A 57671-nucleotide genomic window follows, 5' to 3' on the forward strand; every position below is an offset into this window, starting at 1 on the left:
ATGTTTCAATGCTGCCAGCGCATGTCCAGCGGCGGTAAGAATCACAAACCAAGCTGCGTAAAAATGCACCTCGCCTGCAATGTCAGACTGGTTCGCAAACAACTCACCTGCACCAGGTACTGTAAACCAATCAAAAACTTCAATGCCTCGACCGTCTGAAGTGGAGATAAGATATCCACTCACAAAAATAACAATCAAAACAACATACATAAGCAGGTGGCCAAATTTTGCACCTAGCTTTTCGATAGGATGCCCTTCTACCGCCGGGGACGGAGTAACATGCTTCCAAAGCAGCCGAAATACCGTCACCGCTGCGAGTAATATCCCTATCGACTTATGCCAATGTGGTGCCGTTTTGTACCATTCACTGTAATACGTCAGGTCTACCATCCACAAACCTACAGCGAACATCCCTATGATCACTAAGGCAGACAGCCAGTGTAGTGCTCGGGATACCAGGTTGTAATTTTTAACCTCTGCTTTTGCCATTGTCTTTTCCGTTAACTGATATTGCATCTCGTTCAGCATCTTAACAATCACTCAACCTTTGCGATACAGTATTTACTTAAATTGACACTTTATCGATACCGCTAAGTTGATTAAGTCATTCGAAATTTTTGAACGGAGAGAAATCTGTCAATGAAACAATAGCTATTCGTCTGGCATTTCAATCTCATACAATTCCTCAGTAATGTCCGTGAGGCGTCTTTCAAGAACGGCTTTTGCGTCTTCCAGCCCCTTGTTGTAATAGGCTGGTGCGAGTTTTTTCGAAAGGAAATCCAATAAAAACTCACCATCGAACTGCCCTAGTTCGTAATCGAGTTCATCCATAAAATACTTCTGTAGCTCACTAATGAGCTGTTCCCTCTTGTTTTTGTCCAACATATTGTTCACTTTCCCCGCTGTTACCATTGAACTCAATTTTCCAGGACCAAAGGTCTCTCCATTTGTGTATTGAACATCAAAACTTCAAACGCACGTCTCATATTTTAGAGCAAAGTGCCTATTTTGTTTCATTTTTGAAACCCATAATCTATCATATAACTGATTTTATGGAGGATTCATGAACGACGGCTATCAAGAACGCATTATCGCCCTTTTGAAGGAACATAACGTAACCAATCACGACCTTGCGGCAGCCATAGGCAAAGGAAAAGCGACGATAGGACGTTATTTGACGAAGGGAGCAACACGAACTTATCCGTCGATCGAAGATCTATGCCGTATCGCTGACTACTTCAACGTTCAGGCTCACTGGTTGTGTTTTGGGGTTGGAGACAAGCATACCGATGCCAGCGATATAACCGAAGCCGCCAATGCAGGTGCAGTCACTGTACCTGTATACAACCGTGGTGATGTAAATGCTCTTTTGAAAGGAGAGTCAGTGACAATTAAGGGCTCAATTCCGGTTCCTCCCGAACACAAACACTGCTTTGGCGTATTGTATCCAGTTAGTGGCACAATTAATTATAAGTGGGACTGTGTCGCCTTAGTAAATCGTGAAGTCAAATGGGTCAATGACGACATCGTTCTGGCTCGTTTGCCGGGTAATCCAAGCCCGGATTTCTTTACTTTGGTTAAAGTCGGTTCAGTGATTCATGTTTGGTATGGTGACGATACGTCAAAAAATGCCATACATCAGGTCAATGACGATGAAATAGACGTTATAGGTGTTGTCCGTTGGGGCACTTGGGAAAAGCGGATTTAACGCAGATTCAATGTAGGGGACATCATCCTTGTTGCAAGATATTGTTGTACACAGCATTCATAGTTTTGAATCTGACTGCCAGAAACTCTGTTTACAGCATTACCCTGCGGTACACAATGGAGGGATGACTGAGCAGCACTTAGGTTTAGCATTCGCCAGACGAATTAATGCAAGTTTCGCGGAGTTTGGTCAGATTGCCGAAGTCACACCTTTGGATAATAAGAAAGAATCCGCACAAACCAACAGTTACAGGGTAACCTCTCCCATCGGCACCGTATGGGTCATCAGCCATCATTTTGTCAATGCGAATCTGGCAAGTCGTGAAAAGCTTTATACCAATATCCTTGAGTGGCAATCAGAGCACAATTATGCACTACAGAGTCAGGATGTGCTTGTCATCATCGCTGATCATTGGCTCAATCGATGCACGCATAGTCGTAAAATCATCCACTGGTGGTGCGCCAGATTTCCCACCGATGTGGATAGCTATGTAAGTCAGGGGGTCAGGCTTCTAGAGTCTGACTCAACTCTCGGTGACACGCTAAGAAACCGGCTTCAACTGTTGCCCTACTTCATAAGCCATACTCACCCTCTCCAGCGCCCCAGTGTAAAGCAGCAAGTGAAGAAATACGTTCAGCTGTTTGCCGTTGTTCGTCCTTAAACATACCGTCATCAAACTTTAACGACAATTTTTCATAGTAGTAAGACATTGGAATTTGCTTAAGTCACTGTGAAAAGTTTAAAAAGATACCAGTATGAGAAGTATGCCGTTCTCTGTAACCTCGCCTACCCCCGAGTTTTTAAGCAAACCCGATATGGCTTCGATCCAAACGGGCAACGCGTAGTCGCTAATCGGTTTGGAAAAACCGTAGTAAGAATTCTTTGGAGCAAAAACAAAGAAGAAGCCGTCATAGTGATTAAAGGCTCCCACTGCATAAGTGATTGGTTGTTAAATCTTGCGATGTGGCAACGTTCATGTAAAAACTTTGGACTCAACTACTCAATCCATGCCGGCTTTCATTTTATATTGAACCAGGAAAGCCAGCCTACCCACAATAAAGATACCCTAGGCTTAAGCCTGTTCGAAAGAACCGTGGAGATTGCCAGCGAACTCATCAACAGCGGCAAACGTATCACCATCACAGGACACTCTTCAGGTGGGGCAATCGGGTGCGTCATCGCAGACGCTCTTGAACTATCTCACCCTAAGTCCATAAAGCGAATAGTTACCTTCGGTCAGCCTGCGGTGGGAGGTTATAAGTTCAAACGACAATTCAAATTAGCTCATAAAACCTATCGAATTTGCTGTGATTTAGACATCGTTACCTTCCTCCCGCCTTTCCCGCTGCTCTATTGGCACGTTGGAAAAATGCTCTGGCTCTATAATGGTCGGATTTACGAAAACACTCCGTCAATTGTTCGTCTGGGGCGCTCTATTGTTTCCTGGGTTATTCGTCCATTCTCATATCATTTAATGAGTAAATACATTCGCAACAAGGACTACTTTGACAACCGATAAAGTGCGACTTGCATCAAATATCTGGCAATAATCGCCAATAAACAAACGATTACATTCAAGAAAACATAGCTAAAATAAATATGACTGAGATCAATCAACTACCGTCTGAAAATGCAAGCAAATTGTAATTTTGAGCGCTTTATTCTTTTTCTTAGCTCTCAACGCTATAAAATGATACTTAATGCAGGTAGGCGTCAAAAATGTTACGAATTTTCAGTGACTTTTATCACAAATATCATTCATTTGGAGTATTTGACTTCTCTGCTGACCATGACATGATGACGCCAGTTTCCATCAATTTTGCCTAATGATGCTCTTAACCGATAGACACCAGTTCGCTCAGCGAATCCGTGTAGACCACAGCGGTTGTTACGCTGCGCAGTACAAGGATTACACGCTCAAGAGTGTATTTCAGCCAATCTTCAACAGAAGCAACGCTGTTATCGGAATGGAAGCATTAGTGAGGCTTTTCGATAAAAATAGCCAGCCTGTTCCCCCCGCTCTGTTTTTCCAGAACAAGCAAGTTTCGCTGGTTGATCAATTAAATGTAGACAGACTCAGCAGAGCCATTCATTTACGTAACTTCAGCATGTCTCGCTATCGCGATCGACTAATTTTCCTTAACTTCTTGCCGATTTCAAGTGAACGACTTGCTGCGGAAGGCTTGAAGTCATCTTTGCTGATGTCACGCCTTAAGGCGCTACAAATAGACGCCAGGCGTGTCGTTGTCGAGTTAGTGGAACTGACTGCTTTCAGTTCTCAAACGCTCTCATGTGCTGCGCGCCACTTGAACGAGGAAGGTTTTCTCATCGCCATTGATGATTTTGGTTGCAAGGAGTCTAATCCTGAACGCGTTGCAAAGGTAAAACCAAACATCATCAAGTTAGACCGTCAATTATTACAAGACTACATGCAGGGCTCCCAAAGCGCACTGCTTGACGGTATTGCTCTAGCACAACAGTGGGGTGCGAAAACAGTAGTAGAAGGCATCGAAACCCAACAACAACTCGAAGCAATGCATGCTTTGGAAGTCGATTTTTTTCAAGGCTATCATTTAGCCATGCCTCAAGAACTACCTCCATGCCTCAAACAGGTGATTTAGAATCGTTTTCCAAGCATAAATGTCACGCCTTCGCGAGTTTTACCACTTTGAGCCATTAGCGAGGCTTCCCAGTTATCGGTAAATTCCTTTTGCATCCCAACCATTGTTGACCAGCGACTTGAGGATTGGGTTGCGCTAAAGCGTATGTCGCCCAACTGGCCTTTCAATTGGCGCTGGTAGTCTTGATATTGTCCACCCACTACGATTTTCCAGCCGCTGTCGCCAATGTGAAATCCAACTAAAGGCGTCACCACCAAAGCATCTAAGCTCACACCTACTCCTGATACAGCAGTAGAAACATACTGGGCGTCTACCGTGGTAAAGAACTGTTTATGACCGTACGCTAAAGTCGTACCGATTGAACTAATGGTTGAAGTGGTCGCCATGCCATTCATCTCCAACCGTTCAAGATTACCGTTCGAAAAATCACTGACACCAATCGAAATGTCTGATGATGTCACGGCTTTACCTATCATCGCATTAAATCCCCAAAATGGCAGAATCCAAATATCACCTCTCACCGCAACGATACTGGTCGTATTGACGGTTTGACTGGCACCATTGGGCAGAACATCTCCTACCGACTCACCGTCAACTTTAAAATCAGCTAGATTCATGAGATCTTCCTGCTGATGCGTGAACAATGAAATTCCCAGAGGTTTTGGTAGTTTAATCCCCATGTCTCTGAGTCGATCTCCGAAAAATGGCAGAGCACGACCGTAGTCTTCATCTTGATGATTCCGATTGATTGGTAAAGTGTCTTGTGCCAACAAAGGTGTATTCAACGTCGCCACCAACAAGAGCAGTTTTTGCATGACTTCCGGATCTTTATCACATTTTTTAACAGGTTGGTGATAATACCAGCGCAACTTGGACAAAAATAATTCCGATTTTGTATACCACGCCCTTGAAAACTCGTCGACGCAATACAATTTCATGCATACAAAGGAGTGTTTAATGCGTCAATATTCGTCTAAGTTCATGGCATTACTAAACGGAACCCTCGCCATGATGCCATTGAGCCTGGCAGTTATGCCCTGGGGGTTTCTCGCTGGTTCATTTGCCATAGATTCGGGGTTAGCACCTCTTGAGGGGCAAGCCATGAGCGCCATTTTATTCGCAGGGGCTGCACAATTGGTTGCTATGGGCATGATTAAATCCGGCGCCTCTCTGCTGACAATGGTCATCACTATATTCTTTATTACGTCGCGCCACTTTCTTTATGGTCTTTCGATGCGACCGCATATTGCCGATTTACCCTTTCGCTGGCGTTTTACACTCGGTTTTTTGCTAACCGATGAACTGTTTGCCTTATGTGGTCATCAAAGTCCAAAAAAGTTTGATCCCTGGTACGCATTAGGTGCTGGTGCATCCTTCTATCTGATCTGGAATATCGCAACATTGGTAGGCATCGTGATTGGAGCGCAAATCCCTGATTTGCAGCAATACGGACTAGAGTTTGCTGTCGCTGCCACATTTATCGCCATTGTTGTTCCCACAATTAAGTCTTTGTCAGTGCTGTTGGCGGCGGCATCAGCGCTTTTTGCCTCTGTTGTATTTGCTCTGCTTGATGTAGAAGTTGGGCTTGTACTTGCTAGCCTGATTGGTATGACAGTTGGGTATATCACCGAGGAGAAAAGCCAACGATGACTTATCTCGTTATTCTAGTGCTTACTCTGGTAGTTTTTATCAGCCGATATCTATTCTTAGAACCCAGAGTCCCCCTAAGGTTGAGTAGTGGTGCACAACGTTTCCTCAGCTACGCAAGCCCGGCTGTTCTGACGGCTATCTGGGGACCCATTGTGTTTCTTCCTCACGGAAAACTGGCCTTATCAGATAACTTACCTTACTTGCTGGCCGCTCTGTTTGCCGTGGTATTAGCATTAACAACAAAGAACGTTTTATTTACTACCATCATTAGCATTGTCGTATTTCTCGTCTTAAACTTGTTAGTATTCAGCTAGTAACAATAAGGAATGCCCATGGACGGTGTTGGTCAGAGTCGAACTGAGCAGCTGATGGCTTGGCTTGGATACTTAGGATTGCTCCCTTTTGCCTTGTGTATCGTCAGCTTTGACCCTGATGCGCAGATTTTTGGGCTCAATGCACGATTGGTCTTTGTTGCTTACAGTGGGATCATCTTAAGCTTTCTATGCGGTATCCTTTGGTCTCATGCTTTATCATCCAGTGATCACGCCATGTCTTTCCCCTTGTTACTATTAAGTAACCTTATCTGCCTTATGGGCTGGTTGGTCATCTTGATTGCACCGGCACAGTTTCAACTGGCTCTTGTGGTAACGCTTTTGGGGTATGGCTGCGTGTGGATGTTAGAGCGGATTAAAACCAATGCAATGGGCGATAATTTTCCTAAATCCTACCATACACTACGCAACCACTTAACTCTGAGCGTAGCGATCGCACATATTATCGCCCTCGCTGGTGCTAGCTAGTTGACTTCGCTTTGCGTTTCGAGCGATTAGATTGACCTGCTTCGGGCTTTTTAGGCACGTCTCTTCGTTCGTGCAATAAGTGCCTTATCGAAAGGATCGGATGTGGTATTAGCATCCTTGGGCCAGAGTAACGCATGACCGCTTTCATTTGTTGCTTTTGCTCTGGTTTGTAGCAGTGAATTGGACACTTATTGCACGTTGGCTTGTTCTCGCCATAAGGGCAACGGTCTAATTTTGTCTCCGCGTACAGCAACAATGCCTCGCAATCACTGCATAGCTTCTCACTCGCGTGATTCTGCTTACAGTAGATTTCCATCATGGCCTTAACCGTTCTAAATTCTGTTTCGAGTGCGCCGTTTAGAATGCGACTTGCTTTGCTCATTTTAATTGCCTATCAACAAAGAATGCTCGATCTCTATATAATCATCCGCAGCTTCGATAAGATGTTTCGCGGTTAAACTGCGAACCCCAACTACTGACACTTTAGTTCCAAAGCGCTGCTGAATTCGTTCAACCAGGACCTGAAAGTCCCCATCCCCAGAAACCAGTATTACCCGGTCAACATCTGATGCAAACTCGTAAACGTCCAGCGCAAGTCCCACATCCCAGTCACCTTTTGCACTGCCATCGGAACGCTGAATGAAGGGCTTAAGCTGAACGTCAAATCCGATACCACGCAAAATGTGGTGAAATTGCCTCTGCTTAGGATCAGATGAAGAAATAGCATACGCTCTGGCAATGTCTATCTGAAATTGTTCACTAAGATGTGCCCAAAGCGCATTGTAATCAAAGCGCTGGCCAAACGCCTGTCGTGTTGTGTAATAAACGTTCTGAACATCCACAAAAATCGCAACTGATTCCATATCATTCCTTAACCATAACTTTCCGCTCATAGTAACAGATTTAATCTGTCTTGAATTTAGCAATAGAAATCTCAATAGCTAAAATTAACGTATACAGAAGCAAGAACGCGCTTCTGAGGAGTCGGTAATGAATATCGTAAAATATAGTCTGGCTGTGTCGCTGCTCAGCTCTATGGCATGGGCCTACCCCGAATATGGTTCTTCCTATCATGAAGACTCTTATCACGGGTTTTCACATCGTAGCGTAATCTATTTTGCACCAAGCAAGGACGAGTTAGTCAATCGGTTCCTTCTTGGTACTCTCACCAATGAATGTGAACTCGACGAACGAGACGTTATAACTTTGGTCATCACTAGTGATGGCTATTCATCTCCCACTTGGGTAAAAGACACGTTTGACTACTCTACTTTGATAAAGATGTATGACGTGGAAGAAGGGGAACATGCTGCCGTCTTAATCGGTAAAGATGGACGTGAAAAGTTACGCTGGGAGGGTGAAACAGACTGGATTAAAGTGAAACAAACTATCGACTCTATGCCCCTTCGACAAGCTGAGATGAAAAGAGCAGCAAGCCGCTGCTCTATCTAATCTCAGCTACTCTTTTTGAGCCAAATGACTACTCACCAGACTCGCGACCATGATAGCGAGGTAGAAACTGCCAGTTATAGCCTCAAGGAAAACAAAGAACTTTGGTATAGCTAATGTAGGAGAAATATCGCCGAACCCCACTGTCGTCAGTGTAATAAAGCTAAAATAGATTACTTCGAACAAATTTTCCATCCAAGGCTTGTTTTCCAGCCCATTAAAGGGCGCAACAAAAAGCTCAAGTTGTATCAAGTAGATAAACGCAAAAGAGAGTCCAAACAGCAGGTATACGCAAATGGACCCTACAATCTGATTGAGCGTGACCTGCTTAGGCATCATAACTTGTTTAAGTGCCGAAAATGTCTGCGCTAGCACAAAAAACAACAAGGCAAACATCGTCACCAATGATAAATCATAGTCTTCGAATAACGAGATAACCCCTGACACGACTACCACGGTAATCATAAGAGCATACCAGGAACGATAGAAAACTTGCTTTCGGTGAACGCCCACGATTGATGTCGTCATACATAACACAATAAGCGCTAAGACGTAGTCCTGCGCATCATCTTTAAACTGATGGACAACAGCACTGACAAAGAACAGTACCAACATCGAACCAAGTAGAAAGAAGAAGTTATCGTCTTTTGTCACTAACTTCATAGGAACCCTCCGTCAACTTACAGCATTTCTTTTGCAATAAGATGCAACAGGTATGTTTCCCTCTCAATACTCATACCCTTTTTTTCGCTCTCTGCAATGGTTTTTTCATTAAACGCAATCGCTTCGTGGATATTGACCCACAAAGGTTTCATACCGTTCTTGACCTCATAGTCCTCATAAGCGGTTTCGCCCAAGTCCCTATCGACTTTACATGAATAACAATACGAAATCATGTGCATTACGTCGGCATCATCTTTATACCAGGGTCGAAATTCCTCATAGATACCAAATGGCTTGATCGCATGAATATTGGTCGCACCTGTCTCTTCTTCAAGTTCGCGCACCATTCCCGCAATCACATCTTCTCCGTCATCCAGACCGCCACCCGGTAGTGAATAGTCGTGATAGCGCTCGGTATACAAAAGTAGAATATTTTCGCCATCGATAGCGATGGCACGTGTGGCATTGCGTTTAATGATCTTTTTATCGTCTAAGTGATCAATATCCGGATGAATGGCGGTGGTAATTTGTCTCATGTATAGCCTGATACTTTGTGATATTGCGAGAAGTTTATCACATAATTCACGATTTACACTTTGTCACAGTTTTCTGAACGACCGTGAAGGACTAACATTTATGAACGCTGTATTATTGCCGCTTTCGCTTAAAGGGAAGTTAAGCAACAAGTTTCCAAACTATTATTAAGCTATTCTAAACATGAACTTTTATCCATCGCTTGTCTTCTCCGCTGCCGTTTCTTTAACGCCAGTCGCTTTCGCCGAACCGACCAATTCCGGTCCGATTGAGTCGAACAGTCCATTATCACAACAACACTTTTATCAACAAGCTACTGAGCAAGAAACCACTCTGTCCGGTGACGACTTACTGTCTCAATCAGCATCATTCAATGAACTTGGCTATCATTCTATTTCCACTAACAGTAGTTTTGAAGAACTTCGCATTGCTGGTGCGCCAGATAGTTACACCGACTTCTACTCATCTCCGTACAGAGTTTCGCTTTTTAATCCTCAAAATGGGGAAGACAGCGAAAGACTCTGGTCACAAACCAAGTCAATTTTTGCCTATGGCGTTGGTGTTGCAGGAGTATTAGCTTTAATGCCTGAGTCGATTACCAACTGGGAAAAAGATGACATCAAACTTATGAACAAGTGGTGGGACAACGTCAGAGCCGGCCCGGTTTGGGACAGAGATGATTTTGTTATCAACTACATTGGTCACCCCTATTTTGGTGGTGTGTATTACCAAGCAGCGCGTAAGTCTGGTTACAGACAATGGGATGCATTTATGTATTCTGCTCTTATGTCTACCTTCTACTGGGAATATGGTATTGAAGCTTTTGCAGAAATCCCCTCTATTCAGGATCTTGTCGTCACCCCTACGTTAGGTTGGGTATACGGTGAATGGGCATTTAATAAAGAAAAAGAAATCCGCTTAAGAGGTGGAACTGTATGGGGTTCAGACGCTCTTGGGTCAACCGCCCTTTTCTTCCTTGACCCCGTTGACAGTCTTGGTCGCGGCGTCAACAACGTCGCAGGGAGAGAGGTTGTGAAAGCTGGAACCGGCTTTGTTGGCGTTCATTCCAACGTTCTCAGAAACGGCGAGGTCGAAACCAAGTATCAGATGCAGGTTCAGTATGCCTTTGGTGCAGGAGACACTGATGACAGCTTGAAGCGTCGACAGAAAAAAAACTACACTCAATTTTCGGATGATCCCGTTACCTACGGTATTGTGGGCTTAAGTGCAGGATTCAGCTACCCGAAACTGGACAAAGATCGTAACCTAAAGAACGACTTTGCACCGGCTTTCACACTTGGTTTGTACTTCACAGAACAGTTCTCGACCCGATTAGGTTATATGCAGGGTAACTATGAATCTACCATAGATAACCAAAAGCATATCTACGAAAACTACAGCTTAGATATTCAGTACTATTTACTACCAGGCAGTACACTTAAACCCTACTTGAACGCAGGTGTGGGTGAAGCCATGATCGATAAAAACAGAGACACAAAAAAACTACAATGGAACATAGGTACTGGTATTCACTATTCAATGAACGCCAACTGGTCACTCCAGGCCGACTGGAAATATGCCTACCATCGTAATTCCGGTGCACGTGACCACTTGCTTGGAACTCGCCTGATTTATCGATTTGGTGAAGGTGATAAGTTCATATAGAACGTGCAGGTGACCTTATCACGTTACCCTTTTCCTGAAGCAGTGTGGGAAATGATGAAGCTAATACGTACATAACAGTAAAAGTTAAATAATTTGACCTAATCAAAACACTTTTTTCTCGAAATCTCCTACACTTAAGCGTAAGTCCTAATTCCAGCTAGGAGAAAAAATGAAAAAAGTACATTGGATGATTAGCGCTTTGGCGGTGGGTATCATGGCTGGCTGTGCAAGCGAACCTGATAAATACGATGTTGACGAGATTACGTTTGAAAGTGATCCTGCTTATATCTACTGTGTTGAACAGGGACATAAGATTGAACGCTTCTCGGAAGGTGGTAAACGAGTACCTTATTGCGTAATTTCCGATGATGAACGCTACACGGTCTGGGACTACTACGAGAAAAGAACCGAGAACCAATAAACTCAGGAACCCGCATAGAATCTCAGAACCCGCATAGAAGAAAGGCGCTAAATACATTTAGCGCCTTTTTTATTAACTCATTCAACCATCATTATTTTGCTGGCTTGTTTTTGCAATGTTCAATAGCATTCTGCATCAGCTCAAGCGCTGACTTATCGCACTCAGGTAACGTTGCATCACTCAATGAAACAGGTTCGACACGCTCACCCCATTTAATGTGGCCAGCTCCCCACGTCAAACCCGCACCAAAAGCAGCAAGTAGCAAGTCGTCACCAGGCTTAATTTTGCCTTGCTCCAACGCCTCACAAAGAGCGATTGGCACAGTCGCAGCAGACGTATTGCCGTAGTTCTGAATGTTGACAAATGCTTTGTCTTGCTCGATTCCAGACAGGTCACACAATGTCTGGATGATGCGGATGTTTGCCTGGTGAGGGATAACGACATCGATGTCATCTTTAGTCAAACCTGAACGTGTCAATACCGTATTTGCAGCCGCACCCATGCCTTTCACCGCACGTTTAAAGATCTCTTTACCAATAAAGTTGAAATCAAAGAAACCATTGTCCGCAGCGAAACGCTCCATCGAAGTACCAAACTTAGGCACAGAAAGAATATCGCGACCTTTAGCATCGCAACCAATTTGTGCATCTTGCAAACCAACTTGCTTCTCTGTACGGCTGAGAACAGCTGCACCCGCACCATCACCGAAAAGAACAGCAGTGTCGCGCTCGCTCCAGTCAATGAAGAACGAAAGACGCTCTGCACCGATGACTATCGCGTTTCGATAGTTGCCCGATTGAATCAGCTTTGTTGCCGTTTCTAAACCGTAAACAAAACCTGTACAGGCAGCATTGAGGTCGAATGCCGCTGCCGCTGGAACACCCAGATTTTGCTGAACGCGTGAAGCGGTATTTGGGATCAAAGAATCAGGTGAACAAGTCGCAACAATGATTAAATCGACTTCGTCGGCAGTAATTCCCGCACATGCCATTGCATGCTTTGCGGCGACGGTTGCCATCTCTGAGGTATTTACATGACTAATACGGCGGTTTTCGATACCGGTACGAGTCCTAATCCACTCATCCGATGTCTCCATTATAGTGCTCAGATCATCATTTGAAAGAATTGCAGGTGGAAGGCATTTACCCCATCCACTAATTTCGGCGTAAAAAGTTGTCATTCTAAACCTATTTTTTTATAGTTTTCGTCAATCAGGATAAGCAAAAAATATCAATCATACGGCATTCATAATTCTTGATTATTCCTTGCCTATCCTGACTATTGAAGGATCGAGTATACTCATATTCCGAGGTTCAAAGAAGTCTGAATTCAAAATTTCATCTCTTGGTTAGGAGCTTAAATGTCTACTATTACTGCACGTTGCCCATCTTGTCATGGACTCAATCGCCTCCCTGCAGAGCGAATTTCTGAATCACCAAACTGTGGACGCTGTAAAAGCTCACTGCTTGATGGTGCACCAATTGAGGGAACTGCTGACAACTTCACTGCGCTGTTATCAAGCCAGCAACCTGTCGTTGTCGACTTTTGGGCCACGTGGTGCAACCCTTGCGTGGGATTTGCGCCAGTCTTTGAACAAACCGCACAAGAGCGCAAAGGCCAGGTACGTTTTGTAAAAGTGGACACCGAACAGCAACAACAAATCGCCGCTCAATATCAAATCAGAAGCATCCCGACCATTATGGTATTTAAAGGCGGTCAACGCGTTGATGTTATTAATGGTGCACTACCAAAAACTCAATTTGACCAGTGGTTAAATCAAGCACTGACGAAATAATGGTCAAGCGCTAGAACTCTAGCGCTCACCTTCTGCCTGCTCCATCACTTGCTTGCGGTATCGGCTGGGAGAGCATCCCACATGCTTGGTAAAACGGTGAGTAAAATTAAAGGGATCTTTGTATCCTAAACGCTCAGCGATCATCGAAATAGTCCAGTCATTGTTACGAAGCAAATCACAGGCTTTCTCCATTCTCAGGCTGATTAACCTGGCTCTGGGAGACATGTCGTACAACTGCTTACATATTCGAGCCAGTTGCTCTTCACTAAGAAAGGTCTTCTGCGCCATCATTTTCACCGTCCAGGGCAAATGCAGCTGACTCTCAATCTGACTAAACAAGGCCTGAACACGAATCGTGGAATCTGTGGACTGGGGCTCGAAGCCCGTCACCATCTTGCAGACCTCCCCGACGAGCAGTTTTCGATAGCTCGCGCGCCCATCAATTTCGTGATAGAGCAATGTCATAAGTGCCCAAATTTTTTCACATCCATGGAACGAAAACACTTTTTGCCCCAAGTCCGACATAGATTGCCAACGCGGCGTTGCTTTCGGCAAGAACCAGATCATACGCCAGTGTTGATACTGTGGATTGATCTCAAATCGATATGGCGTGTGGGCGGGTAACACAACGATAGAATAAGGTTCAATAGGCGCAACGAACTCTTCCGTCACCAAAACACCTCCCCCTTCTATCGTAAAGAGTATGGTATGAACATCAATGCCTCTGCGCTCAACATGGTAACCCTCCACTAGATTGGCCATTCCAGCCATGAATATGTCCTCTGCGACAAACTCTGGTATATCGCTAGAGGACAAGAAACGCTCCTCACACTCATCAGACAGATAGACCTCATCGATCCACTCAGTTTTGCTGTCATATCGCTCAATGACGGATTTGCACAGGTTTTGTCTATTTTTGAACATGGTCTTGGATACTCGTTTTTTTTATATTACTCCCGAATTACATGATTCACATCACATTTACGGAGGGCAGCAATGACAACTAAAAACTATCTTAAGTCATCTAAGAACGCTACTCAAAATCATATCTTGACGTCGGTCGTTAAACTCGGTTTTCCGGTCGCCATCCAAAGTGCCCTAGTGGCCATTTTGGCGTTAGCGGACGTGCTCATGGTTAGTGATTTTGGTAAAGAAGCGACAGCAGCTGTAGGCATTGCCTCCAAGTGGCATTTCGTTGCGATCATGATTATGGCTGGCATGGCTTCTGCAAACGGAGTGTTGGTTGCACAATACTGGGGCCGAAATGATAAACGCAGTGCCAAAACCATCACGCAAATGTCGATGGAGTTTGGAGCAAAGTTACTTGTACCCGTCACTCTCGGTATAACCTTATTTTCCAGTTTCATTATGACACTGCAGACTAATGATGCAACTGTCATTGAGCTAGGTTCGACCTACTTATGGTATGCTTTTCCGGTACTTATCCTTACCCATGTAGTAATTGTTGCCGAATCTGGCATGCGCTCATCAGGTGACGCCGTCACACCACTGGCGTTGGGTGCCGTCACTATCGTGATTAATATCGCCCTCAATTTCTGGTTAATTAAAGGCGGTTATGGTGTGCCACCGATGGGAGTAGCCGGCGCGGCATTAGCCACCACAATTTCCCGGCTGCTTCAGGTTATTTTCATCTGGGGTTTCCTCAACTATCGTCAGCACTGGTTGCTACGTGAAAAGAAACTAGAAAACACGCAACGTCTTTGGAACTCATATAAAAAGTTGGCCGTACCGACCACACTTAATGCTATTTTATGGGCAATGGGTACACTGATGTATCAGGTCATTTTTGGCCACATGGGAACCACTGAACTGGCTGTATTCAGTATGATGGGGCCATTTGAATCTCTCTGTTACTCACTGTTCTTCGGAATCTCAGTCGCTTGCTCAATCCTACTAGGACAATCTTTAGGCAGGGACGAGTTTGAACAGGCATTCAGCATGTCCCAGTTCTTTATTAAAGCGGTGTTTCTGTTTGGGATTATCACTGGTGCTATGCTACTACTCGGGCGTGAAGTGATCCTAAGTTGGCTTAACTTAACGACTTCTGAGCTATATCCGCTCGCGGCACCTGCGATGATAATTTTATGCTGCGCCATCTGGCTACGAATGCTAAACCTGATTATCATCAACGGTATCCTGAGAGCAGGTGGTGATAACAAGTTCTGCTTAAGAATGGACTTCATCGCAATGTGGGTCGTGGGCCTACCTCTCAGTGCGACTGCCGCATTCATCTTTGGCCTTGAGTTTAAAGTGGTATATGCCTGCATGCTAGCAGAAGAGGTAGTAAAATTTGGACTCTGCTTCCATCGCTACCTAAAGCGCTACTGGATGAACAACCTCACCATCGCCAACGCTTAATAAGCTAATACACCCAAAAAACCGAAAACGTCGCCAGATTTAATGTCTGAGCGGCGTTTTTTAATCACCTGCTAAGTGACACGACAATTTTGCCGACAGTCCTTTGGCTTCTTAGTTGTTTTAGTGCATCGCCTGCCTGTGATAAGGAAATGACCTGTATTCTCGGAACGGTGATCATGCCTTTCTCTAGCAGCATGTTAAAACGCTCACCAGTTTCCACAATATCGTTCATCCCGGTAGGACCATTGACGTGACCAGAACCAAGACTAAGTTGATGAAAGGTAAGTCCTTTCAAAAATGCATCTGGATAACGCTCGGGACGCGTTGGTTGCACCAGCTCAACCATTTGCCCTTCAAACCCAAGTACAGATGCACAAAGTATGTCGCTATCTCCCCCAACGCAATCTAATGACACGTCCACACCCAGACCGTTCGTCAACATCAACACCCTATCGACGACATTCGCGTTTCGATAATCGATGGCATCCGTCGCACCCAGCATCCTAACGAAATCATGGTTAGCTTCACTGCAGGTCGTGATAATTTTACCAACACCATAATATTTGGCGAGCTGGATTGCGAAACTTCCTACACCACCTGAACCACCAGCGATAAATATGCTCTCTTGCTCTTCAATGGCTAATCTGTCAACCAACGCCCTCATTGCCGTCCATCCGGCACAGGGCGTTGCCGCAGCAATAGTACTATCCACTTTAGGGTGACGAGTCAGTGTTCTCGCATCGTGAATCGCGTATTCCGCTAATCCACCGTGGGAACGCCGCATATTGCCGTGATATAGAACCGAATCACCGATGTTCCAACCAGTAACCTTATTTCCCAGTGCGACTATGACGCCTGAAACATCCAATCCAGGGACAAAGCTATCATCCATCCTGAACGCCAGAGATTTCCACAGATGTATTTTGGCATCCACCGGATTAAGGCCAATGGCAGTAACGCGCACAAGCACATCGTAATCAGTCTCAAGTTCGGGGATGTCTAATTGCGTAACCACAAAGTCGTCACTCGCTGCGTGGTAAGTTAAAGCTTTCATCATGACTCCCCCTTGACTCATCACACCGATTCAGAGCACCTGTTATTACTCGATGTTTTCACCTGCTTGCTGCATCAAATAAGATGTTGTCGGTTCGATTGTATTCACCAACTTCTCAACCTGATGTATCGCTTCTAAAGACGTGCTGTTCTTCCGGTAACTGATAAACAGTGGACGAGTCCACTCCTCAGCACCCTCAACAATGGTAAGCTGCCCTGAATCTAAGAATGGTGTTACCAGAGATGAAGGCAGATATGCACAACCACCTTTCTCCAACACAAAATCTAGTGCAATTCTTCCTGTCGATGTTCTTAAGTATGGTGCTGGGATGTTTCGGTGTCTATCAGCATGCTCGAACGCAAATTGGGTACCCCAGTCCACGTAAACATACTTATCATTAAACGCATCATCTAGCGTTCTTTGCTCCGTTGAAACAAGTACCAAAGTAAGCTCTGCAATCTTATGACTGTTAAACTCTTCGACTTTAAACGGATCAAACGAAAATGCGACGTCTAAGGTACGCTCCAGCAACTTTCGGTTCAGTTGCTCACGTCCCAGTGACTCTGCCACAAAACCGTAGCCAGACAAAGATTCCGTCACGATACTCAGGCAGTTTTGCAAATAGGCATCCCAGATATTAGGCGTTCCCGCAATGGTTAATTGCAATGCTTTGTTGCTCTCCAGTGAGAGGTCAAATGTCGCCTGTTTCAGGGTTGACACCATCACTTCAGCATAACCGACAAGCCTTTGCCCTGCAGAGGTCAATTGTATGTTGTTACGATGTCGGGTAAACAAGCGTGTGTCAAAGTACTCTTCCAACTGCTTGATACGTGCACTCACAGCAGCCTGTGTTATGTATAGATTTTCCGACGCGCGACCAAAATGCTTTTCCTTCGAGACTTCGAGGAATGTTTGAAAAACTTTTACATCCATAAATAACTCTTATGCGGATCCTAACTTGTTGAACCAACATAAAGTTGGTGCAGTATTTTGTCATAGTTGCGTTTAACTAAGCATAAATAAATTTTGTTCTTTCGACAAAAACAATTCGTTTCCTTTCACGCAAATTTCGCACTATTTTCACAATCGAACCAACACGGGATTCTACGGTTTAACGACTTTCATTCGATTGTTGCTAAGTCACCTGAATTACCTTGCTTTACTACCTATTTGCTTTGAGGTCTCTATGACTGAAACTCAATTTCGCCACGGCAAGAAACGTTTTTATGATGCAGCGAAGTTTCCACGCGGTTTTGCAAAATCGGGAGATTTTACACTTTTAGAAGAAGATATCTTGGTAACCTACGGTGAAACCATGCTTGCGCTAGAGCGCGGAGACATCACACCGGAGAACGCCGAAGAGAAACACTTCACTAAAGTGATAACGAATCCGAGCAAAGCGAAATCTAAGTTAGAACATACCTGGCTTAAATACGTTCGCTTAGCGCGCGGAAGACGAACGTTTCACACTTTAAATAGTAAGTCCAAGTTCAACGACACTTCGAAAGACTATGACTATGAGATAGATAACGACGATGTTATAGAGCCAGCATAAGTATTATGTTCTTTCTTCCTAAACGTCAAAGTAGAGCCTAGTGCTCTACTTTTTTTGTCGTTCCCCAACATAAAAAAAGCCGCTCGAAAGCGGCTTTTTGACGAATACATTCAAGACGATCAATCAATGAGGAAAGCTCGGCTTGGGTCAACGTAAACCTTATCAGCCATCGCTTCTCGTCCCAACAACATCATATATGACATGTCCTGACGATTGCTAAGGGTTATTTCGATAGGCCACTCTCTATCACCTAGCCTGAACAAGGTTTGAATCACACAACGCTGCTCAGAATCACCGTTCGATGACTTAATACGTCGTGAGTCGTGTATCAGAGATTCACAATGCACGATTTCGTCCAAGTGATAAATATCCGGATGAAGATCATACTGAACAAACAATCGGCCATCTCTCTTCACACGCTTCAGGTTATCAACGTGCAGCGATGAAGTCTTTGCCCCAGTATCAATACGAACTTCCAGATCGAAGATGCCCAACTCCGGAAGACTACATACTTCCAGATTGCCAATGATCATTCTGTCGTTATATGTATTTGGCATAGTCTTAAATACTCGGCTCAACAGGAACAATCGACTCTTGCATGATTTCGATGTGTTCAAATACCTCTTCTGCGCTGTCTCCAAAATACGCAATGTGATACATAGCTTCCCCTTCCTGTACTAAAGGAATGTTCTGCTTGCCAATGATGATCCCCGCTCGGTTTGAGGTTACATGGCTGATATTGTTACCCAATGGACCATTGATATCTGCAAGAATGTCACCTTTTTCAACCATGGCACCCAACTGCACATACTCTTTTACGAAACCGCTTGCATCAGCACGAGTCCAGTCACTACGGTTGGCGATAAAAGGTTCTGTTTTTGCCTTCGATACGCGTTTGCGGATCATTCCCAGCGCTTTCAGAACACGAATCACACCTTTTACGCCGGTCTGAATCGACAGCTCATCAAAACGCAGTGCTTCGCCTGCTTCATACAATAGCACTCGTGTCCCATTGTTGACCGCAGCTTCACGTAACGACCCATCACGAATGTTCGCATTGAGCAACACAGGAACCGCAAAAGCTTCAGCGAGTCGCTTTGTCTCTTCGTCTTCTAAATTAGCTCGGATTTGGGGCAAATTCGAGCGGTGTATTGCGCCTGTATGTAAATCAATACCGTAATCGCAATGTGACACGATGCTTTTCAGAAATGTATGTGCGAGGCGACCGGCTAATGAACCTTTTTTTGACCCCGGGAAACATCGGTTTAAGTCTCGGCGATCCGGCATATAGCGGCTCTGGTTCAGCACTCCATACACGTTCACCATAGGAACGTAAATCAACGTTCCCTTTTGCAATTTAAGGTGCTCTCCAATGAGTCGGCTGATGATTTCTATACCGTTAAGCTCATCACCATGTACAGCGGCACTGACGAAAACCACCGGCCCCTCTTTCTTTGATCTGACGACCTGCACTGGTATTGATACTTCAGCATCTGTATAAAGCTTCGCTACTGGTATATTGATGTCTTTACGCTCTCCCGGGCGTATCTCTACGCCCGCTATGACCAGCTCTTTTGCCATTTATCCACGTCCTTTGGTTTTATTGTTGTGTGGCTTAGCGTTCTTCTCAATAAACGAGTAGATAAGATCCGCCACATCTTTTCCTGTTGCGTTTTCAATACCTTCCAGACCTGGTGAAGAATTCACTTCCATGACTACAGGGCCATTTTTTGACTGAAGGATGTCGACACCACACAGGTTGAGCCCCATCGCTTTAGCCGCATTGACCGCAGTGGCTCTCTCTGCTTTAGACAACCTGACCAATTGAGCTGTGCCACCTCGGTGTAAATTGGAACGAAATTCCCCTTCCGCTGCCTGACGTTTCATCGCGGCAATCACTTTCCCGCCAACTACGAAACAACGAATATCAGCACCGTTCGCTTCTTCGATGAACTCCTGGACGAGAATGTTCGCTTTTAATCCCATGAATGCTTCAATAACACTCTCAGCCGCTTTATTGGTCTCAGCCAATACGACACCAATACCTTGTGTCCCTTCGAGAAGCTTGATCACCAAAGGCGCGCCACCCACATTTTTAATCAAATCCGGGATGTCATCTGGCTTACTTGCAAAGCCTGTTCTTGGCAAACCAATACCTTTGCGTGACAGCAACTGTAGCGAACGCAGTTTGTCACGAGAGCGGCTGATCGCCACTGATTCGTTGACGCAAAATGTTCCCATCATTTCAAACTGACGAACCACAGCGGTACCGTAGAAAGTAATAGATGAACCAATTCGTGGAATCACCGCATCGTATTGCGGCAACTCTTCTCCCATATATCGGACCTTAGAGTTACTGCTTGTGATATCCATATAGCAATGCAGCGTATCTATGATATCGACTTGATGTCCCCTCGCTTCCCCTGCTTCTTTCAGGCGGCGAGTTGAGTACAAGTTTTCGTTGCGAGATAGAATCGCAATGCGCATGGCAGTATCCTCTTAATTAGGTAATTTGATCTATGGGTGATAATGACCGGTATCGGACGACCGGAAAGAGCGTGCACCTTAAGAGTTTAGACAATAAAAAGAAAACGAATGTTATTGATCTTAACGACAACTTTTCTTTGTCGTTATTTATGCAGATTTTAGATATAAAAAAACCGGCCTAAGCCGGTTTTTGTTAATAATTTCATTCTATTAAAAGGTATGTAACAAAAATGTTAGAATGAGAAATTATTTGTTCGCCATTTCTTTCTTAACCATTACTACGGCCGCTACAACGAAAGTAATGATGAGTGCTAACTCCATTGAGTTCCCCTTATATCAAAAAGTAATTTTACGAATAGAATTAAGTGCTGTACCCATTTTATCAAATATTCAACAAGATAATACTTTTTATTCACGCCATAAGGAGACATAGATCAAAAAAAGGCGCTTTTTGCGCCTTTTGGTTAAAAAATCGGGTTAAATGTTAAAAAACCTTTATTCCGGATAGCCGTTCGGGTTTTGAGATTGCCACTTCCAACCATCAGCCGTCATGTCTTGCAATGTCCGTGTCGCTTTCCAATTCAACTCCTGATTGGCTTTGCTTGGGTCAGCCCAACACTCTGCAATATCACCAGGCCTGCGTGATACGATTTTATACGGTACAGGTTGACCACTTGCCGCTTCAAACGCTTTAACCATATCCAGTACACTTGACCCGTTTCCGGTACCAAGGTTGTAAATATGCAGTCCTGCATTGCCGGACAAGGTTTTTAACGCAGCGATATGACCATCTGCCAAGTCCATCACATGGATATAATCGCGAACACCTGTGCCATCATGAGTCGGATAGTCATTACCAAATACTGATAAGAACTCACGACGTCCCACGGCTACCTGAGACACAAATGGCATCAGGTTATTCGGAATCCCCTGCGGATCTTCTCCCATTTCTCCACTCGGGTGAGAGCCCACCGGGTTGAAATAGCGCAGTAGAGTAATTGTCCAGTCGGGATTGGCTTTATGGAAGTCGGTCAGGCACTCCTCAACCATTAACTTACTGCGACCATACGGATTTGTCGCACTGGTAGGAAAAGATTCAGTAATCGGGACTGACGCAGGGTCACCGTAGACGGTGGCAGATGAGCTAAATACCAGATGCTTCACACCTACTTCTCTCATCGCATCCACAAGAACTAGTGTGCCATTTACATTGTTATCATAGTACTCCAGCGGTTTTTCAACCGATTCGCCAACCGCTTTCAGGCCCGCAAAATGAATAACTGAAGTAATTTGATGTTGCTTTAACGCATTGATAAGCTGAGCCTTGTCTCGCACGTCACCTTTGATAAAGACCGGACGCTTACCCGTGACTTTCTCGATACGCTCAAGTACTGCCGATTTCGCATTATATAGGTTATCGAAGATAACGGGTGTCATTCCCGCGTTAATCAACTGTACGCAAGTGTGGCTGCCAATATAACCTGCACCACCTGTTACTAACACATTCATTTACTAACTCCTTGTTTTTCTACAAAGGATTATATGCAATCGGTTAATAATTGCGATACTGAAAGCTAAGATTTATCCACGTTTACTCTTAAGCGCCCGATTAATAAGCAATAGCAAGCGCCTCTGGGTATCCCCGCTCCAGAGCAATTTGCCTGGCTCGTTTCTCGATAGATTCCGCACTTTGGCCCCACGAGTCATTTCCGTCACCTTCGCCATCCAATCCAAACCAGGCGTGATTAATATTTTTTGCCGCCAACAGCGCAGATGATGCTTTTACTATCTCAAGTCTAGCGTAATTTTCCCCCTCAAAACTGACATCCGCAGCTCTTAAGCTCGGATCATCCCCTGGAATCTGTTGTGCACCATACAATGGTGTTCCAGCAGGTTCTGCACTACAAAAAGCAGGGATGTACTGAGACAAATGTTCTATTGCTCTGTTTGAGCGTTGAGTCTGTACTTCAACTGACCAACCCTTATCAATTTTATTGGCTAGCTTTGTGGGTAATCTAGGCTGGGCGCTGTCGGCGCTGGATCTGACCAATCCCTGATTAAATAAAGTGATCTCATTGGTCATTCCGTGTAACTGAAAAAAGCCGTTAGGGTATGGCGTTAACTGAGCCATTCCTTGTGGTGTCCCTCTTTGACCATGAAAAATCACCTCAGGCCACTTTTCAGTTTGATGAGCCGTCCATTTAGTCACGTATGCTGCTTTAAACTCCACCATCCGCTGGCGCGAGAAGTGTAACTGATCGTCAATCGTGCCAGTCCTGAACCCACACGCATTAATCACATAGTCAAAATCCTCGGCTCTTCCCCCAGAAAGCGCCAACGTAAAGCCATTTTCTCGTCGTTTAACAGATTTGACAGGTTGACCGGTGTAAATAGCCAAATTATCCAATTGTTGCGCTGCAAGTTCGACAGAAGCTGCCACACGAAACAAGCTCAGGCCATATTCCTGCACGACATAAACCGGATATTTGAGTTTTTCCAGGTCGGTATGCTTAGCAAACGGAATCAACCAGTCCTCTATCGATTCTGGTTTCTTTGGAGCCTGCCGTTTAGCCAGTTCTTTAAGCTGATGATAATCAAAGCCATGAAAGTAATCTTCAGGGTTCCCCAAAACTGCATTCTTAGCATCTCTGGCAACCAAAGCGTGATAACTTTCCCTAAGAAGTTCCAGTCTTGGCAATAATGCTTTGGGAGAACCAGAGTCGTGTTGTGGTACAGCGATGACCGTTGGGCGTTTATTAATCGTCGAAGGAAAAAAGTTCACGAACTCGATAGATTGATGGAGTAAATCCGTACATTGCTGTTGAGAGAGTTCTCGGTACAAATTGCCACCAGCATGAAGGTGACAAATCGGTGGGCCACTGACCAGATTGGCATTCTTTTCAAATAGCGAAACAATAAGTCCCTTCTGAGCCAGATAGAGAGCAACTGTCGACCCCGCGACACCGCCTCCAATAATTGCAACTCTTTTACCGCTGGTTGCCACCGCAAAATCTCTGTTCATCACTCAGTTACTGGGGTAATAAAGATGCCTAATTCTAACCGTATGAATGACCAAAAAAAATCACTATTTTTGTGATGTTTTTTCTTGACAGATATTCGGTGAATAACTTGATTCGGCTGTTAAAAAGTAACGAATTACGCCATATCACCGATAAATCAACGGTTACAGTTTTTTGTTGTTGAAATTACTATCGAGTTATCCAAGACTTTATCCACCGATTTTGTGGATAACTCATCAAAATCGGTGGCTAAGTATTAAGCAAACTGCTTCTGGCTGGTAGTAAGCATTTGTCGAATCAATGAAAATAGAACCATGGCCAGCGTAACGAAAGCGATTGCCGGAACCGCGAGCCAAGTGGATAAATGCCAGCTCCAGGGCAACTCGAAACCAAATGTCATAATAGAACCTACAACCATTTCAGCTCCTAAGGTCGCCACCACACCCGCAGTGATCGCCATTATTCCATACTCTGCCCATATCGTTTGTACAATCCGCTTACGACTGGCACCCAGTGTACGATACAAACGAATCTCGGCTTGCCGTTGAGACAGACTGAGCCTGAGTAAAGTAAAGATCAGCAGTACACCCGCCAGTACACCTAACGCAGCCAGAACCGTGATCGACCAGACTATCTGACTCAGGAGGCTCTGAATCTTTTCCCCCATCAGACGAATATCCATTAAGCTAACTGTTGGATGATTTCTCGACAACTCCCCTATTAAGGTATTGTCTTTGTCTTCTAACCTAAAGCTGACTAGCCACGCACTGGGTATCTTCTCAAGTACATCCGGAGTAAAGATAAAATAGAAGTTAGGTTTCATATCACGCCACTCGACAAATCGAATAGAGTTCACCTTAGCTGAAATCTGTTGACCATTGATGGTAAAACCGAGCACATCGCCTATCTGCAAATTGAGATTGTCCGCCACATCTTTCTCTACCGATACACCGTTGCTCTCAGTCCACTCCCCTGAAAGTACATCGTTGTAGGTAGGCAGTGCAGACGCATAAGTGAAATTCAATTCACGGCTCAGTGCATCTTCTTGCTCTACCCCGGGTTTCTGGCGTAACTGCGCGTCTTCACCGTTGATTTCTGTCAAACGCCCTCTGGAAATGGGGAACGCCTGAGAGCGTTGAATACCATTGCTATCGAGGACCTCAAGGTAAGCCTGTTTTTCATACTCCGCAATGTTAAGTGCAAACGCGTTTGGCGCATCGGGGGGTAATGTGCGCTGCCAGTCGCTAAGAAGATCACTGCGAACCAGCCATATGGTGGTCAGGAGCATAAGAGACAGACCCAATGCGCCATATTGCAGCCCGGTATGACGTTTACTGCGGTTGATGCGACTTACCGCCAGTTTCATCGACACAGGTAATGACAGCTTGGACAGTAGATAAGTAAACACGACGCTGATCGCACCCAAAACCAGAAACAATCCTACAATCCCAACTAAGACTATCCAGACCAGCTGGTTATCTCGATAGGCAATTAGAAGAGGTACAATCGGCACCAATACCAGCAGGTGGATCCACCCACCACGTTTTTCATCAACACTTTGCAACACCTCCACTGACGATACCGATATCAGTTTATAGAGTGGGATACCCAGTGCCGGAATACCGATGAGCAGACTCGACATCACAGCTAAAACCGCAGGCCGAACGCCATAACCTGGTAACGGTTCAGGAAGCAAGTCGGTCAACGGAACTCGCAGCAGAGATTCCAATGCCATACCCAAAACAAGCCCGGCTACGATAGCCAACGTGACCAAAAATAGAGTTTGGATCGATAGCCAACGAATTAACCAATGTTTGCTGGCCCCTAAGCTCTTCAGCATAGCGACCGTCTGGCGACGACTCTGCACATAGTTTTGGCAGGTTAAAACCAGGGTTGTAGCCGCCATAATAATGATAATGGCAACAGTCAAAGAGAGGTATTGAGTGGTACGATCAAAAATGTCGTTCGTTCTGCTGCCGGAACTTTGATCGCGCCAGCGATCACTTGGCGTCAGTTCGATTTTTTCTTTCAACTGATTGATTCGCCCTTCATCTCCCACCAGATAGGCTCTGAACTGTACCCGACTGCCAAGTTGAATTGCACCGGTTTGGGAGACGGAGTCCTGATGAATATATGCAGTGGGCATCTGCTGGAAAGGATTGAAACTGATACCAGGTTCCTCCAGTATCACACCACTGACCAACAGATCGGCGTCACCAACAGTGACAACGTCACCCTCCGTTACGTTTAACTGCTCTGCTATTCTCGTATCCAGCCACAACTCGCCAGGCTGTACCTCGTATCTGTTTCCCTGACTTGAACCTAAAGTAAGCTGCCCTCTTAACGGAAATCTACCGTCCACCGCTTTCACCGTAATCAACTGCATGCCTTCATCACTGAATGCCATCGTGGCAAAGCGGGTATAATAAGACGTGTCCAGTCCTGCACCGTCAATGTAAGATAAGTTGCGCTCAGAAATCGGGTTAGCAGAGATATAGACTGTATCCGCTGTCAGAGCGTCCTTCCCTTGTTTAACAATTACCTGCTCCATGCGTTCGGCCAACGCAGCCAAACCGAAGATACAAGCGATGATCAACGTGAGAGATATCGCTATTGGCCAGAGCTGGCCCTGTCGAATTTCATCGACACTCCAGCGCATCAGTCGTGTATTCAGTCCTTGATGCTTCATTGGTCACTCCTGTTCTAACTTACCAGCGCTCATGTGAAAAATGCGGTCACAGCGCTCAGCCAGAGTCTGATCATGAGTAACCAGAACCAACGTTGTTCCGTGCTTCCGGTTTAAGTCAAATAGCAATTCGATAATCTTGTGAGCGGTGTTCTGGTCCAGGTTCCCTGTCGGCTCGTCAGCAAAAAGAATTTTAGGACTGGTCATAAATGCTCGGGCAATAGCAACACGTTGTTGCTCACCGCCAGACAGTTGAGACGGCAAATGATCCATACGATGCTCCAAACCTACTGCCTCCAACAGTGCTTTGGCTCTGGCCTCATCTTCCTGCTCCCCTTTAAGCAAACATGGCAATGTGACATTACCCAACGCCGTTAAACTGGGAATCAATAAAAAACTTTGGAACACAAAACCGAGATTTTCGCTGCGAATTTGCGCTCTGGTTTCATCATCCAAATGTGAAATGGGATGGCTCAAAAGTTGAATTTCTCCCTCTGTGGGTACATCCAATCCAGCCAGTAAAGTCATTAAAGTCGACTTACCTGCTCCAGAAGTACCAACAATCGCAATACTCTCACCCTCTTCGATCGACAGATTTACATTCTCAAGGATTGTTAAATGCTCTGTTTTCGTAGACACTACTTTGGTTACAGATTCAGCTTTGATTATGGAAGAACTCATGATTCGGCAACTTTCCTTCTTGTTTATAATTGTAATTTCCCTGACCCCTTTCCAATTAAAGGCGGCATCGTTACTTATTCTCGGAGACAGCTTAAGTGCAGGATACAACATGAGGGTGGATCAAAGTTGGCCCTCAATGTTATCGGATGCCCTCTCTAGTGACGAGCAATCGTATCAAGTCATCAATGGCAGCGTCTCCGGCGATACCACTGGCAATGGTCTAGCCAAGTTACCCGGTCTTCTGGCCGAGCACAATCCAGACTATGTACTTATCGAACTAGGTGCAAATGACGGCTTACGTGGTTTTCAACCCAATATCGTTAAGAAGAACCTGGCGACACTCATCCAAATGAGCCAACAGTCAGGAGCCAAAGTGCTATTGATGCAGATACGAATTCCACCTAACTATGGAAAACGCTATACCGCTTTGTTTGAAGCCATCTATCCGTCATTGGCTGAAGAAACCGACACGCCTCTCATTCCGTTTTTCCTTGAGCAGGTCATCGTTAAACCAGAGTGGATGATGGAAGATGGACTGCACCCTAAACCGGAAGCTCAACCATTTATCGCTCAATTTGTCGCCGACAGCCTTCAACCTCACCTTTAAACTTGTCTTTCGGGCATCAGATTCACCTTTTTGATGCCCTAGCTCAATATAATTTACAACACTTTACGCTATTGTGGTCTTTTATCATCGTCTTAAATAGGTTGTAAATAATGATAATTGAACCAATTATCAGCGGTGTCGTCGCGCGCTCAGCCCACCCTGAGGGTTGTAAGAAGGCGGTCGATAACCAAATCGAATACGTAAAATCAGCAAGTCCGATCAAAAATGGCCCTAAACGTGTTCTTATCCTGGGCGCGTCATCAGGGTTTGGACTTGCCGCAAGAATTGCACTGACTTTTGGTGGAGCAGAAGCAGACACCATTGGGGTTTCTTTTGAGCGCGGCCCTTCGGAAAAAGGCATCGGCTCTGCAGGATGGTACAACAATATCTATTTCAAACAGCGTGCCCAGCAAGCTGGCCGACGCGCGGTCAATATTGTGGGTGACGCATTCTCCCAGGAAGTTCGTGAGCAAGTTATAGAAGCTATAGAGACTTACTTCGAAGGTGAAGTTGATCTGGTCATTTATAGCCTGGCAACCGGAGTACGCCCAAAACCGGACGGTGAGTTCTGGCGCTCTGCTATCAAGCCCATCGGTGAATCGGTTTCCGGTGCAACCATTAACCTTGAGACTCAGAGTTGGCAAGATACTACATTAGAACCAGCCTCAGAGTCAGAAATTGAAGGTACACTCAAAGTGATGGGTGGCGAGGATTGGGAAAGCTGGATTGATACCCTGGTGAACTCGGACTCCATCGCTGACGGATTTAAGACTATCGCATTTTCTTATATCGGACCCGAGGTCACCCATCCAATTTATCTTGATGGCACTCTTGGTCGTGCGAAAGTCGATCTACACCAAACCAGCCACGCTTTAAATCTGGAACTAGCCAACTTTAACGGCAATGCATACGCAACGGTCTGTAAAGCACTAGTCACCAAAGCCAGTGTTTTTATTCCTGGCCTGACTCCTTATTTGCTCGCGCTTTACAAAACAATGAAACAGCAAGGCAATCATGAGGAGTGCATCGAACAAATGCAGCGCCTGTTCTCCACCAAACTGTATGGTCAAGATAAGATACCACTGGACGGTGAACGACTGATACGTATGGATGACTGGGAGTTGCAGCCAAGCGTCCAGCACAAAGTCGGTGAACTGCTAAACGACATGAATAAGGATAATTTCAAAGACGTTGGGGACTTCGACGGTTTCCAACAAACCTTCCTTAACTTAAATGGTTTTGCTTTCGACGATGTCGATTATGGGAAAGAAACGGACATTGAATCCCTAAAACGTCTGAAACCTTGACGCGACCTATTCAGGTCATCCACTCTCACTTTTGAGAATTCGTCGATTAATAGGGTCTTCAAGTGCAACTTGAGGACCTTATTTTCATCTAGCACATATAATTTATCCTATTAGCTTGAAACTAGCAGCGGCTTAATCTCGTCGCTGCATTCCACAGGATGTGGTGACATTATATGAGTGAAGATGGTGTGTTATCCCCTCTAGGATACCTCACAAATAAGGATATTCAGCAAATCCAACAACGACTCCCAATCCCTCTCAATCAGAAGACTTCTGATGTGATGCTGGGATGGTGTTCTGTTGCGGCTAATAAAATGACGCTCGACTACTTCGACAACAATGTCAAACTGGCTTCTCCACCTGCTTGTAAACTGTCAGTCATGCTTCCAGTGGCTCCTGATGATAATGAAATTTCTGTTGCTCTTCACTCTCTGTTGAAAGAATTTGCCTTCAACCGGAAAACACACAATATCGATCTCACAGATCTAATAGGTACGCACGGAGAACGAATTGGCGTCGTATTTATGGTTCACCGTAACATCGACAACATTCGGCCATCTTTAATACAAATGGCCCATGAAATTCATTCACAGCTCATTCAAAAGATGCTGCAAAATGAGTTAAACACGTTGAAAAAGAGCTATAAAGACCAACTAAAGATCAAAGAACGGGAAATTAAACAACTCGATCAGAAACTTATACAACTTCGCAATGAAAATTCTAAGCTGGAAAAACAAATGCTTTTCCAGCAAAGCCATGATATCGCCACCAAGATGCTCAACCGTTCAGGCCTTGAAAACGCCTTATCAGTCTCACTGAACAGTAATACCATCGTAGAAGGCGATGCCTACATTTCCGTTATCCTTATCCAGATAACTAACGGTGAACGAATACAAGCAAGGATCGGCTGCGATGGATTTGACCAATTGCTGAGGCAGTTTGAACAACAAGTGAACCTCTGTACTTCCTCAATCCATCATATTGCCAGGATTTCGACCACCGAACTTGCCTTGGCCACCACGGTCCCCTCACTGGACGAAAAATTTCTTCCTGATCTCTGTCATCAATTATCTCATGTCGCCCGCCAGGGATTCATGCACAATGGTCAGGAGGTGCACCTGCATGTATTCATGGGTGTGGCAAACTCCTATCATACCAACAACTCTTCGCAACTGATTAACTACGCTTTTCAAGCTGCAATCGCATGTAAAGAATCAGGTTCACTGGTTAATACATTTACGCAAGCAGACCAGCAAGAGCAAAAGGAATTTAATCAATTAGAACATTATTTGCTTCAAGCGGTAAGGAACGATGATCTGATTTTGCACTTCCAGCCTAAAGTAGATCTGAAAACCAACCGCTGGGTTGGTGCCGAAGTTTTGTTACGATGGAAACACCCCATTTTGGGCGATATTTCCAATGAAGCGCTAATTCACATGGCAGAACAAAACGGTCTGATTGTAGAAGTCGGATATTTCGTGCTACGCAATGCCATAGACCGGGCGTCAGAATGGATCGAGATTGCCCCTGAGTTTTGCTTGTCTGTTAATGTCTCGGCAAAGCAGATTTGCTCTCCAGATTTCGCAACTAAAGTCTCCAATCTACTCAAACAAAACGAATTACCCGCTAGCAACCTAGAGTTTGAACTTACAGAAAGCTGTCTGGTGTCTAACTTCGATACTGCCAAACGGAACATCGAAACCCTGAAAAAGCAGGGGGTGAAATTTGCCCTTGATGACTTCGGCACCGGTTATGCCTCCTTCAACTATCTCAAGAAACTGCCCTTTGATGCCATTAAGATAGATAAAGAATTTCTGGCAAACATTCTGCACAGCTCGCAAGATAGAGCGATCTTCCGTTCCATCGTCAATATCGCCAATAAACTTGATAAGCAAATCGTAGTAGAAGGTGTTGAAACTTCCGAGCAACATGCCTTTGTCGCCGATGAACGATGTGATATTGGCCAGGGCTACTTTTATGCCAGACCGATGTCCAGAGACATTTTTGAGTCCCAACTGTCCAAGCAATACCCGGCTCCAAAACAGTTCATAATTCGCTAAAGGGGCTCTTTTGCGGTTTTACGCTTTACCCACGTCAATAGGACTCCTATAATCGCGCACCAACCTTTTGAAATACGAGACATTCAACATGGATCTATTGATAGCCAAACTCAAGAAAATCGAAAAACAAAACTATCGTGCCTACCAACAGATCAAAGGTAGCTATGATTTTACCGATTTTGATTTCCATATAGACCATGTTCAGTCAGATCCCTATGCTGCAGCATCACGTGTACGCGCATTCAGACCTTGGGCACCCACCGGGCTTGAATGGCTAAAAGAGCAGTCTTCGGCCTATCAGATAGCAGCCAGAGATTACATCGCGCGTCAGTTTGCCCTGTTTGCAAAACAAGAGAACAGCGTATCCATTTCGTTAACAGGTCAAACCGTGATGGATTCAACATCCGTCGTTTTCGATGAGCACGGAATTGAGCTAAGATTCCGAATTAACCTTCCAGCTGAAGGACGTAGTATACTGGCCAAAAAAGCGAGTAACATTCTTACCTTCCACTTACCAAAATTCATCCGTAAGTGTACGCTGCAACGTGAACTCGATATTGCAGCGCTAAAGCATCACTGTGAAGTGATAGAAGATCAGGTATCTCTTCGACAACAACTCGCTGAACACAATCTTGTTGCCTTTGTTGCCAACGGTAGTGTTTTACCTAGGCTGGCAGGTAACTGCGACCTGCCGATGAAAAACGCTGTCACTTTTCAATCACCCGACTCTCTGGAAGTCACACTGAATCGTCCAAATCACGGCGAAATTAAGGGTATGGGGATACCTAAAGGGGTGACCTTGATCGTTGGCGGTGGTTTCCACGGAAAATCAACTCTACTCAACGCGCTAGAGCGCGCTATCTATGATCACATTCCGGGCGATGGTCGTGAGGGTATCGTGACTGAAAACGATGCGTGTAAGATCAAAGCAGAAGATGGCCGATCTATCCACAATCTGAACCTCAGCAACTACATCAACCACTTACCTTTCGGTAAGCAAACCAGTGACTTCAGCACTCAGGATGCTTCTGGCTCGACATCTCAGGCTGCATGGCTTCAAGAGTCGATTGAAGCAGGTGCCACCTCAATCATGATTGACGAAGATACATCGGCTACCAACTTCATGATCAGAGATGAACGTATGCAAGCATTGGTATCAAAAGGTGATGAGCCCATTACACCATTCGTTGACCGTGTAGGCCAGTTGAGAGACGAACTGGACATCTCCACTATTATTGTTATGGGTGGTTCCGGTGACTATCTCGATGTAGCAGATACGGTTATCCAGATGCACGATTATCAGGCTCTCGATGTAACAAGCAAAGCAAAACAAGTGATATTGCAACATCCAAGTGAGCGTCAGAACGAATGTGAAAAACCACTGGAACTTATTCCACCTCGACACGTCGATTGCGCACACCTGCAGCAGTTGTTGATTGACGGTAAGTTCCGCGTATCAGGGAAAGGCGGCAATAGCCTTCGCTTTGGTAAAGAGTTCATTGATGTGCAGGCTCTTGAACAACTGGAATCCAATTCCGAGCTCAATGCGATAGGATGGTTGTTGTTCCAGTTAGCACAACAACCGGGTTGGTCTACTCACCCGCCAAAAGCTCTGTCTGAACTTATGGCAGCGGACTGGAGCGCCTCAATGCCAAACTCTGGCGATCTGGCAAAACCCAGACTGGTTGACGTACTCGCGACACTAAACCGCTTACGTACCGCTAAAATGCGCCAGCCACGTTAACCGTTTAATCAGAGTAGCGAGGTGTCTATCTCGCTACTCTTGTTTGAGCAAAGACCAGGCCTCGCAATACTGCCGAAACTTCTCTGCGTCTCCTCCCTCTCTGTCGGGATGCCATTTCAAAGCCAGACGCCGCCATGCTTGCCTCACTTCCTTTTGCGTTGCCCACTCATCCAATTCAAAACACTTAAGCGCCGCAATGCGTGACATTGTCACCTTTGACACCCCTACATAGTGTTGATAACGTTGCCAAAACTCTTCCAGAAGTCGCTTTACCTCCCCACTTTCCGCTTCATAATGTGTCCAGTCGAGATAATACTCTCTCAGAGGATCGGCTTTGGAAACCCTATGCATGGAAGCATCAAAGGGGAATAACCGTATATCCATGGCTTCGACTTGCAACCATTTCTCAGGAATCAGCAACTCCTGCAATTGAAACAAGGCATTCATTAGCAAAAAATTACGTTTAAAGAGCGCTTTTTCGGGTTGAGTGTCAAGCTCAGGCATCAAACCAGCTTCAGCCAGTCGCGAAGAAAGTGTATGGATTTTCAAACCGCCCGGAAAGTGTTCGACCTGTTGCAACACAGACCAAAGTAAAGGGTTTTCAGTATGTTGGCGTGCATTAAGGGATTGGGTAATGTTTTCTCTCAACTAAGCATTCCATGTTTCTGAGCCAGCTCTTATTCAATAGATTAGCACTATTACATGGTAGGGCGTTAAAAAGGTCAGCATATTGCTGACCTTGTGCAAAAATTAGATGACGCCGAGCTCCTTCAGGCGCTCCATCAGATAACTATCCGCTGTATAACGCTCCGACAGTACGACCTCTGGATTCGGATGCAGGAAAAGTGGTAAAGAAATTCGCGACTTTTCCTGTTTTTCACCGGTCGGATTGATCACGCGGTGCGTCGTCGAAGGGAAATACCCCCCGCTTGCTTCTTGTAGCATATCACCAATGTTGATGATCAGGTTACCGAAGTCACACGGAACATCCAGCCAGTCTCCCTCTTTGCTTAACACCTGCAGTCCCGGTTCATTGGCCGCAGGCAACACAGTTAACAGGTTGATATCTTCATGAGCGGCGGCTCGTATCGCCCCCGGCTCTTCTTCACCCGTCATTGGTGGGTAGTGCAAAACCCTCAGCAGGGTTTTCTCGCTACCATTGATCATTTCTGAAAGCGCTATTGAGAATTTCTCGCTGACCTCTTTCGGTGCGTTTGCTTCTACCCAACCCAATAGCTCCTGCGCGAAGCTGTTAGCTCTCTGGTAGTAATCCAGAATCTGCTCTTTCAGTGCTGGTGGAATCTGTCCCCACGGGTAGACATGAAAGTACTCTTTGATGTCTTTCACTGTATGCCCTTTTGCCACTTCAGACACTGAGGGTGGGAAATAACCGTCCTGAGTTTCTACGTTAAACTGATAGTCATTTTTCTCATTGCTACAAAAAAACTGGTACCAGTTTTCATAAATTGACTCAACCAACTCCTGTGGTATCGGGTGATTCTTAAGTACACCAAACCCTGTCTCTCGAAGGGAGCGTACGAATTGCTCAGCAGCATCTGGTGCCAGATAATCAACAGTTTCTAATTTCATGACTCTACTTTCTTATCATTATGGTTTCGGGTCAGATGTTAGAAAAAAGTTGGAAGATTTTCAAAGATTCTGGTGTCGCTTTGTGTAATTGCATGCTTCTTTTGTGGCTTTAGTCACCTATTTTCGCCGACTTGCAATTGAACAGCGTTTTATTGCGAGTATACTAAAGCTCATTTCCTTAAACGGTACATATGTATAAAGCCATGGATTACAAACTGTCTACGCGCTACTGCCCTTCACTGACCATTTTCACCGGTCTTTACTGTCTGGTATTTGTCTTTTCCGCGGTAGCTCCATTTTCTCGCCCTGTCTGGGTGGCTGAGATCATCCCTGCTGTCGGTATCTTATTGCTGATTTGGTTGGTATCCAGAAGTTTCCAGTTCTCCAAAACTGCATACCTGTTGATGTTTGTGTGGTTAGGTCTGCATACTATAGGGGCAAAATATACCTTCGCCGATGTGCCGTTTGACTGGTTTAATCAAGCCATTGGATCTGAACGAAATAACTTTGACCGCATCGCACACTTCTCAATTGGTCTGTACGCTTACCCGATTGCCGAGTATATCTACCGCACTAATAGAATGAGTAAAACGCTGGCGTCACTATTTGCTCTGTTCGCCATCATGAGTTTGGCTGCGAGTTACGAAATCATTGAATGGTGGTATGCCGCCTTGGCCGGTGGCGATGAAGGGATCGCCTTTCTTGGTTCACAGGGTGATATCTGGGATGCACAAAAAGACATGCTGTGTGACACGTTAGGAGCCATCACCGCAATCACCCTGTTTTGGCTAAAGCAGCCGCTTAAGGACTGACGTTCTTCTTTAACCAGTTGAGGTAAGGCCGATAGCCTGCCTCGATCGGTACAGCAACGATTTGAGGAACCTCATAGTCATGATACGCTACAATCGTGCGTTCTAGACGTGCATAAGCTTCGTTGGTCGATTTGATGATAAGCAACACTTCTTGGTCATTGCACACCTTACCATCCCAAACATAATGGCTGCCAATAGTCTGCGTCTGCACACACGCGGCAAGACGATTTTCTAAAACAGCATTAATCAACTTATCTGCTTGCTCCGTATTCGCAACCGTAGTGAGTACCATTATTCCATTAGACTTCATCGAGTTGGTTCCCTATTTCATTCGAACTTTGCCACCAATGATTTTGATCGCTGGTGTCCCTCTTACTAAAGCATCTCTGCCAAACACACTCTTACAATCCGGACAAGTCGCCAGCTCAATAGTGTGGTCTTCTGTAATTCGTTCTTTAAAGCACTTTACCAAAGCACCTTTTCCACCCTTTCGATACCGATAAAGCTTAGCACCACATTTGGCACAAAAGATATCAACCGACTTCACTGGGCCCTTTTTATTGGGTTTTGCCATTATTAAGGCTCACTCATCTCTAAATCGTCGGGTTTCACCCATACCTTGCTAAAGTCAAACCAGCCCAGAGCATTGCATTTAGCATTCTGCAAGCTACCACAGTGATCTTTGCTAATACCTAGCCAGCAGTGGAACATTGGGATAACCTGAAAACCCTGCACTAATTGCTTACCCAGTTCCTGAGCCGGGAACTTTTCGTCCGGCTGATTTCGCCACTCGTCAACCAGTGTGGACCAGACTTCGAAGTCTTCAGGCTTTGCCATGTGCTCAATATCGCTATGATCAAGCAACCAGCCAGCCAGTGCTTCTTCACGATTACTTGCGATACCCATAGGACGGATCCAAATATCAATATCGGAAAAAGCAGGGGAATCCAGCCCATAACGTACAAACTTCGTTCTGATGCCATCCTGCCTTAACAACTCTTCAATGCTTTCAGCGATTTCTGGAAAGGTAGGGTGTTCAGCATAGTAGGCAATGCGAATTTCTCTATCCAACACATATTCTATTGGGTCACTCGGTTCCAGAGAATCATGATATTGTTGAGGTTGATGGTACCATCCTGGTTTCAAACCGTGTGCCGGTATCATCCCCAATTCCTTCACCGTGACTTCTGGTAATTTTCTGAATACGGCCAATGAGTTGATCTTTTTCGTTAAGTAACGCGCCCAGGCGTCATCTTTTGCTATCCCGTTTACCCGATTCAACAATAGATAGGTACAGCCTGGATCGAGATCGATGTCATCCTGAATGTCTGAACGAGCACCAGCAATAGGATCGGCCAGTGTGGGGAAAACCAATGTCGAATGTGTTTCATCAATCACCCACACTTCCACAGTATCCAGTAACGGCCGATAACCAAAATAACCGTCAAACGCTGACAGAATCAGGCGTTTTTCATTGTTTGTGGTTACTGAGTATGGACCTGTACCTATTGGATAGCGGTCAAAATCCTCGCCTCGCATCTCTTCCGGCGGCAATACTTTGGCCATATTTTCAGCAAACATTAGCGGAGCCTGGAAGTCATTTTGAGTAAAAAACACATCAAGGACCCACGGCGAAGGCGTCACAACTCTGTCCAGATGTTTGAATAGATTAGTGCCTTTTAACGCTTCAACACTCTGTACAATATGATCTAATTTAAGCAGGTCACCATTGTGAAAGCGGATGCCCGGGCGAATATAGAATCGCCAATGTCTCTCCGAGATTTGCTGCCAGTGGTGGGCCAGATCAGGTTGCAGTACATCATTTTCATCAAACTTAGTCAGCCCACTGAAAACCTGACGTGCAATATGAATTTCTGAGCGGCGCATTGGCTTAGTGGGGTTGAGCATCGATAATGCTCGGTAGTAAGGTAATCGAATGACCTGTTTACCGTCAGTTTGCGAAACACCGAGATAACTCTGAATGACATTGGAAAGTTTGTTTGCGTCCTTATCCAGTACATTCAGTGCGTGGCCGATACGTCCTTCTTCCAGATATCGACGAGCCAGTGTTTCACTAACATCATTTCGATTTTGCTTAAAAACCAGTTTTGAAAGCTTGCCGCGACCCGCAGCAGGATGCCATTCTATCCAACCTTCTTCTTCAAGTTTGTTTAAGACAATTCGCGCATTACGGCGGGTACAAAATAGAATTCCGGTGACATCTTCAAGCTGCGTTTCAGCATCCTGACCGGAGAAATGCTCAAACAAGATCTCAAACTGTTTTCTAAGGCGTGGACTACTCATAAAGAGGAAATACCTTTAAGGGACTTAAGATTAAGTTTCCTCTTTATTGAATCATTTAGCAAGTTAGAGTGACAAAACCTCTATGCTGGTCTGGTCAGCAATCGTCTGTATTTGCTGTGAATTATCCAGTTTTACAGACCACTTACACTCAGCCCCATTTGCCGATAGAACGCAGGCCGGAAGTATCAATTGTAGAGCATCAACCTGAGCCTGAAAGGTTGCTACACTGCCTTTCAATCGCACAACGACTTCGTGAGGGGTCACGATCACTTTACCTTGTGAAAATTCAACGATCATACTTGCGCCTTTTTGTGCTTCTTAACCGCAATCGTCAGTCTGCTGGTGCACACCAAACGCTGTTTTTCGTCGGTAATATCGATTTGCCAGACCTGTGTTGACACACCGAGGTGTTGCGGTTTAGCGGTACCAATCACATAACCACTGCGCATGGCTCTGACATGATTTGCGTTGATATCAAGACCAACACAGTAAGAGCCTTCATCCACACTGTAGTTCGCTGCCAGCGACCCCAAGGTTTCCGCCAGAACCACTGACGCTCCACCGTGCAACATACCTAGAGGCTGATGGGTGAAACTACACACCGGCATAGTCGCAGTAAGGCTATTGTCGGTAAAGCCCGTGTACTCAATTTGCAAATGCTCTATCAGGGTATTTTTAGAAGTACGGTTAAGAGACTCTAATGAGATATTCTTCTTCCAAATACTCATCTATAAATCCTATACTTAGGTAGACAATGACAAGAATGATGCCTGTAGTTAACACGAATGGCAAATATCAAAATGTAGACAATGTGTTTTTATCGCCAGTGGATGACCACCCGGCCATGAAACAATTACGACAAGGGAGTCGCTTCTATGAGAACCTGGACGAAGGTGTGCTGTATTGCTGCGTTCACTTCTGCCATTGCGGCCTGTTCATCGTCCCCTACTGGGCGAAACCAACTAATTTTGTTTTCTGATGCTCAAATGAGTCAACTTGGCGCCCAGTCTTTCGAACAAATGAAGCAGCAGCAAAAAATCAGTCAAGACCAAACGGTCAATGCTTACGTGCAATGTGTAGCAAAAGCCATTACCGACCACGTACCGCCCCAGCCTGAGTTTTCAGAATGGGAAGTGGTGGTATTCGATTCCGATCAAGTCAATGCCTTCGCCCTTCCGGGCGGGAAAATAGGTGTTTACACTGGCTTACTCAAAGTCGCGGTAACGCCTGACCAACTTGCAACAGTTATTGGGCATGAAATCGCCCATGTACTGGCAGATCACAGTAATGAAAGGCTTTCGCAATCTCAACTGGCCAATACTGGACTGCAAATCACCAACGTCGCCTTGGGCGGCTCAGAATACCGCAATGTGACCATGGCTGCGCTTGGTCTGGGCGTTCAGTACGGCGTTATTCTTCCCTATGGACGGACACAAGAATCCGAAGCAGATATCGTAGGGTTAGAGTTGATGGCAAAAAGTGGTTTCGACCCCAACCAAAGTATCGAATTATGGAAGAATATGAGCAAAGCGTCTGGTGGTAGCCAGCCGCCAGAATTGCTCTCCACTCACCCTTCTCACTCTACACGAATCAGTGATCTTCGCCAGAAATCGTCATCACTGCCCAACTACAATGCGACGAAACCAACCTGCAACAAAGCATAAACGCTTCTCCTATAAGATGAGTGTTTTGTTTAGCACTCATCCATCTGACCTGTGTTCAATTCTTGAACAAAACGCTTGCATTTACATATTGATTACATATAGTTAACAACAGGTCAGATGAGATCATCCGATTAATAACTATAACCTCAGATTTCAGTCTTTCGAAAGGACGCGATAACATGAAACAAAGAGCCCTCCTAATCCCTCTCGCTTGGGGGTTAACGCCTGTCGCTCTCGCGGCAGGTTTTCAGGCAAATGAACATTCCGCATCCGGACTGGGTCGAGCCTTCTCAGGCGAAGCTGCTGTCGCTGATAATGCCAGCGTACTGGCACGTAACCCAGCTGCAATGACCCGCTTTGATAAAGCACAATTCTCTGGTGCACTTTCGCTTGTTGATCCCCAAGTTGATGTCACTCAAACCGCAATTGACAATACTCCCTATAACCAGACATCAAAAGACGTCGCGCCTACGCAACTGGTTCCTGGAGCCTACTATATCAGCCCCATTAATGATGCATGGGCATGGGGCATCGGTTTATTCACTAACTATGGCGTTGCTACAGATTATCCAGATGGGATATATGCTGGTGATTTGGCGGGTGATACCTCATTAATCACTATAAACCTCAACCCCAATATTGCATATCGCATCAACGAATCGCTGTCCCTTGGAGCTGGCGCCAACGTAACGTATGCCGAAGCAGAGCTCACCCGCCATAAAGGTATGCTTGCAGGTGTAATGGGAGGGATGCCAAGTGACAGGTTAATTGGGCTTAAAGGTGACACCTATTCATTCGGCTGGAATGTCGGAGCCTTGTACGAAATTAACGACAACCACAGATTTGGAATGACCTACCGTTCCGCCGTTGATTTACAGTTCAAGGACGGTGAGTTCTCTAGCTACGGTTCGGGCATCGCTACCCAGCCCACGGTCGACGGGAGATTGGATGTTACCCTTCCTGCAATCTGGGAACTGTCTGGTTTCCACAAATTTGCCGACAAGTGGTCGCTGCACTACAGCTGGTTCCGAACGGAGTGGAGCAGCTTTCAAGAGTTGAAAGCGACCTCACCTGACTGCAACGATGGCACTGCGGGACAATGTTTTTATAAGAAGGAAGATTACAACGACAATAATCGTTACTCACTTGGTTTCACTCACTATCTGAACAATGACTGGACCCTCCGTGCAGGCTTTGCACTTGATGAGCAGGCAGGAAAAACCACGTTAAGTATTCCCGATACCGACCGTTACTGGTATTCGGCCGGATTCACCTATCAGTGGAACCCTAACCTCTCCTTTGATGCTGGCTTCACCTACATTAACGGCAAATCTGGCAGCTTTACTGAAGAAAACGTTGCGGGAGAAACCCTTGGATTTGAGGCTAAATCCTCTGCCGTTATTGGCGCTCTTCAAATGAACTACGTATTCAACTAAGGCCAGGAAAAAGGATTATCAGATGAAAAAAATCCATATCGCAACCGTCATTTCCGGTGCACTGCTGTTGTCAGCCTGTGGTGGAGAAGCAGAACAGAGCGGCGATGCCACGTTGCCTGTATTTGAGACTTATATCAGCGAATCACTGGCTCAACCTACCAAGCTTCAATTTACACTGCAGGGTATTGATGCCACCGTCCCTGTTCCCAACAACCTACTGTTTAATAGCGTGGATGCAACACTAGAAATACCGACAGGTGGTGATGACGCTTTGGGCAACCCACTTGCCGCGATGGGACAAATGGATGGTTGGTCGACGACATCACAACTGGTCGTCCCATTTGGTGCAGCGTTAACATCATCACCATCGCCAAACGCGGTAACTCTAATTAAGTTGACAGACAAAGTGACCGGGAACCCACTTCCAGAAAAGCAACTGACTTATGGTGTCGATTTTGTGACTGCCACTCAGGGCAATAACCTGATTGTCGTTCCGCTCGCTGACTTCGATCCCGCCTCCGAGTACATCATAGCCGTTACCGACAGCTTATTAGATGAGACAGACCAAAAGGTAGGCATGTCACAGAGTTATGCGACTCTTAAGTCAAAAAGCCGCATCTACGAGTCAGGCGATCTGGCCTCAGCTCAAAGCCTGACACACGGTATTGAACAACTTGTACAGGCTGGTACAGCTGGGGCGGTTGATCCTACAAGCATCGTGTATTCTGCCTGGTTTACCACTCAATCGGTCGGTGTGACGCTTTACGCGACTAAGGCTGTGTATGCTCAAACTCAGGATCCTGCCTACAGCTACAACGGTATATGGCAAGGTACTGCAAACCCAAACAACGTGGACTTAAGTCAAGTCGGTCATATGAACTTTGGCGTGACTCAGGATTACGCGTTGGCAGTCGCCGGAGACAGTAACTTTACCAAATACTTTGTCACTGAAGAGCAAAGAGACCAGCTTATCGGTTTATACAACTTTGAACAGCCTGGTACGGTTAACGTCACCAAAGGAAGCATCAAGCTACCCTACTACCTTGAAACGGGTGAAAACTGGAACACGCAACCTTTTGAGTCCGGCTCAACCAGCCTTGCCATTATCAATCACATCATTCAGGATGAAGCCGAGAAGTCAAACTTCGTCACACAACTTGTCAGTAAAGGTATAGACCCGACAAAGTTTGAAACCGATCCCGCTTCAGTATTGCCCGACATGATGGGATATACATTCACTAAGCTCGATGGCTCCAGATACGATGAAGAGCGGATAGTGACCCAATATGCACCAGTACCCGCTGTCAAATCGCTACAAGATGTCAACTTCTTGTTGTTTACGCCAAGCGCTGGGGCAATTAATGGCATCGTTATTTATCAGCATGGCATTACCTCAGCAAAAGAAAATACCTATTTGTTTGCCAACAATATGGTTAATGCCGGTCTTGCTCTTATCGCCATAGATGCGCCTATTCATGGTGACCGAAGCCTTGATGAACAACGCTCCGCCAATGCAGATATTCTTGCCTATATGAACCTGGCCGTTCTGCCTGTGGCTCGTGATAACATTCGCCAAGCAATGTTAGATCTTATCGGGCTGCGATTAGCGCTAACCACCAACCAATTGGCGCTGACATTTACAGGCACTCCACTTGAAAATTTGGCTTCCACGATAACCAACCCGCCGGGCTTCCTTGGTCACTCTTTAGGCGGCGTTCTGGGTGTCCCTGCCGTTACTCAGGCCAATGCACCGATCAGTAACACGGCTGATGTGTTATTTAAGTTCAAAAATGCGGCATTTATCAATGCTGGCGGCCAGGCGGCGAATCTATTGTTTGGCTCTGGTGCCTATGGTCCTTTGATTTCTCATAATATTGCACTGTCTGCCGGCATAGGCTATGACCAGTTTGCTGCTGTCGCTAATTGTGGTGAACCCGATAGTGATGATTATGAGAAGAACTGTTTGTTGGCGTTTGAAGCTCAAAACATCCCTGAAAATTACCAAAACATTTTGGGGACGAATTTGCAGTTCATTTACGCGGCTCAAACCGTTCTGGATACAGCTGATCCATATACGCACGCGACTACTTTAAAAGCGTTGGGCACTCCGGTTTATATGGCTCAGGTGCTAAACGATGATACCGTTCCTAATAATGTGCCAGGGTCACCTGATGGTATATCCGGTACTCGTTATGTTACTCAGTCTCTGTTTGCCGGTACCGAGCCACTTGCAGCAAAACTTGGGCTGACGCTAGTAGACAGTAGTTACGCGGGAGCGGGAGAATCTAATCCATTTGTTCGCTTTAACTCAGTGGCACAACACTCCACTTTTGTCGCTGTTCAGGACACGACCACCATGTCGGATCTGCCCCATCATGCAGAAATGCAATCCGAGGTGGTTTCATTCTTTGCAACAGGCACCAGCAGCATATCAAATGCCGGTAATGTATTAGAATAAGTGGCTAAAGGTTAACATTATAAAAGCGAGCTATTAACAGCTCGCTTTTTCATTGTGACTTTAAACACTGAGCAAAAATAGGATCTTAATGTTCTCTGTTTACTAACGAGCTATTCGAGCTTTCTAAGCTCTTCAACTGTTGAAAACATTTCGCCCTGTTTGATCATAATATTCCATTCACGATAGGCATCCTCAGAGATCTCTTCCCAACACCAACCGTCTGCAAGGCCATTGACTTTTATCAACTCATCTTCAACACGAATCGTGATATCCCCTTTCTGATGTGTTTTCTCACCATGATTTGAAACATCGGTCACCAAATATCCGGTGTCTTCTTCACTTCTGGTAAAGCGATATTCAACAGGATCGAGTGATTCGAGAATTTTTATAATTTTCCCGCACTCCTCGATTGTAAAAAAAGGCACACGGAATCCCTTCCAGTTCACGTCAGGGTTAAAAAATCCACGGGCAATGACGGTTTCCGACAACGCGAAAAACGCTTCACGAAACGGGGTGTCGTTAGAGTGATTTTCAGACATAGTTAGATGCTCCCTTTTTGATTCTCAGAATCGACAGATGAGTTGCTAAAAGTATATACCCTAGTCCAAACTCTCACCGTACTGATGACCAGATTCTCAGAACAAATACAATATCGTACAACGTGTCAGCCGAATTGATTTACCGGCTTGGAAATATCTCGCTATGAAAGTCACTCCTCTTGATTTAGTTGACGGATTAGTCTGGCTGGTGTGCCGCCATAAAGACAGTCCGCTGGAACGTCGCCATTTACCACGGAATTCGCTGCGATAACCGAACGAGTACCAATGGTTACTCCTTGGTTGATGACACTATTGCCGCCAATCCACACATCATCTTCAATTGTAATTGGCTTGCAGAAGGTTTCCCAACGTCTTCGGCTAAGATAGTCGAGTGAATGAGCTGCTGTATAAAACTGGACACTTGGGCCAATAAGTACATTATTGCCAATAGTAATAGCTGCACCATCAAGCATCACTACATTCATATTAATGAACGTTTCATCGCCGATCGTAATGGTTTTACCAAATTCGCAAGTAAAAGGAGCTTGAACAAAGCTCTTTCCAATACGTCCAAATAGCTGCCCTTGCAAAGCCATACGCCGATTATCATCAGCTTCATTGTTAAACTGTTTGAGAGCTTGAGCAGCTTGAGAACGAAGAGCACTGACTTCTTTATCAGCGCCATCAAATACTTGCCCAGACATCATTTTCTCGAGTTCAGTCATTTGTGGAATCCTAAATGGGGTCAATGAAAACACTTTACGTAATTTGAGATAGAGATAAAGTGAAAACTCGTCAAAAATACAAAAACATTCAAGTGCCGCTAGAACCGAGATGGAGCCCTCACTATGGAGAGCTCCTAACAAAAACTAACTATCTTACGGCCACAGTTCTATTGCGCCCTACTGCCCCTCGACAAGTTATTAGGGAGTATGAATTGCACCGTTTGGCGTACGGGATTGAGTCCATTCTTGCACCCCCCAATCCAGTTCAAACTGTTTCGCCAACTCTACATCTAGGTCTACTCCAATACCGGGTATATCACTCGGATATAGATAACCATTGTCCGCTTCAACGACACCAGAGAAAATCGCTCTAAGCTCATCATTTGGTGCATCCCACTCCTGAATCGCTGAATTAGAAAGAGCAATGTTGAGGTGAAGGTTCACACTGTGACCAATCGGGGTCATGTCCTGAGGACCATGCCATGCCATACGAACGCCGTAGTTTTCACATAAATTAGCCAGTTTTATCGCCGGAGTGATACCTCCAATTTGACTGATGTGGACTCGCATGAAATCCAATTGACGTTTTTCAACGATACGTTTCCATTCCATTGGGTTGTTAAACAACTCCCCGATCGCGATCGGCGTAGCACACTGGCTACGGATATTTTCCAACCATTCCGTTTGGTGAGGTGGTAAAGGATCCTCGATGAAATACGGTTTGTAAGGTTCGAGGTCTTTAATCAATTGTAGTGCCTGAATTGGAGCCAGACGTTCGTGAATATCATGCAGCAATTCGACTTCATAGCCCAGTTGCTCACGTAGATGTTTGAAGAGTGCAACGACACTACGCATATACGCCTTTTGGTCGTAATATGCGCCGTGCGTCTGAGTTTTATTCAAGTGGGGAATCGATGCTTTACCGCCATAGAGCCCCATCTGGCAGCGAACATGGCGGAAACCTTTGTCCATTAATGCACGAACATTTGCCTCAACCTCTTCAGGCGTTCCACCGTCCGCATGGTAATACACATCAATCGCATCTTTCGCCTTACCACCAAGCAACTGATAAAGAGGCATACCCGCTAGCTTACCTTTTATGTCCCACAACGCCATATCTACACCGCTTATCGCGTTATTAAGTACGGGACCATTTCGCCAGTAGGCATTTACCATCATCATGTTCCATAGATCATTGATATTGTTAGCATCACGTCCTATTAGTAATGGTTTCAAATATTCTTCAACGACGTTTTTGACGGCAAGTGGTCTCTGTTGGAAAGTCGCACATCCAAGCCCATAAACACCTCTGTCGGTATGAACTTTTACCGCAACTAAGTTGTGGTCTTTTGGTTTGGTAAAAATGACTTCAATATCAGTAATGACGGTAGGTTTCATAACAATCCTATGTGTTTTTATCTAAATTCTTTGTCTTACCTGTCGGCTCGCCTTCATAACGACAGTTTTGAGAACGTTCTCATTTGAAATCAAAAAAAACGATACAAAGACAATGATGATAACGTTCTCATTATCCTCAACAAGTTATTCTGTATAGTGTAAACTGTCAACGTACCTGTATCATTATTCCAATAAGACTGTGATCAATAGTTAATTTTATGGCACCTGAAAACAACAAAAAAAGAGTCACCATTAAAGAAATTGCTCAACAAACCAACCTTTCGGTTGCGACCGTAGGTCGGGCTTTTGCCTCTCCGGAGCAAGTAAAACCAGACACCCTGCAGGTTATAATGGGAGTCGCAAAGGAACTAGGCTACCAACCTAATCAAGCAGGAAAAGCGCTAAGAACCGGTAAATCTTATGAGATAGCGATTATGTTACCCTTCGACCGACAGGGTGCTGCTTCAACCATGGGGGCGGCTCAATATGATTTAATTGCAGGATTCTCTAAAACCCTTCATTGCCATGGCTACAACATGAAGCTCCTTCCTTACACATCGAAACAGGAGATGACCGAAGTATTTGAGAACTACTTAGCGAAGTATCGTCCTGATGCATTTGTCGTAACACAATTAGAGCCACAAGACGCAAGAATCGCTCAGTTAGACAAAAAACAAATCCCAACGATCACTTTTGGTCAAAGTGATCTCGACTCGAAAGTTCACTGCTTCGATTTTGACAATTATGCCTTCACTTTCAATGCCGTAGAGAAACTGGTCGCCATGGGCAAGAAACGAATCACTTACCTCGCAGCCGACGATAATTACACGCATTATCTCAACCAGTTAGAAGGATTTTCAGCGGCAAAACAGCTACATGAAAACACGGGTGTGTCGTTGGAGACGCTCAGGCTAGACCTAACAAATGATACCAATGTGGAGCAACTACTCGACGATGTTGTGGCCAACAGCGATGCCATTATTACCGTTTCTGTACATCTGACTCACCTACTTAAAAACGTAGCCAAATCACAAGGTAAAACAATCGGTGAAGACTTAACCATTTGCTGCTCCACCGCAACCTTGAATATGTTACAGATGCTTGATATTCCAGTGTTATGTTACTACCAAGACTTCTCCCAAGCCGGAGAGATTCTGTCCAGCCTCGCGATTCAGGCCGCTAACGAAGTCCAAGCAGAGCCAAAGAGAACGATAAATTTATATGAGTTTATCCAACTAACCTAGAGTTTTGACATGCCAATTAGCCACGTAAATCTGGGTCGCGACGCCCTGAATGAGCTCTACCCGTTCTCAAACAGATAACGACTTTCTGTCGGCGATCCTTCGAATTATTAGATGATTGCCGCTATTGAGTCGACGAAGCACCATTTGCTCGACCCACGATAGTCTTATTATTGTTTAACCAATAGCAAAGCAGCCCGACACACAACCCCCAGAAAGCACTACCCACACCCAGTAAATTGATTCCAGAAGCAGTAAACAGAAATGTAAACAGAGCTGCCTCTCGGCATTGGCTGTCTGCCATTGAGACGGATAAGCAGTTTTTTAATGTGGGCATTACAGCAAGACCAGCAACTGCAATGACAACCGGCGCAGGAACAGCGCTAAACAGAGATACAAATGACATACCCAATATGCCCGCCAAGAGGTAAAATACCCCCATGGAAATCCCTGCCATATAACGTGTCTTTGGGTTTTCGTCCGCACTTGGCCCCATACAAATTGCACCTGTAATAGCTGCAAGATTAAAAGCAAAACCACCGAGCGGTGCCAATAATAAACCAGTCACACCTGTCGTTGTGATAACTTTTGACGATTTGACTTGATATCCATTGGCTTTTAGAACAGCAAATCCCGGTAGATTCTGCGAAGCCATGGTAACGATAAACAGTGGTATACCTACACTGATCAAGGAGAAAAATTCAACATCTGGCGCAATGAAAACGGGAACGGTGAACCCCATTATCACTTCACTAATATCAAGTTTTCCCAGACCAATACACATTCCCATCGCGACTATAAAAATACTGGGGATCAATAGATTTCCCAGCCAAGCTCTTGCCAGAATAAACATCGCCAGCATCACAAATACAACTTCCCCCTCCTCCATTAACGAAGTAAACAAGCCCAATCCAAACTGCAACAAAATACCCGCTAACATGGCCGATGCTATCGGTGTTGGTATCTGTTTGAGTACCCTTTCAAATATCCCCGCTAAGCCAACTAACGTAGTTAGCAGTGAACTAAACAAAAATACCGCGATCGCCTGGTTCATAGTCATCCCTTCAAGGGATGTGATTAACAGTGCCGCTCCAGGTGTCGACCAGGCCGTTACAATGGGTTTCTTGTAGTGGAATGAGAGCGATATAGTCGTCACCCCCATACCAATCCCTAGTGCCCAAAACCAAGAAGCAACTTGCTCATCAGTTGCACCTGCACTCATTGCAGCCTGAAATATGATCGCAGCGGCACTAGCATATCCAATGAAAACAGCAATAAAACCTGTGGTTATGTGTGAAAGTTTTATCTTAGTCATGTTATTTCATCCCTTTGTGCGTTATAACGGTCATACATTCAATCTAGCACTTGTGCGCTATAACGCACAAGCTATTTGTCGAGAAAATATGCAAACAGAAATAAAAGTCGGTGATAACTTAAAGCGCCTTCGTAAAGAAAAAGGATGGAGCCTAGATACCGCCGCCAAAGAGACCGGGGTTAGCAAAGCAATGCTGGGGCAGATTGAGCGTGGGGAATCAAGCCCCACCGTAGCAAAGCTGTGGCAGATAGCGTCCGGGTTCAATGTGTCATTTTCTAGCTTTATCACAACCAGTTCTAACAATGAACTCACTAGTCTTTTCAGAGATGCAAACGAATTAAGGCGTGAAGAATACAATGTCGGTTTTTTTGTCAGCTTGTTATTTCCTTTTGAACCAGCACTAGGTTTTGAGATATTCGAACTGACCCTGGCACCCAATTATCAGCACGAATCTGAACCTCATAACCGTGGCGTTACCGAACACATACTATGTATTTCCGGAGAAATGGCGGTATTGTTTGATGGTCAATGGCATACCTTACGTGCTGGACAAGCCGTACGCTTCAATGCCAACCAGACACATGGCTACAAAAATATCGGCAAGGAAAATGCAGTATTTCATGATGTTATTCATTACCCTGGAAAGTAGCCTATAAGTTTAGCTCTTGATTCTTGCCATGTCGGTTTACTGTCCTACCCAGCGACAAATCATCCTCACAACCGTGAGGATGACGGCATTCATGGCAGTGACTTTTTGCTCACGCATTTTCATAACCGCTTTCATTGTTCCAGTACATTGAAGCAAAATCGACACTCAATAATTCGTGCTTATCTGAATTCGTTGCGATTGACATACAACTCACAGGACAGAAATAACGTTATTTCATAGAGAATCTCTACCGAATTTGGTACGTTACATTACGACACGTAGACATCAGACCACTAAACTGGTGTTAGTTTAGCGTAGCAAACTCCAGCGTAAGTGGGTTAAAGGGATACACCCGTAGAACTTTAAGGGAACCAATTTCAAATGACACAAGAAACAAAACATGCCTTAGTTGTCGAAGGTGGAGCTATGCGGGGTATATTTGCAGCTGGGGTTTTAGACGGCTTTATTGACCACAGCTATAACCCTTTTGACTTTTGCATCGGTGTCTCTGCTGGCGCGACCAATATCGCCTCTTGGCTCTCGGAACAACGTGGTCGAACCTATACCATCATTGCCGACTACTCTTGTCGTCCTGAGTTTATTAACTTCCGTAAGTTTGCCGGAGGTGGGCATTGGTTAGATCTCGACTGGCTATGGGATCATATCGCGATACATTATCCTTACGATATGCAGGCATTTAACAAGCAGTCTATCCCTTTCCATATTGTCACGACCGATGTGAACACAGGTTACCCTGTCTACACATTAGGAGCAGAAAATAATTTAGAGATGATTCTAAAGGCATCTTGCTCGGTGCCTATGGCCTACCGAACACCTTTAACTATCAAGGGCCGAAAGATGATTGACGGCGGCGTCGCTGATTCGATTCCTGTGATTGAGGCATACAATAGAGGTGCTAGGGTTATCACCGTGATTCTGTCTCAAAAACAAGGTTATATCAAACGCCCACCTAAAGCACCCTGGCTATTGCGTCGGTTTATGAAAAACACCCCTCAACTGGCTGAAGCAATGATCAACCGAGCGGAGCAATACAACCAAACCATGGCGTTTATCAACAATCCCCCACCAGACTGCACTATTCGCGTCATTACTCCAGAAGATAGCTTTTCTGTAGGAAGGTTAACAACAAATAAAGACAAGCTTGAAGCTGGATATCAGATGGGTTTAAGGGCTGCGCGAAACGTGGTTCAACAAATGCCTTAATCTGTTGTTGCTATAGGTTCTGCTTCGCCATATAGCCGTCATCCTCACGCAAGTGAGGATCTCCTAAAGCGCATAGCTAATTGAAAAATAATGACTAAGTCGCGTATATTGCGTTCACAGCACGCTGTATGAGATTCCCTTTTTCGCCATATAGCCGTCATCCTCACACAAGTGAGGATCTCCTAAAGCACGTAGCTAATTGAAAAATAATGACTAAGTCGCGTATATTGCGTTCACAGCACGCTGAATGAGATTCCCATTTTCAAGGGAATGACAGGGTCATTTTTTTGGTTCAGAAACGAGAAAAGGGGCATAAACAAGTCAACACGAACCTTGCTGACCTAAGGGCACAAGATTAATCGTAGAAGTCAACAGAGCAGTAACGAGTGTGCTGTCACGCGCTGCTTAGCAATGGTATATCCAACATATAAGATCAAAAAAGCGAGCTCGAAGCTCGCTTTTAACCATCTGTTTTTGTTATATATTACAGCAATTCTACCGACTGCTGTGCAATCACGAATTCTTCGTTGGTTGGAATCACCATCGCTACGGCACCCAGCATTTCAGATTGACCGATGACACCAGCATTCCCGAAACGAGCATCTTCGTTACCCTTCACGTCTTCTTTAAAACCAAGAAGCTTAAGGTTTTTCAGAATCTCACTGCGGATTGGCATAGAGTTCTCGCCGATGCCACCAGTGAAGATGATGCCATCAAATGAATCTAACGCAGCCAGATAAGAGGCGATGTACTTTGATACACGGTAAGTAAACACTTGGAACGCCAGCTTAGCGCCTTCATGACCCTCTTCCATTGCTTCTAGAATGCCACGTGCGTCGCTGGTGAGACCAGACACACCCAGGAAGCCAGACTCTTTGTTAAGCGCATTGAACACTTTGTCCTGTGACCAGCCCTTCTTCAGAAGGTACTCGATGATACCTGGATCTAAGTCACCACAACGTGTCCCCATCATTAAGCCAGACAGCGGTGTGAAGCCCATAGAGGTATCAATTGACTCACCATTGTTAATGGCACATACAGACGCACCGTTGCCAAGGTGTACAGAAATAAAGCTCGACTCTTCAATTGGCTTGTTGATCATCTTCGCTGCTTCGCGGCTTACGAAGTAATGGCTAGTACCGTGGAAGCCGTAACGACGGATGCCGTAGTCTGTATATAGTTCATTAGCGATAGCACCCGTGTACGCACGCTCAGGCATCGTTTGGTGGAAAGCCGTATCAAATACTGCAAATTGTGGAAGAGACGGAAACGCTTCCATCGCCGCTCGGATACCGATAGCGCCTGCCGGGTTATGTAGTGGAGCAAGATCCGCAAGCTTCTCAATTTCCGCTGTCACTTCTTCGTTGATGCGCACAGTCTTAGTGAATTTCTCACCACCGTGAACAATACGGTGACCAACAGCGACAATGTTCTCTTGTAAACCGAGCTCATCGGTAAGTCCTACAAGCTTGCTGATAGCGATTTTATGGTGGCTGTCATCGCCCTCAATCGCAATTTCAGTTTTCTCACCGTTAAATTTCCAGCTCATACGAGACTCAGGAAGACCAAAGCACTCACCAAGACCTGAAAGCACTGCTTCACCATTTAGTGAATCAATAACGGCGAACTTGAGTGACGAGCTACCAGAGTTAATCACGAGAACAAACGAATTAGACATGGGGGAAATATCCTGTTTTGAGCATTGATGGAAGACGACTTCCTAATATTTGTTTGTATTATTCAATATTTTTTGAATCTTTCAACTTTCTTTTATGCACATTACTGTATCAAAATGATTTTTATTGATAATGATCAAGGTAGCATTTAATTCATATGTTGAATTTAATCGATTGCATGCCCTAATTATAGGGTCTTTCATGCAAGTCGCTTATTAAAGACACAAAAAAGCCGAGCTAATGCTCGGCTTTCAACTATTTTTGAGTGCTCAACTAATTTTAAGCTTCGTCACGACGGTTGCGTGAGAATGAGCGCTCGCCACGGTGGCTACCACGGTGATCGCCACCACGGTTACGGTCAAAGCGACGCTCGCCATCACGGCCACGGCCACCTTCACGGTTACCATCGCGGTTACCACGATAGCCACCGCCTTCACGGTTACCACGGTAACCACCACGGTTGCCATCACGGTTACCGTCACGACGACCACCTTCACGGCGACCACGAGGCTCACGAAAATCAGTAAAGTCGACCACTACCGCACCCGCTTCTTTTTGGCGAATACGTAGTTTACGAAGCTTGCCAGCAACGTCAGACGTCATTGCTTTTGGAAGCTGAACGTAAGTTGACTCACGGTCTAGCTTGATAGCACCGATAGAACCTTTAGTTAGGCCTAGTTCGTTCGCTAGTGCGCCAACAATGTCTTTAACCTGAACGCCCTGCTCGCGACCCACTTGCAGTTGGTACGTATCCCAGTCTTGGGTATTAAAGTTACGACCACCATCACGACCACCGTCGCGATCGCGATTGTCACGACGCTCTTTACGACGCTGCTTATCACGTTCAATTGCAGCGATCATTGGGTCTTCACCAATATAGAACAGTGGACGTTTACCCTGTTGACGCTTAAGAAGAATTGCCGCTAATGTTGCCGCGTCAATTTCTAAGCTTTCTTGTAGCTTGTCTACCAGTTCAGCAAACTTATCCAGTGACTTGTGCTCAGTTTCTTGACCAAGCTCTTCAGCAAGTTTAACCAGACGAGCCTCTGCAACTTTGTCGCGTAGAGGAAGTTGGATTTCTTCCATTGAAGACTTAGTTACGCGCTCGATAGTGCGAAGCATACGAATTTGGTTGGTGCGAACAAGAAGGATCGCTTTACCTTTACGTCCAGCACGACCAGTACGGCCGATACGGTGGATGTAAGACTCAACATCGAATGGGATGTCGTAGTTGAATACGTGGGTAATACGTGGAACGTCTAGGCCACGCGCAACAACGTCAGTTGCAACTAGAATGTCGATAACACCTTGTTTGATATGATCAACGGTACGCTCACGCAGAGACTGAGGAATGTCACCGTGTAGCGCTGCTGCTTTGAAGCCGCGTGCTGATAGCCAGTCTGCAAGACGCTCAGTGTCTTGACGAGTACGTACAAACACGATTGACGCGTCAGTTTCTTCTGTTTCCAGAAGACGAGACATTGCTTCGTCTTTCTCAACGCCTTTAACAACCCAGAACTGCTGTTCTACTTTGTCTACTGTGTGGTTTTTACCAGCAACGTCGATGTACTCTGGCTCGCGCAAGAAACGATCAACGATCTTCTTAAGCATTGGTGGCATAGTTGCAGAGAATAGTACGCGCTGTGCAGTTTCTGGAGCGTGCTCCATGATCTCTGTTACGTCATCAACAAAGCCCATGTTTAGCATTTCATCTGCTTCGTCCAGTACAAATGTGTGTACTTCGTCCAGGTGCAGACGATCGCGGTTGATAAGATCTTGAACACGACCAGGAGTACCAACAACGATATGAGCGCCAGATTTAAGAGCACGCATTTGATCAACGATGGATGCACCACCGTAGATTTCTAAAACTTTTAGACCAGCTATGTTTTGGCCAAGGTTTTTCATCTCAGCGGCAACCTGAATCGCAAGTTCACGAGTCGGTGCAAGAACCACAGCTTGTGGTTTACGTTGGCTTAGGTCTAGTTTGTTTAGTAGAGGAAGAGAGAAAGCAGCTGTTTTACCAGTACCAGTCTGAGCTTTACCTAGCGCATCTTTACCTTCAAGTAGGTGCGGAATTGCCGCAGCCTGGATAGGAGTTGGAGATACGAAACCCATTCCGTCAAGAGCAGAAAGGATTGAATCGTTCAGCGATAGATCACTGAACTGAATTGTAGAATCTGTCATTGGGATCCCATTCATAGATTAATAACTAGGTCCCACGAGCTCTACCAATTCCAAACTGATCCAGATTGTCTCTTTAAAACAATCGATTAAGAGCTGATTCCATTCAGATGCGGAAAAGTAACAAATCGCATCAAGCCGCTAGGGACGTAAACAAGGAGGCGGATTATTCCCTAAATGCACAAAAAAAGCCAGAAAAAATTGAAATACATCACAATTTTCTTCTCAATGAGAAATTTCTGTATAAACCTCCAACAAAATCACGCTTTACCCGCTTACCCCGGCTATTTTCGAGTGCTTAAATTCGGCTAGGCATCCTTGTGCCATTTGGGTATAGTGTCGGCACTCTCATTGTTAAGAAGTAGATACATGTTCCAAGACAATCCGTTACTCGCTCAACTGAAACAACAAATCCAGGAAAACCTTCCTAAAAAAGAAGGCACCATCAAAGCCACTGAAAAAGGATTTGGCTTCCTAGAAGTTGACGCTAAGACCAGTTTCTTTATCCCACCTCCGTACATGAAAAAGTGTATGCACGGTGACAAAGTTGTTGCGATTATTCGCACAGAAAAAGAGCGCGAAGTAGCGGAACCTCAAGAACTTATCGAACAAGCAGTGACCCGCTTTATCGGTCGTGTAAAGTTGTTTAAAGGCAAACTCAACGTCACTCCAGATCACCCGCAGCTGAAAAAGTTAACGTTAAAAGCGAAAACGAAGAAAGGCATTAAATCCGATGATCTGAAAGAAGGCGATTGGGTTGTTGCGCAAGTTATTCGTCACCCTCTAAAGGGTGATAACGGATTTTTCGTTGAAATCACGGAAAAAATTACCGATGCAGACGATAAAATTGCGCCTTGGTGGGTAACGCTGGCACAAAATGATCTGCCTAATACAGAACCTGCCGGGCTGGATTCATGGGAAATCAAAGACGACGCAGCACTAGAACGCGTTGACTTAACCGATATGCCTTTCGTCACCATTGACGGTGAATCGACCAAAGATATGGATGACGCACTGTTCGCCAAAAAAACCGCCAATGGCGATTTTGAACTGACCATTGCGATTGCCGATCCAACGGCTTACATCACACCAGAAGATAACATGGACAAAGTCGCGCGTGAACGAGGCTTTACCATCTACCTTCCTGGCCGAAATATTCCTATGTTACCTCGCGACTTGGCGGATGAGCTTTGTTCACTCATCGAAAATGAAGTGCGCCCTGCGATTTGTTGTCAGGTAACCGTAACTGCCGACGGTGTCATTCAGGATGATATTAAGTTCTTCGCAGCAAACATGAAGTCTCACGCTCGTCTGGCTTACGACCACGTGTCAGACTGGCTCGAAACAGACACATGCGAGAAATGGCAACCAAGCGATGGAATTGCACAAGTTGTTCGTGATCTTCAAGACTTTGCTAACACTCGTGCTACGTGGCGAGAAACCCATGCAGTCGTCTTCCCTGACCGTCCAGATTATCGTTTTGAATTAAGCGAAGATAATGATGTAGTAGCCATTCACGCAGACATGCGTCGCACTGCAAACCGTCTGGTTGAAGAATCTATGATTACCGCTAACATTTGTGCTGGTCGCGTTCTAAGCCGAGCATTTGGTTTTGGTGTGTTTAACACACATTCAGGCTTTAAAGCCGACAAACTCAAAGACGTAGTCGAACTGGTTAATCAAGGTAAAGAAGACAACCACTATACCGATGAAAACCTGTCGACATTAGAAGGTTTTGCTTCTCTGCGCAGAGAGTTGGGCAATCTGGATTCCAGTTACCTCGACAACCGAATTCGCAAGTATCAGGCATACAGTGAAATCAGTAATCAACCTGATGCGCACTTTGCTATGGGACTTGACGTCTACGCAACCTGGACTTCGCCGATTCGTAAGTACGGAGACATGGTAAACCACCGTCTTCTTAAAGCTTTCATCCTGGGTGCCGAACCCATTCAACAACCAGATGATGCACTGGGAGAAGAGTTAGCTATTCATCGCAAGCACCATAAGATTGCAGAGCGTACCGTGGGCGATTGGCTATATGCGCGTACTCTGGCAGATGAGCCAAAAGCGAAAACAGAATATACCGCCGAGATCTTTGATATTAACCGTGCTGGCATGCGTGCTCGTCTGATTGAGAACGGTGCGACGGTGTTTATCCCTAACCCGCTGATCGTTGACAACAAGGAACGTATCGAAGGCAATAACGAAAACGGTACAGTGTCAATCGACAAAGAGGTCGTTTATCGCTTAGGAGACACCCTTAAAGTGGTTCTTCACGAAGTGAATCAGGAAACACGTAGTTTGATAGCAAAACCCGTTGAAGTGTTTGCAGATGCGCCGAAAGAGGCTACGGAAATTGCTGAACAGGCTTAATAAAACAGTCTTAACATGAAGAACGGGAGCCTCTGCTCCCGTTTTTTATTCTTTACCAAAAATAGGCCTTGGGGTCTTTCTCGATCTCCCGCATTATCGCTGTCAAATCGGAACTTTTCCCCAGAAATGGGTACGGCATCCAGTTGTTACCGTCTTCCTCATCAGGCACAAACAACAACCATTCTCGAGTATTTGAATCCAGCTCTACACGTGCAACCGCACTAATGTAACTGGAAGTACTTGAGTCAAGTAAGTAGTGAGCTTTGGAGAACAAAACACCGTGGTCAAGCATTTCGAACAAAGACTTCCCAAGCTCTACGGGCATGCTTTTATTGCGGTTACTGCAAACAATCTCCGCACACCTTTCCAGGCGACATTGTGACATTTCGATCAGTGTCATACACCCCACCCAACAACCTTGTATGTGTTTAATATAACCGCTTTTTCTACTTTTTGTTAGCCATCTATAGGGTACAAAAATGAATTTTGCGTCCTATTTCCTCAACTCTGTAACAGCACTTCACAAAAGTGTCATACTAACGAAATATCATGTGGCGAATTGTTACCTATTATGGAGTTTACCTATGCTTCGCGTCGCTTTAGCCGCTCTACTTTCTCTGTCTCCCTTTATTGCTGCTCAGGCGGAAGAGGTCAATATCTCAGGTTCAACGTCCGTTGCTCGTATCATGGATGTACTTGCTGAACACTACAACGCTTCTCACAAAAATACCTTTATAGCGGTTCAGGGTGTGGGCTCCACTGCAGGTATCACACTAGTAAAGAAAGGTGTTGCTGACATTGGCATGAGCAGTCGTTACCTTACTGAAGAAGAAAGCAACGAAGCAATGGATGTGTTTCCAATTGCCTACGATGGTCTCGCTATCGTTGTTAATCTCGCTAATCCCATCCAAAACCTGACACGTGAGCAACTCTTCGATATCTATAAAGGGAATATCACGAACTGGAAACAGGTGGGTGGCCCCGATCAGGAAATCGCAGTAGTGACTCGTGAAGCCTCTTCCGGCACTCGTTACAGTTTTGAAACGCTACTTGGCCTGACTCGTGTTATTAACGACCGTCTGGTATCGGATATCAACCCAACTAACTTAGTGGTAAACAGCAACAGCATGGTAAAAACCATCGTTAACCACAACCCGCACGCTGTAGGCTTTATTTCTGAAGGCTCGGTTGATC

The 57671-nt window shown here is 45.3% G+C and carries 57 protein-coding genes and 1 pseudogene (2 of these 58 cut by a window edge); 26 read left to right on the plus strand and 32 right to left on the minus strand.

All coding sequences use genetic code 11. The features are described 5' to 3' along the window. Together C4S60_RS07950 and C4S60_RS07955 are read right to left on the minus strand one after the other, a co-directional pair. On the minus strand, positions 1-489 hold the 5' portion of the coding sequence (locus tag C4S60_RS07950; RefSeq protein ID WP_103879969.1) for a cytochrome b. It extends 54 nt beyond the left edge of the window; 489 of the gene's 543 nt are visible here — the first part of the coding sequence; it begins with the start codon at positions 487-489; its stop codon lies beyond the left edge, outside the window. A 162-nt stretch (positions 490-651) separates the two neighbouring features. Next, a complete protein-coding gene (locus C4S60_RS07955) occupies positions 652-885 on the minus strand; it encodes a DUF2164 domain-containing protein (RefSeq protein WP_103879970.1) in 234 nt (77 codons plus the stop codon). 178 nt (positions 886-1063) lie between these two features. Between C4S60_RS07955 and C4S60_RS07960 the strand changes: the two genes are divergently transcribed. The 4 genes from C4S60_RS07960 to C4S60_RS07975 all read left to right on the plus strand — a co-directional run bounded on the left by C4S60_RS07960 (position 1064) and on the right by C4S60_RS07975 (position 4329). After that, entirely contained in the window at positions 1064-1708 is a 645-nt protein-coding gene (locus tag C4S60_RS07960) for a helix-turn-helix domain-containing protein (RefSeq protein WP_103879813.1), read from the plus strand. 28 nt (positions 1709-1736) lie between these two features. Beyond that, positions 1737-2369 (plus strand): hypothetical protein, encoded by a 633-nt coding sequence (locus tag C4S60_RS07965; RefSeq protein WP_103879814.1) that lies wholly within the window; start codon positions 1737-1739, stop codon positions 2367-2369. A gap of 69 nt (positions 2370-2438) precedes the next feature. Beyond that, a complete protein-coding gene (locus C4S60_RS07970) occupies positions 2439-3227 on the plus strand; it encodes a lipase family protein (protein WP_103879815.1) in 789 nt (262 codons plus the stop codon). A 310-nt stretch (positions 3228-3537) separates the two neighbouring features. Then, positions 3538-4329, plus strand: coding sequence for an EAL domain-containing protein (locus C4S60_RS07975; protein WP_103879971.1), 792 nt, complete (start codon positions 3538-3540; stop codon positions 4327-4329). Here C4S60_RS07975 and C4S60_RS07980 read toward each other — a convergent pair. Further along, entirely contained in the window at positions 4326-5144 is an 819-nt protein-coding gene (locus C4S60_RS07980) for a hypothetical protein (RefSeq protein ID WP_103879816.1), read from the minus strand. The two genes, C4S60_RS07975 and C4S60_RS07980, sit on opposite strands and share 4 nt — an antisense overlap. A 142-nt stretch (positions 5145-5286) precedes the next feature. Between C4S60_RS07980 and C4S60_RS07985 the strand changes: the two genes are divergently transcribed. From C4S60_RS07985 to C4S60_RS07995, 3 genes are read left to right on the plus strand one after another with little or no spacing between them, the layout of a single operon-like run. Next, on the plus strand, positions 5287-5979 hold the full coding sequence (locus C4S60_RS07985; RefSeq protein WP_103879817.1) for an AzlC family ABC transporter permease: 693 nt from the start codon (positions 5287-5289) through the stop codon (positions 5977-5979). Further along, positions 5976-6293 (plus strand): AzlD domain-containing protein, encoded by a 318-nt coding sequence (locus tag C4S60_RS07990; protein ID WP_103879818.1) that lies wholly within the window; start codon positions 5976-5978, stop codon positions 6291-6293. Before C4S60_RS07985 ends, C4S60_RS07990 begins: the two co-directional genes overlap by 4 nt. Before the next feature lie 18 nt (positions 6294-6311). Further along, a complete protein-coding gene (locus C4S60_RS07995; protein ID WP_160111347.1) occupies positions 6312-6779 on the plus strand; it encodes a DUF3429 domain-containing protein in 468 nt (155 codons plus the stop codon). On the opposite strand, the gene C4S60_RS08000 is transcribed toward C4S60_RS07995, so the two are convergent. Next, positions 6772-7161, minus strand: coding sequence for a nitrous oxide-stimulated promoter family protein (locus C4S60_RS08000; RefSeq protein ID WP_103879820.1), 390 nt, complete (start codon positions 7159-7161; stop codon positions 6772-6774). The genes C4S60_RS07995 and C4S60_RS08000 overlap by 8 nt on opposite strands. Before the next feature lies 1 nt (position 7162). Next, positions 7163-7642 (minus strand): LabA-like NYN domain-containing protein, encoded by a 480-nt coding sequence (locus C4S60_RS08005; protein ID WP_103879821.1) that lies wholly within the window; start codon positions 7640-7642, stop codon positions 7163-7165. A 127-nt stretch (positions 7643-7769) separates the two neighbouring features. On the opposite strand from C4S60_RS08005, the gene C4S60_RS08010 reads away from it, so the two are divergent. Next, positions 7770-8231, plus strand: coding sequence for a DUF4174 domain-containing protein (locus C4S60_RS08010; RefSeq protein ID WP_103879822.1), 462 nt, complete (start codon positions 7770-7772; stop codon positions 8229-8231). Positions 8232-8237: 6 nt separating this feature from the next. Here C4S60_RS08010 and C4S60_RS08015 read toward each other — a convergent pair whose 3' ends face one another. Beyond that, on the minus strand, positions 8238-8891 hold the full coding sequence (locus C4S60_RS08015) for a potassium channel family protein (RefSeq protein WP_103879823.1): 654 nt from the start codon (positions 8889-8891) through the stop codon (positions 8238-8240). Positions 8892-8908: 17 nt separating this feature from the next. Then, on the minus strand, positions 8909-9427 hold the full coding sequence (locus C4S60_RS08020; RefSeq protein ID WP_103879824.1) for an NUDIX hydrolase: 519 nt from the start codon (positions 9425-9427) through the stop codon (positions 8909-8911). 181 nt (positions 9428-9608) lie between these two features. Here C4S60_RS08020 and C4S60_RS08025 point away from each other — a divergent pair, with 181 nt between their 5' ends. Then, positions 9609-11090: a DUF3943 domain-containing protein gene (locus C4S60_RS08025; RefSeq protein ID WP_103879825.1), complete on the plus strand. Its 1482-nt coding sequence runs from the start codon at positions 9609-9611 to the stop codon at positions 11088-11090. Positions 11091-11259: 169 nt separating this feature from the next. Continuing rightward, the gene (locus C4S60_RS08030) at positions 11260-11511 is read left to right on the plus strand and encodes a DUF333 domain-containing protein (RefSeq protein WP_103879826.1); all 252 of its coding nucleotides are present in this window, start codon (positions 11260-11262) and stop codon (positions 11509-11511) included. A gap of 91 nt (positions 11512-11602) precedes the next feature. Here C4S60_RS08030 and C4S60_RS08035 read toward each other — a convergent pair whose 3' ends face one another. Next, a complete protein-coding gene (locus tag C4S60_RS08035; protein WP_103879827.1) occupies positions 11603-12691 on the minus strand; it encodes a ketoacyl-ACP synthase III in 1089 nt (362 codons plus the stop codon). A 180-nt stretch (positions 12692-12871) separates the two neighbouring features. Here C4S60_RS08035 and trxC point away from each other — a divergent pair, with 180 nt between their 5' ends. Further along, the gene (gene trxC / locus C4S60_RS08040) at positions 12872-13306 is read left to right on the plus strand and encodes a thioredoxin TrxC (RefSeq protein WP_103879828.1); all 435 of its coding nucleotides are present in this window, start codon (positions 12872-12874) and stop codon (positions 13304-13306) included. A gap of 18 nt (positions 13307-13324) precedes the next feature. On the opposite strand, the gene C4S60_RS08045 is transcribed toward trxC, so the two are convergent. Continuing rightward, a complete protein-coding gene (locus C4S60_RS08045; RefSeq protein WP_103879829.1) occupies positions 13325-14230 on the minus strand; it encodes a helix-turn-helix transcriptional regulator in 906 nt (301 codons plus the stop codon). A 72-nt stretch (positions 14231-14302) separates the two neighbouring features. Between C4S60_RS08045 and C4S60_RS08050 the strand changes: the two genes are divergently transcribed. Beyond that, positions 14303-15685 (plus strand): MATE family efflux transporter, encoded by a 1383-nt coding sequence (locus C4S60_RS08050; RefSeq protein WP_103879830.1) that lies wholly within the window; start codon positions 14303-14305, stop codon positions 15683-15685. 64 nt (positions 15686-15749) lie between these two features. Here the strand turns inward: C4S60_RS08050 and C4S60_RS08055 are convergent, their stop codons facing one another. Continuing rightward, positions 15750-16739, minus strand: coding sequence for a zinc-binding dehydrogenase (locus C4S60_RS08055; RefSeq protein ID WP_103879972.1), 990 nt, complete (start codon positions 16737-16739; stop codon positions 15750-15752). A gap of 45 nt (positions 16740-16784) precedes the next feature. Continuing rightward, positions 16785-17672 carry a LysR family transcriptional regulator gene (locus C4S60_RS08060; protein ID WP_103879831.1) on the minus strand — a complete coding sequence of 296 codons (888 nt, stop codon included), beginning with the start codon at positions 17670-17672 and terminating at the stop codon, positions 16785-16787. A gap of 253 nt (positions 17673-17925) precedes the next feature. Here C4S60_RS08060 and C4S60_RS08065 point away from each other — a divergent pair, with 253 nt between their 5' ends. Next, positions 17926-18294 (plus strand): MaoP family protein, encoded by a 369-nt coding sequence (locus C4S60_RS08065; RefSeq protein WP_103879832.1) that lies wholly within the window; start codon positions 17926-17928, stop codon positions 18292-18294. A 119-nt stretch (positions 18295-18413) separates the two neighbouring features. Here C4S60_RS08065 and C4S60_RS08070 read toward each other — a convergent pair whose 3' ends face one another. The 7 genes and pseudogenes from C4S60_RS08070 to C4S60_RS08100 all read right to left on the minus strand — a co-directional run. After that, on the minus strand, positions 18414-18851 hold the full coding sequence (locus C4S60_RS08070) for an ATP-dependent zinc protease family protein (protein WP_103879833.1): 438 nt from the start codon (positions 18849-18851) through the stop codon (positions 18414-18416). Positions 18852-18855: 4 nt separating this feature from the next. Continuing rightward, entirely contained in the window at positions 18856-19875 is a 1020-nt protein-coding gene (locus tag C4S60_RS08075; RefSeq protein ID WP_103879834.1) for a succinylglutamate desuccinylase/aspartoacylase family protein, read from the minus strand. Continuing rightward, positions 19876-20781: a 30S ribosomal protein S6--L-glutamate ligase gene (rimK, locus tag C4S60_RS08080; RefSeq protein ID WP_103879835.1), complete on the minus strand. Its 906-nt coding sequence runs from the start codon at positions 20779-20781 to the stop codon at positions 19876-19878. A gap of 495 nt (positions 20782-21276) precedes the next feature. Then, the gene (gene galE / locus C4S60_RS08085) at positions 21277-22290 is read right to left on the minus strand and encodes a UDP-glucose 4-epimerase GalE (RefSeq protein WP_103879836.1); all 1014 of its coding nucleotides are present in this window, start codon (positions 22288-22290) and stop codon (positions 21277-21279) included. Between the two features lie 100 nt (positions 22291-22390). Continuing rightward, positions 22391-23803, minus strand: coding sequence for an FAD-dependent oxidoreductase (locus tag C4S60_RS08090; protein WP_103879837.1), 1413 nt, complete (start codon positions 23801-23803; stop codon positions 22391-22393). A 254-nt stretch (positions 23804-24057) separates the two neighbouring features. After that, positions 24058-26490 (minus strand): ABC transporter permease, encoded by a 2433-nt coding sequence (locus tag C4S60_RS08095; RefSeq protein ID WP_103879838.1) that lies wholly within the window; start codon positions 26488-26490, stop codon positions 24058-24060. A gap of 3 nt (positions 26491-26493) precedes the next feature. Continuing rightward, positions 26494-27066: pseudogene (locus C4S60_RS08100) on the minus strand (ABC transporter ATP-binding protein); the annotation flags it as partial. Positions 27067-27166: 100 nt separating this feature from the next. On the opposite strand from C4S60_RS08100, the gene C4S60_RS08105 reads away from it, so the two are divergent. The 4 genes from C4S60_RS08105 (at position 27167) to C4S60_RS08120 (ending at position 32886) form a co-directional block, all read left to right on the plus strand. Continuing rightward, a complete protein-coding gene (locus tag C4S60_RS08105; protein WP_103879840.1) occupies positions 27167-27775 on the plus strand; it encodes an arylesterase in 609 nt (202 codons plus the stop codon). A gap of 110 nt (positions 27776-27885) precedes the next feature. Then, positions 27886-29082: an enoyl-ACP reductase FabV gene (fabV, locus tag C4S60_RS08110; RefSeq protein WP_103879841.1), complete on the plus strand. Its 1197-nt coding sequence runs from the start codon at positions 27886-27888 to the stop codon at positions 29080-29082. A gap of 173 nt (positions 29083-29255) precedes the next feature. Further along, positions 29256-31142, plus strand: coding sequence for a putative bifunctional diguanylate cyclase/phosphodiesterase (locus tag C4S60_RS08115; protein WP_103879842.1), 1887 nt, complete (start codon positions 29256-29258; stop codon positions 31140-31142). Positions 31143-31230: 88 nt separating this feature from the next. Then, positions 31231-32886 carry an ABC-ATPase domain-containing protein gene (locus C4S60_RS08120; protein ID WP_103879843.1) on the plus strand — a complete coding sequence of 552 codons (1656 nt, stop codon included), beginning with the start codon at positions 31231-31233 and terminating at the stop codon, positions 32884-32886. Between the two features lie 33 nt (positions 32887-32919). Here C4S60_RS08120 and C4S60_RS08125 read toward each other — a convergent pair whose 3' ends face one another. Beyond that, positions 32920-33534: a DNA-J related domain-containing protein gene (locus tag C4S60_RS08125; RefSeq protein WP_103879844.1), complete on the minus strand. Its 615-nt coding sequence runs from the start codon at positions 33532-33534 to the stop codon at positions 32920-32922. Between the two features lie 102 nt (positions 33535-33636). Further along, positions 33637-34476: an isopenicillin N synthase family dioxygenase gene (locus C4S60_RS08130; RefSeq protein WP_103879845.1), complete on the minus strand. Its 840-nt coding sequence runs from the start codon at positions 34474-34476 to the stop codon at positions 33637-33639. A gap of 203 nt (positions 34477-34679) precedes the next feature. Between C4S60_RS08130 and C4S60_RS08135 the strand changes: the two genes are divergently transcribed. Then, a complete protein-coding gene (locus tag C4S60_RS08135) occupies positions 34680-35288 on the plus strand; it encodes a DUF2238 domain-containing protein (RefSeq protein ID WP_103879973.1) in 609 nt (202 codons plus the stop codon). Here the strand turns inward: C4S60_RS08135 and cutA are convergent. The 5 genes from cutA to C4S60_RS08160 form a co-directional block, all read right to left on the minus strand. Next, positions 35278-35598, minus strand: coding sequence for a divalent-cation tolerance protein CutA (cutA, locus tag C4S60_RS08140; RefSeq protein ID WP_103879846.1), 321 nt, complete (start codon positions 35596-35598; stop codon positions 35278-35280). The two genes, C4S60_RS08135 and cutA, sit on opposite strands and share 11 nt — an antisense overlap. A 12-nt stretch (positions 35599-35610) precedes the next feature. Beyond that, complete coding sequence (locus tag C4S60_RS08145) at positions 35611-35862, minus strand: hypothetical protein (protein ID WP_103879847.1); 252 nt, start codon at positions 35860-35862, stop codon at positions 35611-35613. 2 nt (positions 35863-35864) lie between these two features. Next, positions 35865-37592, minus strand: a complete 1728-nt coding sequence (locus C4S60_RS08150) for an SgrR family transcriptional regulator (protein WP_103879848.1) — start codon at positions 37590-37592, stop codon at positions 35865-35867. Between the two features lie 63 nt (positions 37593-37655). Then, entirely contained in the window at positions 37656-37889 is a 234-nt protein-coding gene (locus C4S60_RS08155) for a DUF3389 family protein (protein WP_103879849.1), read from the minus strand. After that, the gene (locus C4S60_RS08160) at positions 37886-38320 is read right to left on the minus strand and encodes a hotdog fold thioesterase (RefSeq protein WP_103879850.1); all 435 of its coding nucleotides are present in this window, start codon (positions 38318-38320) and stop codon (positions 37886-37888) included. The genes C4S60_RS08155 and C4S60_RS08160 overlap by 4 nt, the downstream gene beginning before the upstream one ends. 147 nt (positions 38321-38467) lie before the next feature. Here C4S60_RS08160 and C4S60_RS08165 point away from each other — a divergent pair, with 147 nt between their 5' ends. The 3 genes from C4S60_RS08165 to C4S60_RS08175 all read left to right on the plus strand — a co-directional run bounded on the left by C4S60_RS08165 (position 38468) and on the right by C4S60_RS08175 (position 43150). Then, the gene (locus C4S60_RS08165) at positions 38468-39256 is read left to right on the plus strand and encodes a M48 family metallopeptidase (protein ID WP_103879851.1); all 789 of its coding nucleotides are present in this window, start codon (positions 38468-38470) and stop codon (positions 39254-39256) included. 179 nt (positions 39257-39435) lie between these two features. After that, positions 39436-40692 (plus strand): outer membrane protein transport protein, encoded by a 1257-nt coding sequence (locus tag C4S60_RS08170; protein WP_103879852.1) that lies wholly within the window; start codon positions 39436-39438, stop codon positions 40690-40692. A gap of 22 nt (positions 40693-40714) precedes the next feature. After that, a complete protein-coding gene (locus C4S60_RS08175; protein ID WP_103879853.1) occupies positions 40715-43150 on the plus strand; it encodes a VolA/Pla-1 family phospholipase in 2436 nt (811 codons plus the stop codon). A gap of 110 nt (positions 43151-43260) precedes the next feature. Here C4S60_RS08175 and C4S60_RS08180 read toward each other — a convergent pair whose 3' ends face one another. The 3 genes from C4S60_RS08180 to C4S60_RS08190 all read right to left on the minus strand — a co-directional run bounded on the left by C4S60_RS08180 (position 43261) and on the right by C4S60_RS08190 (position 45812). Next, positions 43261-43689 carry a hypothetical protein gene (locus C4S60_RS08180; RefSeq protein WP_103879854.1) on the minus strand — a complete coding sequence of 143 codons (429 nt, stop codon included), beginning with the start codon at positions 43687-43689 and terminating at the stop codon, positions 43261-43263. A 170-nt stretch (positions 43690-43859) separates the two neighbouring features. After that, entirely contained in the window at positions 43860-44414 is a 555-nt protein-coding gene (locus C4S60_RS08185; RefSeq protein WP_103879855.1) for a sugar O-acetyltransferase, read from the minus strand. 198 nt (positions 44415-44612) lie between these two features. Beyond that, positions 44613-45812 carry an enolase C-terminal domain-like protein gene (locus C4S60_RS08190; RefSeq protein ID WP_103879856.1) on the minus strand — a complete coding sequence of 400 codons (1200 nt, stop codon included), beginning with the start codon at positions 45810-45812 and terminating at the stop codon, positions 44613-44615. Positions 45813-46030: 218 nt separating this feature from the next. Between C4S60_RS08190 and C4S60_RS08195 the strand changes: the two genes are divergently transcribed. Next, positions 46031-47056 carry a LacI family DNA-binding transcriptional regulator gene (locus C4S60_RS08195; protein WP_103879857.1) on the plus strand — a complete coding sequence of 342 codons (1026 nt, stop codon included), beginning with the start codon at positions 46031-46033 and terminating at the stop codon, positions 47054-47056. A gap of 121 nt (positions 47057-47177) precedes the next feature. Here C4S60_RS08195 and C4S60_RS08200 read toward each other — a convergent pair whose 3' ends face one another. Next, entirely contained in the window at positions 47178-48368 is a 1191-nt protein-coding gene (locus C4S60_RS08200; RefSeq protein ID WP_103879858.1) for a benzoate/H(+) symporter BenE family transporter, read from the minus strand. 88 nt (positions 48369-48456) lie between these two features. On the opposite strand from C4S60_RS08200, the gene C4S60_RS08205 reads away from it, so the two are divergent. Both C4S60_RS08205 and C4S60_RS08210 read left to right on the plus strand, forming a co-directional pair. Then, a complete protein-coding gene (locus C4S60_RS08205; protein WP_103879974.1) occupies positions 48457-49017 on the plus strand; it encodes a helix-turn-helix domain-containing protein in 561 nt (186 codons plus the stop codon). A gap of 381 nt (positions 49018-49398) precedes the next feature. Further along, positions 49399-50241 carry a patatin-like phospholipase family protein gene (locus tag C4S60_RS08210; RefSeq protein ID WP_103879859.1) on the plus strand — a complete coding sequence of 281 codons (843 nt, stop codon included), beginning with the start codon at positions 49399-49401 and terminating at the stop codon, positions 50239-50241. Positions 50242-50725: 484 nt separating this feature from the next. Here the strand turns inward: C4S60_RS08210 and C4S60_RS08215 are convergent, their stop codons facing one another. Both C4S60_RS08215 and C4S60_RS08220 read right to left on the minus strand, forming a co-directional pair. Next, positions 50726-51919 carry an acetate/propionate family kinase gene (locus C4S60_RS08215; RefSeq protein WP_103879860.1) on the minus strand — a complete coding sequence of 398 codons (1194 nt, stop codon included), beginning with the start codon at positions 51917-51919 and terminating at the stop codon, positions 50726-50728. 277 nt (positions 51920-52196) lie between these two features. Then, positions 52197-54104, minus strand: coding sequence for a DEAD/DEAH box helicase (locus C4S60_RS08220; RefSeq protein ID WP_103879975.1), 1908 nt, complete (start codon positions 54102-54104; stop codon positions 52197-52199). A gap of 366 nt (positions 54105-54470) precedes the next feature. On the opposite strand from C4S60_RS08220, the gene rnb reads away from it, so the two are divergent. Continuing rightward, complete coding sequence (gene rnb, locus C4S60_RS08230) at positions 54471-56477, plus strand: exoribonuclease II (protein ID WP_103879862.1); 2007 nt, start codon at positions 54471-54473, stop codon at positions 56475-56477. Between the two features lie 52 nt (positions 56478-56529). On the opposite strand, the gene C4S60_RS08235 is transcribed toward rnb, so the two are convergent. Then, positions 56530-56877 carry a DUF3024 domain-containing protein gene (locus C4S60_RS08235; RefSeq protein WP_103879863.1) on the minus strand — a complete coding sequence of 116 codons (348 nt, stop codon included), beginning with the start codon at positions 56875-56877 and terminating at the stop codon, positions 56530-56532. A 184-nt stretch (positions 56878-57061) separates the two neighbouring features. On the opposite strand from C4S60_RS08235, the gene C4S60_RS08240 reads away from it, so the two are divergent. Continuing rightward, positions 57062-57671, plus strand: partial view of a phosphate ABC transporter substrate-binding protein gene (locus C4S60_RS08240; RefSeq protein WP_103879864.1) — the 5' portion only. The gene runs 206 nt beyond the window's last position; the window shows 610 of its 816 coding nt (coding positions 1-610); the start codon lies at positions 57062-57064; its stop codon lies off the right edge, out of view.

Source organism: Vibrio hangzhouensis (genome assembly GCF_900107935.1).
In the GTDB taxonomy this organism is placed as follows: Bacteria; Pseudomonadota; Gammaproteobacteria; order Enterobacterales; family Vibrionaceae; genus Vibrio; species Vibrio hangzhouensis.

Excerpts from the sequence above, each read along its gene's own strand:
- C4S60_RS07955 (WP_103879970.1), bottom strand. The coding sequence starts at position 885 with ATGTTGGACAAAAACAAGAGGGAACAGCTCATTAGTGAGCTACAGAAG.
- C4S60_RS07960 (WP_103879813.1), top strand. The coding sequence starts at position 1,064 with ATGAACGACGGCTATCAAGAACGCATTATCGCCCTTTTGAAGGAACAT.
- C4S60_RS07975 (WP_103879971.1), top strand. The coding sequence starts at position 3,538 with ATGCTCTTAACCGATAGACACCAGTTCGCTCAGCGAATCCGTGTAGAC.
- C4S60_RS07980 (WP_103879816.1), bottom strand. The coding sequence starts at position 5,144 with ATGCAAAAACTGCTCTTGTTGGTGGCGACGTTGAATACACCTTTGTTG.
- C4S60_RS07985 (WP_103879817.1), top strand. The coding sequence starts at position 5,287 with ATGCGTCAATATTCGTCTAAGTTCATGGCATTACTAAACGGAACCCTC.
- C4S60_RS07990 (WP_103879818.1), top strand. The coding sequence starts at position 5,976 with ATGACTTATCTCGTTATTCTAGTGCTTACTCTGGTAGTTTTTATCAGC.
- C4S60_RS07995 (WP_160111347.1), top strand. The coding sequence starts at position 6,312 with ATGGACGGTGTTGGTCAGAGTCGAACTGAGCAGCTGATGGCTTGGCTT.
- C4S60_RS08000 (WP_103879820.1), bottom strand. The coding sequence starts at position 7,161 with ATGAGCAAAGCAAGTCGCATTCTAAACGGCGCACTCGAAACAGAATTT.
- C4S60_RS08005 (WP_103879821.1), bottom strand. The coding sequence starts at position 7,642 with ATGGAATCAGTTGCGATTTTTGTGGATGTTCAGAACGTTTATTACACA.
- C4S60_RS08010 (WP_103879822.1), top strand. The coding sequence starts at position 7,770 with ATGAATATCGTAAAATATAGTCTGGCTGTGTCGCTGCTCAGCTCTATG.
- C4S60_RS08015 (WP_103879823.1), bottom strand. The coding sequence starts at position 8,891 with ATGAAGTTAGTGACAAAAGACGATAACTTCTTCTTTCTACTTGGTTCG.
- C4S60_RS08020 (WP_103879824.1), bottom strand. The coding sequence starts at position 9,427 with ATGAGACAAATTACCACCGCCATTCATCCGGATATTGATCACTTAGAC.
- C4S60_RS08025 (WP_103879825.1), top strand. The coding sequence starts at position 9,609 with ATGAACTTTTATCCATCGCTTGTCTTCTCCGCTGCCGTTTCTTTAACG.
- C4S60_RS08030 (WP_103879826.1), top strand. The coding sequence starts at position 11,260 with ATGAAAAAAGTACATTGGATGATTAGCGCTTTGGCGGTGGGTATCATG.
- C4S60_RS08035 (WP_103879827.1), bottom strand. The coding sequence starts at position 12,691 with ATGACAACTTTTTACGCCGAAATTAGTGGATGGGGTAAATGCCTTCCA.
- trxC (WP_103879828.1), top strand. The coding sequence starts at position 12,872 with ATGTCTACTATTACTGCACGTTGCCCATCTTGTCATGGACTCAATCGC.
- C4S60_RS08045 (WP_103879829.1), bottom strand. The coding sequence starts at position 14,230 with ATGTTCAAAAATAGACAAAACCTGTGCAAATCCGTCATTGAGCGATAT.
- C4S60_RS08050 (WP_103879830.1), top strand. The coding sequence starts at position 14,303 with ATGACAACTAAAAACTATCTTAAGTCATCTAAGAACGCTACTCAAAAT.
- C4S60_RS08055 (WP_103879972.1), bottom strand. The coding sequence starts at position 16,739 with ATGAAAGCTTTAACTTACCACGCAGCGAGTGACGACTTTGTGGTTACG.
- C4S60_RS08060 (WP_103879831.1), bottom strand. The coding sequence starts at position 17,672 with ATGGATGTAAAAGTTTTTCAAACATTCCTCGAAGTCTCGAAGGAAAAG.
- C4S60_RS08065 (WP_103879832.1), top strand. The coding sequence starts at position 17,926 with ATGACTGAAACTCAATTTCGCCACGGCAAGAAACGTTTTTATGATGCA.
- C4S60_RS08070 (WP_103879833.1), bottom strand. The coding sequence starts at position 18,851 with ATGCCAAATACATATAACGACAGAATGATCATTGGCAATCTGGAAGTA.
- C4S60_RS08075 (WP_103879834.1), bottom strand. The coding sequence starts at position 19,875 with ATGGCAAAAGAGCTGGTCATAGCGGGCGTAGAGATACGCCCGGGAGAG.
- rimK (WP_103879835.1), bottom strand. The coding sequence starts at position 20,781 with ATGCGCATTGCGATTCTATCTCGCAACGAAAACTTGTACTCAACTCGC.
- galE (WP_103879836.1), bottom strand. The coding sequence starts at position 22,290 with ATGAATGTGTTAGTAACAGGTGGTGCAGGTTATATTGGCAGCCACACT.
- C4S60_RS08090 (WP_103879837.1), bottom strand. The coding sequence starts at position 23,803 with ATGAACAGAGATTTTGCGGTGGCAACCAGCGGTAAAAGAGTTGCAATT.
- C4S60_RS08095 (WP_103879838.1), bottom strand. The coding sequence starts at position 26,490 with ATGAAGCATCAAGGACTGAATACACGACTGATGCGCTGGAGTGTCGAT.
- C4S60_RS08105 (WP_103879840.1), top strand. The coding sequence starts at position 27,167 with ATGATTCGGCAACTTTCCTTCTTGTTTATAATTGTAATTTCCCTGACC.
- fabV (WP_103879841.1), top strand. The coding sequence starts at position 27,886 with ATGATAATTGAACCAATTATCAGCGGTGTCGTCGCGCGCTCAGCCCAC.
- C4S60_RS08115 (WP_103879842.1), top strand. The coding sequence starts at position 29,256 with ATGAGTGAAGATGGTGTGTTATCCCCTCTAGGATACCTCACAAATAAG.
- C4S60_RS08120 (WP_103879843.1), top strand. The coding sequence starts at position 31,231 with ATGGATCTATTGATAGCCAAACTCAAGAAAATCGAAAAACAAAACTAT.
- C4S60_RS08130 (WP_103879845.1), bottom strand. The coding sequence starts at position 34,476 with ATGAAATTAGAAACTGTTGATTATCTGGCACCAGATGCTGCTGAGCAA.
- C4S60_RS08135 (WP_103879973.1), top strand. The coding sequence starts at position 34,680 with ATGGATTACAAACTGTCTACGCGCTACTGCCCTTCACTGACCATTTTC.
- cutA (WP_103879846.1), bottom strand. The coding sequence starts at position 35,598 with ATGAAGTCTAATGGAATAATGGTACTCACTACGGTTGCGAATACGGAG.
- C4S60_RS08145 (WP_103879847.1), bottom strand. The coding sequence starts at position 35,862 with ATGGCAAAACCCAATAAAAAGGGCCCAGTGAAGTCGGTTGATATCTTT.
- C4S60_RS08150 (WP_103879848.1), bottom strand. The coding sequence starts at position 37,592 with ATGAGTAGTCCACGCCTTAGAAAACAGTTTGAGATCTTGTTTGAGCAT.
- C4S60_RS08155 (WP_103879849.1), bottom strand. The coding sequence starts at position 37,889 with ATGATCGTTGAATTTTCACAAGGTAAAGTGATCGTGACCCCTCACGAA.
- C4S60_RS08160 (WP_103879850.1), bottom strand. The coding sequence starts at position 38,320 with ATGAGTATTTGGAAGAAGAATATCTCATTAGAGTCTCTTAACCGTACT.
- C4S60_RS08165 (WP_103879851.1), top strand. The coding sequence starts at position 38,468 with ATGAGAACCTGGACGAAGGTGTGCTGTATTGCTGCGTTCACTTCTGCC.
- C4S60_RS08170 (WP_103879852.1), top strand. The coding sequence starts at position 39,436 with ATGAAACAAAGAGCCCTCCTAATCCCTCTCGCTTGGGGGTTAACGCCT.
- C4S60_RS08175 (WP_103879853.1), top strand. The coding sequence starts at position 40,715 with ATGAAAAAAATCCATATCGCAACCGTCATTTCCGGTGCACTGCTGTTG.
- C4S60_RS08180 (WP_103879854.1), bottom strand. The coding sequence starts at position 43,689 with ATGTCTGAAAATCACTCTAACGACACCCCGTTTCGTGAAGCGTTTTTC.
- C4S60_RS08185 (WP_103879855.1), bottom strand. The coding sequence starts at position 44,414 with ATGACTGAACTCGAGAAAATGATGTCTGGGCAAGTATTTGATGGCGCT.
- C4S60_RS08190 (WP_103879856.1), bottom strand. The coding sequence starts at position 45,812 with ATGAAACCTACCGTCATTACTGATATTGAAGTCATTTTTACCAAACCA.
- C4S60_RS08195 (WP_103879857.1), top strand. The coding sequence starts at position 46,031 with ATGGCACCTGAAAACAACAAAAAAAGAGTCACCATTAAAGAAATTGCT.
- C4S60_RS08200 (WP_103879858.1), bottom strand. The coding sequence starts at position 48,368 with ATGACTAAGATAAAACTTTCACACATAACCACAGGTTTTATTGCTGTT.
- C4S60_RS08205 (WP_103879974.1), top strand. The coding sequence starts at position 48,457 with ATGCAAACAGAAATAAAAGTCGGTGATAACTTAAAGCGCCTTCGTAAA.
- C4S60_RS08210 (WP_103879859.1), top strand. The coding sequence starts at position 49,399 with ATGACACAAGAAACAAAACATGCCTTAGTTGTCGAAGGTGGAGCTATG.
- C4S60_RS08215 (WP_103879860.1), bottom strand. The coding sequence starts at position 51,919 with ATGTCTAATTCGTTTGTTCTCGTGATTAACTCTGGTAGCTCGTCACTC.
- C4S60_RS08220 (WP_103879975.1), bottom strand. The coding sequence starts at position 54,104 with ATGACAGATTCTACAATTCAGTTCAGTGATCTATCGCTGAACGATTCA.
- rnb (WP_103879862.1), top strand. The coding sequence starts at position 54,471 with ATGTTCCAAGACAATCCGTTACTCGCTCAACTGAAACAACAAATCCAG.
- C4S60_RS08235 (WP_103879863.1), bottom strand. The coding sequence starts at position 56,877 with ATGACACTGATCGAAATGTCACAATGTCGCCTGGAAAGGTGTGCGGAG.